This is a genomic window from Nocardioides sp., assembly GCF_044226765.1.
Lineage (GTDB): Bacteria > Actinomycetota > Actinomycetes > Propionibacteriales > Nocardioidaceae > Nocardioides.
The window spans coordinates 282244-339384 of sequence record NZ_JBGAGJ010000002.1; the positions used below are offsets into that span (position 1 = coordinate 282244).

A 57141-nucleotide genomic window follows, 5' to 3' on the forward strand; every position below is an offset into this window, starting at 1 on the left:
ACCGCCCTGACCCTCGAGGCGATGGGGGCCGACGCCGTCGTGGTGCGCCACGGCGCCAGCGGCGCCCCGCACCGGCTGGCCAACTCCGGCTGGGTGCGCTCCAGCGTCGTCAACGCCGGGGACGGCACCCACGAGCACCCGACCCAGGCGCTCCTCGACGCGTTCACCATGACCCGCCACCTCAGCCCGGACGGCAAGCCCTCCCTGGAGGGCCGCAAGGTCGCGATCGTCGGCGACGTCCTGCACAGCCGGGTGGCCAGGTCCAACGCCCTGCTGCTGGGCACTCTCGGTGCCGAGGTCACGCTCGTCGCCCCACCGACCCTGCTGCCGGTCGGTGTCGAGACGTGGCCGGTCGAGACGTCGTACGACCTCGACAGCGTCCTGCCGAAGGTCGACGCGGTGATGATGCTGCGGGTCCAGCGCGAGCGGATGAACGGCGGGTTCTTCCCCACGGCGCGGGAGTACTCCCGCCGCTACGGCCTGGACGGGCGGCGGATGGCGACCCTGCAGGACCACACGATCGTCATGCACCCCGGGCCGATGGTCCGGGGGATGGAGATCACCGCGGACGTCGCCGACAGCGACCGCTCCGTGATCGTCGAGCAGGTCACCAACGGCGTCGCCGTGCGGATGGCCGTCCTGTACCTGCTGCTGGGCGGCTCCGCCCCGGCCGTCGGAGGAGAAGAGTGAGCGCATATCTCGTCAAGAACGTCTCGGTGCTCGGCGGTACGCCGACCGACCTGCTCATCCGCGACGGCGTCATCGCCGAGGGGAGCAGCGACGGAGCCGAGGTCGTGGACGCGACCGGGCTGGTCGCGCTGCCGGGCCTGGTCGACCTGCACACCCACCTGCGCGAGCCCGGCCGTGAGGACGCCGAGACCGTCGAGACCGGCACCCGCGCCGCCGCGATGGGTGGCTTCACCGCAGTGCACGCGATGGCGAACACCGAGCCGGTCGCCGACACCGCCGGCGTCGTCGAGCAGGTCTGGCGGCTCGGGCGCGAGGCCGGCCACTGCGACGTGTTCCCGGTCGGTGCGGTCACGGTCGGCCTGCAGGGCGAGCGCCTGGCCGAGCTCGGGGCGATGGCCGACTCCGCGGCCCGGGTGCGGGTCTTCTCCGACGACGGCAAGTGCGTGAGCGACGCGGTGCTGATGCGTCGCGCGCTGGAGTACGTCAAGGCGTTCGACGGCGTCGTCGCCCAGCACGCGCAGGAGCCGCGGCTGACCGAGGGCGCCCAGATGAACGAGGGCGAGCTCTCCGGTCGGCTCGGCCTGGCGGGCTGGCCGGCGGTGGCGGAGGAGGCGATCATCGCCCGCGACGTGCTGCTCGCCGAGCACGTCGGGTCCCGGCTGCACGTGTGCCACGTGTCCACGGCGGGGTCGGTCGAGCTGATCCGCTGGGCGAAGAGCAAGGCCAGGAAGGACGGGACCTGGGACGTGACGGCCGAGGCCTGCCCGCACCACCTGCTGCTGACCGACGACCTGGCAGCGACCTACGACCCGATCTACAAGGTGAACCCGCCGCTACGCACCGCAGCCGACGCCGCGGCGCTGCGCGCGGGCCTCGCCGACGGCACCATCGACGTCGTCGCCACCGACCACGCCCCGCACCCCCACGAGGACAAGGACTGCGAGTGGGCAGCCGCCGCGTTCGGGATGCTCGGCCTGGAGACGGCGCTGTCGATCGTGCAGGAGACGATGGTCGACACCGGCCTGCTGGACTGGGCGGGGGTCGCCGACCGGATGTCCCACGCGCCGGCGCGCATCGGCCGGGTCTCGGACCAGCACGGGCGCCCGATCGAGGTCGGCGAACCGGCCAACATCGTGCTCTACGACCCGTCCGTGCGGCGCACCGTCGACCCGGCGGCGTCGGCCAGCCTGAGCCGCAACACGCCGTACCGAGGGATGGAGCTGCCCGGCCGGGTGGTCGCCACGTTCCTGCGCGGGCGACCCACCGTCCTGGACGGCGCGCTGCAGGAGGTCGGCCGGTGAGTGACGCGATCCTGGTCCTCGAGGACGGGCGCACCTTCCACGGCGAGTCCTACGGCGCCGAGGGCGAGACCTTCGGCGAGGCGGTCTTCAACACCGGGATGACCGGCTACCAGGAGACGCTGACCGACCCGTCGTACCACCGGCAGGTCGTCGTGATGACCGCGCCGCACGTCGGCAACACCGGCATGAACGACGAGGACCCGGAGTCGCGTCGGATCTGGGTCGCCGGCTACGTCGTCCGGGACCCCGCCCGGCGCGCGTCCAGCTGGCGCTCGCGGCGCTCGCTCGACGACGAGCTGCGGACCCAGGGCGTGGTCGGCATCTCCGGGATCGACACCCGGGCCCTGACCCGGCACCTGCGCGAGCGCGGGGCGATGCGGGTCGGCATCTCCTCGGTCGAGACCGACCCGGCGGCGCTGCTGGAGCGGGTGCAGGCGTCCGGCGAGATGGCCGGCGCCGAGCTCGCCTCGGAGGTGTCGACGGACGAGGCCTACGTCGTCCCCGCGATCGGCGAGCGGAGGTTCACCGTGGCCGCGCTCGACCTCGGCATCAAGGGGATGACTCCGCACCGGATGGCCGAGCGCGGCATCGAGGTGCACGTCCTGCCCGCGACCGCGACGCTCGAGGACGTCCTCGCCGTTCAGCCCGACGGGCTCTTCTACTCCAACGGCCCGGGCGACCCGGCCGCGACGACCCACCAGGTCGAGGTGCTCCAGGGGGCGCTCGCCGAGGGGCTCGCGTACTTCGGCATCTGCTTCGGCAACCAGCTCTTCGGACGGGCGCTCGGCTTCGGCACCTACAAGCTCACGTACGGCCACCGCGGCATCAACCAGCCGGTGATGGACCGCACGACGGGCAAGACCGAGGTCACCGCCCACAACCACGGGTTCGCCGTCGACGCGCCGCTCGACCGCAGCACCACGACGCCGTACGGCGAGGCCAGCGTCAGCCACGTCTGTCTCAACGACGAGGTCGTGGAGGGCCTCGAGCTGCGTGACGCCGAGGGCCGCCTGAAGGGGTTCTCGGTGCAGTACCACCCCGAGGCCGCCGCCGGCCCGCACGACGCCGCCTACCTCTTCGACCGGTTCGTCGAGCTGATGGCGGGTGGTGCCGATTCCGCGCAATTGCTGGCAGATGTACCGGGATCGGAGGCGGAACCGGACATCTCCCAGCAATTGAACGACGACAGCACCCCAGAAGGGACCGCCTGATGCCCAAGCGCGACGACATCCAGAGCGTGCTGGTGATCGGCTCGGGTCCGATCATCATCGGCCAGGCGTGCGAGTTCGACTACTCCGGCACCCAGGCCTGCCGGGTGCTCAAGGCCGAGGGCCTGCGCGTCGTCCTGGTCAACTCCAACCCGGCGACGATCATGACCGACCCGGAGTTCGCCGACGCGACGTACGTCGAGCCGATCACACCGGAGTTCGTGGAGAAGGTCATCGCCAAGGAGCGCCCGGACGCGCTGCTGCCGACGCTCGGCGGGCAGACCGCGCTCAACGCGGCGATCGCCCTGCACGAGCGCGGGATCCTGGAGAAGTACGGCGTCGAGATGATCGGCGCCAGCTTCGAGGCGATCCACCGCGGTGAGAACCGCGAGCTGTTCAACGGCATCGTCGAGAAGGTCGGGGGAGAGGTCGCCCGCAGCTTCATCTGCCACACCCTCGACGACTGCGAGAAGGCCGTGGCCGAGCTCGGCTACCCGGTCGTCGTGCGGCCGTCGTTCACCATGGGCGGCACCGGCTCCGGCATCGCCTACGACGAGTCGGACCTGGCGCGCATCGCCGGCGCCGGGCTGGCCGCCAGCCCGACCACCGAGGTCCTCCTCGAGGAGTCGATCATCGGGTGGAAGGAGTACGAGCTGGAGGTGATGCGCGACAAGGCCGACAACGTCGTCATCGTCTGCTCGATCGAGAACTTCGACCCGATGGGCGTGCACACCGGCGACTCGATCACCGTCGCCCCGGCCATGACCCTGACCGACCGCGAGTACCAGCACCTGCGGGACCTGGCGATCGACATCATCCGCGAGGTCGGCGTCGACACGGGCGGCTGCAACATCCAGTACGCCGTCAACCCGGCCGACGGCCGCGTCATCGTGATCGAGATGAACCCGCGGGTGTCGCGCAGCTCCGCGCTCGCCTCCAAGGCCACCGGCTTCCCGATCGCGAAGATCGCCGCGAAGGTCGCGATCGGCTACACGCTCGACGAGATCCCCAACGACATCACGACGCGACCGGACGGCCAGAGCACGCCGGCCGCGTTCGAGCCGACGCTCGACTACGTCGTGGTCAAGGTGCCGCGGTTCGCCTTCGAGAAGTTCCCGGCCGCCGACCCCACGCTGACCACGCACATGAAGTCGGTCGGCGAGGCGATGGCGATCGGCCGCAACTTCACCGAGGCGCTCCAGAAGGCGCTGCGGTCGCTGGAGAAGAAGGACGCGGTCTTCGACTGGGAGAAGGAGTGGGTCGACCTCGACAAGGAGGCCCTGCTCGAGGAGGTCCGTCGCCCCCACGACGGCCGCCTGAAGAAGGTGATGGACGCGATCCGGGCCGGCGCGACCCCGGAGGAGGTCTTCGACGCCACCGGGATCGACCCGTGGTTCGTCGACCAGCTGATGCTGATCAACGAGGTCGCGGCCGAGGTGACCGCCGCTCCCGAGCTGACCCCCGCCCTGCTGCGCAAGGCCAAGCGGCACGGGTTCTCCGACGCCCAGATCGGCAAGATCCGCGGCATGACCGCAGACGTCGTCCGCGGGGTTCGGCACGCGCTGGGGATCCGGCCGGTCTACAAGACCGTCGACACGTGCGCGGCGGAGTTCGCGGCGGCCACGCCGTACCACTACTCGACCTACGACGAGGAGACGGAGGTCGAGCCACGGGAGCGGCCCGCGGTCCTCATCCTGGGCTCCGGTCCCAACCGGATCGGCCAGGGCATCGAGTTCGACTACTCCTGCGTCCACGCCAGCCTCGCGCTCTCCGCGTCGAAGGGTGGGGCCGGCTACGAGACCGTGATGGTCAACTGCAACCCCGAGACGGTGTCGACCGACTACGACACCTCCGACCGCCTGTACTTCGAGCCGTTGACGCTCGAGGACGTGCTGGAGGTGGTGCACGCCGAGCAGCAGGCGGGCCCGGTCGCCGGCGTCATCTGCCAGCTCGGTGGCCAGACGCCGCTCGGGCTCGCCCAGGCGCTGAAGGACAACGGCGTGACGATCGTCGGGACGTCGCCGGAGGCGATCCACCTCGCCGAGGAGCGCGGCGCCTTCGGCCGGGTGCTGCACGAGGCGGGGCTGCCCGCGCCCAAGCACGGCACCGCGACGTCGTTCGCGGACGCCAAGGAGATCGCCGACGAGATCGGCTACCCGGTGCTGGTGCGGCCGTCCTACGTCCTGGGCGGCCGCGGCATGGAGATCGTCTACGACGAGGAGTCGCTGCGCGGCTACATCGAGCGCGCCACCGAGATCAGCCCGGAGCACCCGGTGCTGGTCGACCGGTTCATCGACGACGCGGTCGAGATCGACGTCGACGCGCTGTACGACGGCGAGGAGCTCTTCCTCGGCGGCGTGATGGAGCACATCGAGGAGGCCGGCATCCACTCCGGTGACTCCTCGTGCGCGCTGCCGCCGATCACCCTCGGTGACGCCGAGATCCAGCGGATCCGCGAGGCCACGGAGGCGATCGCCCGCGGGGTCGGTGTGCGCGGGCTGCTCAACATCCAGTTCGCGCTCGGCTCCGACGTGCTCTACGTGCTCGAGGCCAACCCGCGGGCCAGCCGCACCGTCCCGTTCGTCTCCAAGGCGACCGCGACACCGCTGGCCAAGGCCGCGGCGCGGCTGATGATGGGGGAGTCGATCGCGGCGCTGCGCTCCGCCGGCGCGCTCCCGGCGGAGGGCGACGGGGGCACGCTGCCCCCGGACCAGCCGATCGCGGTCAAGGAGGCCGTGATGCCGTTCAACCGGTTCCGCACCCCCGACGGCCGCCAGGTCGACACGGTGCTCGGGCCGGAGATGAAGTCCACCGGCGAGGTGATGGGGCTCGACGCCGACTTCGGCCGTGCCTTCGCCAAGGCGCAGGCCGGCGCGTTCGGGCCGCTGCCCAGGCCCCGCTCGGACAAGGGCGCCGGCAAGGTGTTCGTGTCCATGGCCAACCGGGACAAGCGCACGATGATCTTCCCGATCAAGGTGCTCGCCGACCGGGGCTTCGAGATCCTCGCGACCCAGGGCACCGCTGAGGTGCTGCGCCGCAACGGCGTCCGCGCCACCGTGGTGCGCAAGCACTGGGAGGGCGAGGGCCCGCACGGCGAGAAGACGACCGTGCAGCTGATCCTGGACGGCGAGATCGACCTGGTCATCAACACTCCGCACGGCTCCGGGTCGGGCAGCTCGGTCCGCATCGACGGCTACGAGATCCGCACCGCCGCGGTGATGGCCAACATCCCCTGCATCACCACGGTCCAGGGTCTCGGGGCCGCCGTCCAGGGGATCGAGGCCCTCGAGGCCGGCGACATCGGGGTGTGCTCGCTGCAGGACTGGGCGCGGAGGTCGTGATCTACCAGGCGCTCTTCGACCACGTCCTGACCCGCTCCGACGCCGAGCGCGCCCACCACGCGGGCTTCCGGGCGATCCGGGCGGCGCGACCGGTCACGCGCTGGCGCCGTACGCCGGGGGAGCCGGTCCAGGCGCTCGGGCTGACCTTCCCCAACGTGCTGGGCCTCGCGGCCGGCTTCGACAAGAACGCGGTCGGCGTCGACGCGCTCGCCGCGCTCGGGTTCGGCCACGTCGAGGTGGGCACGGTCACCGGCGAGCCACAGCCGGGCAACGACCGGCCTCGGCTCTTCCGGCTGACCGCCGACCGGGCCGTCGTCAACCGGATGGGGTTCAACAACGACGGCGCCGAGGTGGTCGCCCGGCGGCTCGCCGCCCGCAGCCGTCGCCGATCGGCCGGCACTCGGGGACGACCGGTCCTGGGCGTCAACATCGGCAAGTCCAAGGTGGTGCCCGAGGACGAGGCGGTCCGCGACTACGAGAAGTCCGCACGGCTGCTCGCGCCGCACGCCGACTACCTCGTCGTGAACGTGAGCTCGCCGAACACCCCCGGCCTGCGCAACCTCCAGGCCGTCGAGAAGCTCGAGCCCATCCTGACCGCGGTGCAGCGCATCGCCGCACTCGACGACCGGCGCGTCCCGCTGCTGGTCAAGATCGCTCCCGACCTCGCCGACGACGACGTCCTCGGCGTCGCGGACCTCGCGCTCGCGATCGGCCTGGACGGCATCATCGCGACCAACACCACGATCTCCCGCGACGGTCTCCGCACGGCTCCCGCAGAGGTCGAGCGGGTCGGCGCGGGCGGCCTGTCCGGACCCCCGTTGACGGCCCGCGCGCTGGAGGTGATGCGGCTGCTCCGGGACCGTGTCGGGCCCGGGCCCACCCTGGTCGGGGTCGGCGGCATCACCACGCCCGCCGACGCGCGTGCCCGGCTCGACGCGGGCGCCACCCTGCTGCAGGGTTACACCGGGTTCATCTACGGCGGCCCGCTGTGGCCCCGACGGATCGTGCAGGGAGTCTCATGACCACGTTCGGCAGCCGGCTGCACGCCGCGATCGCGGACCGCGGCTCGTTCTGCGTGGGGATCGACCCGCACGCGGGGCTGCTGCGGGAGTGGGGGCTCGGCGACGACGTCGCCGGGCTCGAGCGGTTCGCCCTGACCACGGTCGAGGCGGTGGCGCCCCACGCGGCGGTCGTGAAGCCGCAGTCGGCGTTCTACGAGCGGTTCGGCAGCCGCGGCATCGCCGTCCTCGAGCGCGTCGTCGCGGAGTCCCGTGCGGCGGGGGCCCTGGTCCTCCTCGACGTCAAGCGGGGTGACATCGGATCGACCAGCCAGGCGTACGCCGACGCCTACCTCGACCCGGCCTCGCCGCTGGCCTGTGACGCCGTGACGGTGAGCCCGTTCCTCGGCTTCGGCTCGCTGGACCCCTTCGTCGACACCGCCCGCCGACACGACGCCGGCCTCTTCGTGCTCGCCCTCACCTCCAACAAGGAGGGTCCCGAGGTGCAGCACGCCCGCACCGACGAGGGCGGCACCGTGGCCGGGCGGATGCTCGACCACCTCCGCCGGCTCAACGCCGATGCGACACCGCTGGGGTCCTTCGGCGCGGTCGTCGGCGCGACCATCGGGTCCACCGACGAGGACCTGGCGTTCAACGGGCCCGTGCTCGCGCCCGGCTTCGGTGCGCAGGGCGGGACGCTCGCCGACGTACGCCGGCTCTTCGGCTCCGCGGCGGCGGTGCTGCCCAGCTCCTCGCGCGAGGTCCTGCGCCTCGGGCCGGACGTGGCGGCGATGCGCGAGGCCGTGCTGCGCACCAACGCGGAGCTGCGGGCGTGACGAGGGCCGCCGTGCTGGTCCCGGCCCTCCTGCTGGTGGTGTCCGCGGTGACCGGGTGCGGCGGGTCGGAGCAGGACGACTACTGCGCGGCGGTGAAGGAGCACCAGCAGGAGCTCAGCGACATCGTGGGCAGCGGCGACCCCGACGCCCTGCTCCGGGCCCTCGGCACGTTCCGGGACCTGCAGGGCCGGGCCCCCGGTGACATCACCGACGAGTGGCAGCAGGTGGTGACCAGCCTCGAGGCGCTCCAGCAGGCCCTCGAGGACGCCGGCGTGGACCCGGCGACCTACGACCGGGCACACCCGCCCGCCGGCCTGACGCCGGCCGAGAAGGCGCGCATCGACGCCGCCGCCGCCCAGCTCGGCAGCGGCACCACGCTGCGCGCCCTGCAGGACCTCGACCAGCAGGCCCGCGACGTCTGCAAGACCCCACTGACGCTGTGAGAGCCGGCGCGCCGAGCTGCGGGCGGCGTGCGCGTCCAGGGTGTCCCAGTTTCACCATGGTCTGTTGGTGAACCGGCACATCCCATGGTGGGCAGGCCGTGGGAAGTGCAGGTTCGCCTGCATACCGTGATGAACCTGCGGCTGCAGTGGCTGGCGGACCGGGTGGTCGCTTCCAGCGCAGTTTCACCATGGTCTGTTGGTGAACCGGCACATCCCATGGTGGGCAGGCCGTGGGAAGTGCAGGTTCGCCTGCATACCGTGATGAACCTGGGGCAGCAGTGACCCCCGGCCACCCAGCCGCACCGACCTCGATTGCTGCCCTCCGGCGGTTCTGACTAGATTGACCTCGCACCGGCCGGACCCGGCCGGGTGACCCCGCAGCCCGTCGACAAGGACCCGCCCGTGGCTCTGCCCCCGCTCACCCCCGAACAGCGCCAGGCGGCACTCGAGAAGGCCGCCGCCTCCCGGCGGGAGCGGGCCGAGGTGAAGAACCGCCTCAAGAACTCCGGGGCGTCGATCGTCGACGTCCTGCACGAGGGTCAGCACAACGAGGTCATCGGGAAGATGCGGGTCGTCGACCTGCTGCAGTCCATGCCCGGGCTCGGCAAGGTCCGCGCCCGGCAGCTGATGGAGAGGCTCGGGATCGCCGAGAGCCGCCGCGTCCGGGGGCTGGGCGCCAAGCAGGTCGCGGCGCTCGAGAAGGAGTTCGCCGGGCGTGAGTGAGCCGGCCGTCCCCGGGCGCCGGTCCCGTCTGGTCGTGCTCGCCGGCCCCACCGCGGTCGGCAAGGGCACCGTGGCCGCCGAGGTGCGCCGCACCCACCCCGAGGTCTGGATCTCGGTGTCCGCGACGACGCGTCCGCCGCGCCCCGGCGAGCAGGACGGCGTCCACTACTGGTTCGTCTCCGACGACGAGTTCGACACGATGGTCGACCAGGGCGAGCTGCTGGAGTGGGCGGTCGTCCACCGGGCGGCCCGCTACGGCACGCCGCGCCGCCCGGTCGAGCTCGCCCTGGCCACCGGCCGGCCGGCGCTGCTCGAGATCGACCTCCAGGGTGCGCGCCAGGTGCGCGCGACGATGCCCGAGGCGCTCTTCGTCTTCCTCAAGCCGCCGTCCTGGGAGGAGCTGGTCCGACGACTGGTCGGGCGGGGCACCGAGAGCGAGGAGGAGCGCGAGCGCCGGCTCGGGACCGCCCGCGACGAGCTGGCCGCCGAGGACGAGTTCGACGTCACCATCGTCAACCACGAAGTTCACGATGCAGCGGAGCAGTTGGTAGCCTTGATGACGCCATCCCCGACTGATCTGTGAGGCAACCCGCGTGTCCGGACCGACCATCGCCGCCGAGGGCGTCACCAACCCCTCGATCGACGACCTGCTGACGAAGACCGACAGCAAGTACAAGCTGGTCCTCTACAGCGCCAAGCGAGCCCGGCAGATCAACGCCTACTACTCCCAGCTCGGCGAGGGCCTGCTGGAGTACGTCGGCCCGCTCGTCGACACGCACGTCCAGGAGAAGCCGCTCTCGATCGCGCTCCGCGAGATCAACGAGGACCTGCTCACCTGTGAGGACATCGACCCCGCCGAGCTCGCCGCCGAGGAGGCCGCCGCGCAGGCGGCCGCCGCGGACGCGGGCGACGCCTGAGCCAAGGCCGCACCCTGACCAGGGTCGTCCTCGGCGTCTCGGGCGGCATCGCGGCGTACAAGGCCTGTGAGCTGCTGCGGCTGTTCACCGAGTCCGGGCACGACGTGACCGTGGTGCCGACGGCCGCGGCCCTCGAGTTCGTCGGTGCCCCGACCTGGGCGGCACTGTCCGGCAAGCCGGTGGCCACCGACGTCTGGAGCGACGTCCACGAGGTGCCGCACGTCCGGATCGGCCAGGAGGCCGACCTGGTCGTGGTCGCTCCTGCGACGGCCGACCTGCTCGCCAAGGCGACCCACGGGCTCGCGGACGACCTGCTCACCTCGACCCTGCTCACCGCCCGCTGCCCGGTGGTCTTCGCCCCGGCGATGCACACCGAGATGTGGGAGCACCCCGCCACCCGGGCCAACGTGTCGACCCTGCGCGACCGTGGCTCGCTGGTCATCGAGCCGGCCGAGGGCCGGCTCACGGGCAAGGACACCGGCAAGGGCCGGCTCCCCGAGCCTCGCGAGGTCTTCGAGCTCTGCCGCGAGGTGCTCGCGCGGGGCACGACCGGTGCGCCGGACCTCACCGGCCGGCACGTGGTGGTCTCCGCCGGCGGGACCCGGGAGTACCTCGACCCGGTGCGCTTCCTCGGCAACCGCTCCTCCGGCCTGCAGGGCTACGCCCTGGCCCGTGCCGCCGCGGCCCGGGGGGCCGAGGTCACGCTCGTGGCGGCCAACACCAGCCTGTCCGACCCGGCCGGCGTCAAGGTCGTGCGCGTGGAGACCACCGCACAGCTGCGGCAGGAGGTGGTGTCGGCCGCCGGCTCCGCCGACGCCGTCGTCATGGCCGCCGCGCCGGCGGACTTCCGGCCGGTCGCGCCCAGCGGGAGCAAGATCAAGAAGCCGACCGACGGCTCGGCCCCCGCGATCGAGCTCACCCAGAACCCCGACATCCTGCACGAGCTGAGTGCGGACCGGCTCCGGCCGGGGCAGGTCGTCGTCGGCTTCGCAGCCGAGACCGGGGACGCCACCGGCTCGGTCCTCGACCTGGCCCGCGCCAAGCTCGCCCGCAAGGGCTGTGACCTCCTGGTGGTCAACGACGTCAGCGGGGGAGCGGTCTTCGGCAGCGCGGAGAACGAGGCCGTGGTGCTGGCCGCCGACGGTGCGTCTGTCGACGTGCCCCGCGGCTCCAAGGCGGCCCTGGCCCACGTCATCTGGGACGAAGTCACGAAGCGGCTGCCCTCCCGTTAGGGTGTGCGCCATGACCGGACGCCTGTTCACCTCGGAGTCTGTGACCGAGGGCCACCCCGACAAGATCGCCGACCAGATCAGCGACTCCGTGCTCGACGCGATGCTCGAGCTCGACCCCTACAGCCGGGTCGCCGTGGAGACGCTGCTGACCACCGGGCTGGTGGTCGTGGCCGGGGAGGTCACGACGACGGGCTACGTCGACGTCAAGGACGTCGTCCGCAAGCGGATCGTCGACATCGGCTACGACTCCTCGGTCAAGGGCTTCGACGGACACTCCTGCGGCGTCATGGTGGCCATCGGCGGCCAGTCGGGCGACATCGCCCAGGGCGTCGACACCGGCCACGAGAGCCGCACCGGCTCCGTGGACGCGATGGACAAGCAGGGCGCGGGCGACCAGGGCCTGATGTTCGGCTACGCCTGCGACGACACCGACGTGCTGATGCCGCTGCCGATCGTGATCGCCCAGCGCCTCGCCGAGCAGCTCACCGCGGTGCGCAAGGACGGCACGCTGCCCTACCTGCGTCCCGACGGCAAGACCCAGGTCACCATCGAGTACGACGACGAGAACCGCCCGGTCCGCGTGGACACCGTGGTGCTCTCCTCCCAGCACGACGAGGACACCGAGCTCGACACCCTCGAGGCCGACGTCAAGAAGCACGTCATCGACCCGGTGCTCGCCACCTTCTCGATCCCCTCCGACGGCTACCGCCTGCTGGTCAACCCGACCGGCCGCTTCGTGGTGGGTGGGCCGATGGGCGACGCGGGCCTCACCGGCCGCAAGATCATCGTCGACACCTACGGCGGCATGGCCCGCCACGGCGGCGGCGCCTTCTCGGGCAAGGACCCGTCCAAGGTCGACCGCTCGGCCGCCTACGCGATGCGCTGGGTCGCCAAGAACGTGGTGGCGGCCGGCCTGGCCCGGCGCTGCGAGGCCCAGGTCGCCTATGCGATCGGCAAGGCCCAGCCCGTGGGCGTGTTCGTCGAGACCTTCGGCACCGGCGTCGTCAGCGACGAGAAGATCCAGGAGGCGGTGCTCGCGGTCTTCGACCTGCGGCCGGCCGCCATCATCGGCGAGCTCGACCTGCTGCGCCCCATCTACGCCAAGACCGCGGCGTACGGTCACTTCGGCCGCGAGCTGCCGGAGTTCACCTGGGAGCGCACCGACCGCGCGGATGCACTACGCGCCGCCGCGGGTCTCTGACCCGGAGGTGCCAGCCGGCTGGTCCTGACGGGCCATGTCCCTGACCGAGGAGCATTCCTAGGATCGGAGGGCATGAAGCCTGGACGTGCCCTGGTCGGACTCGGATCGGTCGCAGTGCTGGTCGCTGCGGGCCTGGTGGTGGTGACCTCCCCGTTCGCGGAGGCCGGCCCCGGCCGAGCGCCGGACGGCGCCCGAGCGTCGTTGCGCGCCGATGCCCAGGGGTCACTGACGCTGCGCCCCGGCTTCGTCGGGGTCCCGGCGGCGAGCTCGGTCGACAACCCGGCCGTCACGCCGGCGACGTCGCCGGCCGCGGCCGCTCGGGCCCACCTGCGGCGCTACGGCGGCGCGATCGGCGTCGCGCCGGACGGCCTGGTCCTGCGTTCGGTGACCCGCACCGTGGCCGGTCAGGACTCCGTGCGCTTCGCCCAGCAGGTCGACGGCGTCCCGGTCGTCGGCGGCGAGGTCGTCGTCGGTCTGCGAGACGACCGCGAGCTCGGCTCCGCGCTGGCGACGGTCTCGCACCAGGAGCAGGCCGCGGCCCCGGTCGTGTCCGAGCGGGCTGCGTCCGCCACGGCCCGCGCTCTCACCGCCCGGGCCTCGGGCGTCCCGGCCCGCGACCTCGCCGTCCGGACCGCCGGCCGCTGGCTGCTCGACCCGCGGGTCCTGGGGGCGCCGGCCCGCCTCGGCACGCACACCGTGTGGCGCTTCGACGTCGGCGACGGTGCGGGCGTCCGCCGCCTGGTGATGGTCGACGTCGTGACCGGCGCCGTGGTGATGAACCTGGACGCCATCGAGGGCATCGACCGGGTCATCTGCGACAACAACAACGTCGCGGTCGCGAGCGCGTCCCCCTGCACCTCGGGCTTCGCCCGGACCGAGGGAAGTGGCGCCAGCGGCGTCACGGACGTCAACAGGGCCTTCGAGTACGCCGGCGCGGTCTCGACCTTCTACGACCAGATCGGCGGCATCGACCTCACCGACACCCTGGGCATCACGATCAGCGGGGTCAAGAAGCTCGCCTCGACGGTCCGCTTCTGCTACACCGGCAAGACCTGCCCGTACGCCAACGCCTTCTGGAACGGGCAGCAGATGTACTACGGCGACACCTACGCCAGCGCCGACGACGTGGTCGGGCACGAGATGACCCACGGCATCGTCGACCACAGCTCCGAGCTCTTCTACTGGGGCCAGTCGGGTGCGATCAACGAGTCGATGGCCGACATCATGGGCGAGATCGTGGACCACCGGTACGCCACGGCGGGCGACTCGGCGAACGACTGGCGGCTCGGCGAGGACCTGCCGATCGGGGCGATCCGCGACCTGCAGGACCCCACCCTGCACGGCCAGCCGGACAAGATGACGAGCGCGAGCTACACCGCGAACCTCTCGTACAGCGACAACGCCGGCGTCCACACCAACAGCGGGGTGGGCAACAAGACGGCGTACCTCATCTCCCAGGGCGGCACCTTCAACGGGCAGACGGTCACCGGCATCGACGGCGCCGACGCCGGCCTGACGAAGACCGCGACGCTCTACCTCGACGCGATCGAGTCGCTCACGTCCGGGAGCGACTACGCCGACCTCGCGGCGGTGCTCGACCAGAGCTGCCAGGACCTCGTGGGGACCCACGGCTTCACGCAGGCGAACTGCACCAACGTGCACGCGGCGGGTCTCGCGACCGAGCTGACCACCTCCCCGCCGAACGCGCCCCAGCCGGCCGACGCCCCCGCGACCTGCCCGACGGGCAAGGCCAAGCGGGTGCTCTTCGACAGCGAGACCGGCAGCCCGTCGACCAAGTTCGCCGCCGGGTCGACCTGGACCCGGGACCCGGTCCCGGGCTGGGGCAGCAACGCGACCTCGGCGCCGGCGTCCTGGTTCTCCTACGAGCCCTCGAGCGTCGCTTCGAGCTCCCTGACGGCGGCCACACCCATCAAGCTGCCGTCCGGTCAGTCCAGCTACCTGTGGTTCCAGCACTGGCGGGTGCTCGACTTCGACGGCTCCGGGTTCTACGACGGCGGCCGGGTCGAGGTCAACGGGTCGAGCGTGAGCGGCTTGCCGTGGGTGAACGGGCCGTCCGAGACGATCTCGAGCAGCTTCGGCAACCCGATCGGCGGGCAGCTGGCGTTCGGCGGCGACAGCCACGGCTTCGTCGCGAGCCGCGTCGACCTCTCGTCCTTCGCCGGGCAGTCGGTCACCCCGCGGTTCACCATGTACACCGACTCGTCGGTCTCCTACTTCGGCTGGTTCGTCGACGACGTGCGGGTCTACACCTGCGACGTCATCAAGAACGTCACCAAGCCGTCGATCAGCGGCACGGCGAGGGTCGGCAAGAGACTGACGGCGAAGCCGGGCACCTGGACGCCGCCGGGTGTGAAGCTCACCTACCGGTGGTTGCGCAACGGCGCGGCGATCCGCGGCGCCACGGCGAGGACCTACCAGCCCGTCCGGGCCGACACGGGCAAGAGGATCGCGGTCAAGGTGACCGCCTCGAAGACCGGGACGCGGTCGGTGTCGGCGACGTCGAGGGCGGTGGGTCCGGTGCGGGCCTGACGGCCACCCCGAGCGGGGGAGGGCGCTGGTAGAACTGCGCCCATGAGCCCGCCCCGTCCCGAGCCGCAGCCCGAGCTGCTGCCGGGGCTGGTCCGGGCCGAGGTGCGCCGGTCCCGGGCCCGCACGGCGGCTGCCCGCGCCCAGCGTGCGGCCGCCGCCGAGCCGGCCGCGGTCGACCCGGTCGCCCGGGTGCTCGTCGACGTGCCGCTGGCCCACCTCGACAGCCCGTTCGACTATGCCGTGCCGGCCACCATGGCCGACACGGCCCGGCCGGGGGCCCGCGTCAAGGTCCGGTTCGCCGGGCAGGACGTCGACGGGTTCGTCGTCGCCCGGGCAGCCGCCAGCGACCACTCCGGCCGGCTCACGCCGTTGCGCCGCGTGGTGAGTGCCGAACCCGTCCTCGCCCCCCAGGTCGCCGCCCTCGCCGGCGAGCTGGCCGCGCGCTACGCCGGCACCCGGTCCGACGTGCTCCGCCTGGCCGTCCCGGCCCGGCACGCGGCGACCGAGAAGCAGCCGTCCCCGCCGGCGCCCGACCTGCCGGCGTACGACGAGGCCGCCGCCGTGGCCGCCTGGACCGACCACGAGCCGGCGGCCGCCTACCTGCGCCACCTCGCCGACGGCGGCAGCCCCCGGGCGGTGTGGGCCGCGGCCCCGGCGACGGACTGGCCGCTGCTGGTGGCCCACGCCGCGGCCGCGACCCGCGCCTCGGGCCGTGGCGTGCTCGTGTGCGTGCCGGACGGCAAGGACGTGGCCCGGGTCGGCGCGGCCCTGACCGCGGTGCTCGGCCCCGACCAGCACGTCGCCCTCACCGCGGACGCCGGTCCGGCGCGCCGCTACCGGGACTTCCTGGCCGTCAGCCGCGGCGCGCGCCGGGTGGTGGTCGGCACCCGGGCCGCGGCCTTCGCGCCGGTCGCGGACCTCGGGCTCGTCGTCTGCTGGGACGACGGCGACGACCTGCACGCCGAGCCGCGTGCGCCCTACCCCCACACCCGGGAGACGCTGCTGCTGCGCGCGGAGCGCGAGGGCGCGGGCGCGCTGGTCGGCGGCTTCGTGCGCACCGTGGAGGGCGACTACCTCCTGCGCACCGGGTGGGCCCAGGAGCTCGGCGCGACCCGGGAGGCGCGCCGTCGGGTCACGGTGGCGGTCGTGGGCGAGCCCGACGCCCGCTCCCGCGGGGGCCGGGTTCCGCACGAGGTGCACGCCGCGGTCAAGCAGGCCCTGCCGTCGGGCCCGGTGCTCGTGCAGACCCCGCGCCTGGGCTACGTCACCGCGCTGGCGTGTGCCCGCTGCCGCACGCCGGCGCGCTGCCTCGCCTGCCGGGGGCCACTCGCCCTCGGCAGCCCCACCGACCCACCCTCGTGCCGGTGGTGCGGGACGGCCGCGCCGTCCTGGGCGTGCCCCGAGTGCGGGCACCGCGGCCTGCGGGCCCCGGTCCTGGGCGACGCCCGCACCGCCGAGGAGCTCGGTCGCGCCTTCCCCGGCACGACGGTGCGCACCAGCTCGGGCGACCGCGTGCTGGCGACCCTCTCGAGTGCCTCGGAGATCGTGGTCGCGACCCCGGGCGCCGAGCCGGTGGCAGCAGAGGGGTACGCCGCCGTGGTGCTGCTCGACACCTGGCTGCTGCTCTCCCGGGTGGACCTGCGTGCGCAGGAGGAGGCGTTGCGCCGGTGGGCGAACGCCGCCGCGCTCGTCCGGCCGGGCGGCCGGGTGGTCGCCGTCGGTGACCCGGGGGAGCCGGCCCTGCAGGCCCTGGTGCGGTGGGACCCGGCCGGGTTCGCCGCCCGCGAGGCGGCCGAGCGCGGTGAGGCCCACCTGCCTCCGGCCAGCCGGCTCGCGACGATCACCGGGGAGCCGGGTGCGGTCGACGACGCGCTCACCCTGCTGGTCCCGCCGGACGGCGCCGAGGTGCTCGGTCCGGTCGACCTCGCCGACGGTGAGTGCCGCGCGGTCGTCCGGGTCCCGCGCGCCCGGGGCGCTGCGCTGTCCGCGGCGCTCGGGGAGCTCCAGCGCGTGCGGTCGGCTCGCAAGCTGGACGCCGTGCGGGTGCAGGTCGACCCGCAGACGCTGTGAGGCGCCCTCCTAGGATGTCCGCGTGGCCGTTTCCCCGATCCGCCTCTTCGGTGACCCGATCCTGCGCAAGCCGGCGCTCGAGGTCGTCGACTTCGACAAGGAGCTGCGGCGCCTGGTCGAGGACCTGACCGACACCATGCTGGACGCCCCGGGCGCCGGCCTGGCCGCACCCCAGATCGGGGTCGGGCTGCGAGTGTTCACCTGGAACGTCGAGGGCGAGGTGGGCCACCTGGTGAACCCGCGCCTCGAGCTCTCCCCGGAGGTCCAGGACGGCCCGGAGGGCTGCCTGTCGATCCCGGACCTCACCTTCGACTGCCGCCGGGCGCTCTCGGTCGTGGCACACGGCTTCGACCAGCACGGCGAGCCGGTCGTCATCTCCGGCTCCGAGCTGCTCGCCCGGGCCATCCAGCACGAGACCGACCACCTCGACGGGGTCTTGTTCATCGACCGCCTCGACACCGAGGCCCGCAAGGCGGCGATGCGGGCGATCCGCGAGTCCGAGTGGTTCGGGCTGGAGCAGCCGACGGTCAAGGTGTCCCCGCACGCGACCCGCGGCCTGGGGTTCTGACGCCCGTGCGCGTGGTCTTCGCGGGCACCCCCGAGGTCGCCCTCCCGTCGCTGGACGCCATCGTCGCGTCGCGCCACGAGCTCGTCGGTGTGGTGACCCGCCCCGACGCGCCCACCGGCCGGGGCCGCCGGCTCACCCCCAGCCCGGTCGCCGAGCGAGCCGCGGAGCTCGGCGTCCCGGTCCTCACCCCCGAGCATCCCCGCGACCCCGACTTCCAGGCCGCGCTCCGCGACCTCGCGCCGGCGTGCTGCCCGGTCGTCGCCTACGGCGCCCTGCTCCCGCAGTCGGCCCTCGACATCCCCCCGCTGGGGTGGGTCAACCTGCACTTCTCCGCCCTGCCGGCCTGGCGCGGGGCCGCCCCCGTCCAGCACGCGATCTGGGCCGGCGACGAGGTCACCGGCGCCACGACGTTCCGGATCGTCAAGGAGCTCGACGCCGGACCGACCTTCGGCGTGATGACCGAGCGGATCCGCCCCGACGACACCGCCGGCGACCTGCTGGCCCGGCTCGCCGAGGGCGGGGCCGGGCTCCTGCTGGCGACGCTGGACGGGCTCGAGGACGGCTCCGTGGAGGCTCGGCCGCAGCAGGTCGACGGGGTCTCCTACGCCCCCAAGATCGAGACCGCGCACGCGCGGGTCGACTGGAGTGACCCGGCGGTCGCGATCGACCGGCAGGTGCGCGCCTGCACCCCCGCACCCGGCGCCTGGACGACGTACGACGGCCAGCGGCTCGGGCTCGGGCCGGTGACGCTCACCGACGCCGACCTCGGGCCCGGCGAGCTCGCGGTGACCAAGCGCGAGGTGCTCGTCGGCACCGGCACGTCGGCGGTCCGGCTCGGCGACGTGCGGCCCGTCGGCAAGCGCCAGATGCCTGCCGCCGACTGGGCGCGAGGCGTCCGGGTGGCGTCCGGCACGCGGATGGAAGCGGGTTCGGTGTGAAAGCCGTGGGGGCTGTCGATACGGTCACCCCATGAGCGGGCCGTCCATCTCTCGGGAGTCGTGGAAGCCTGCCTCGGATGGCTGACCGCCCGAGCCGGCGCTCGGGGAGCCGACCCGGCGCCGCGGGGACCGGCCACGGTGCCGCTGGTGCGGCGCCCCTGCGCCGCGGCGTGGACCCGCTGCGCCTGGCCGCCTACGAGGTGCTCAAGGCGGTCCGCGTGGACGGCGCCTACACCAACCTGGTGCTGCCGTCGGTGCTGCGGCAGTTCGACCTGCACGGCCGCGACGCCGCGTTCGTCACCGAGCTCGCGTCGTCGACGATCCGCCTCCAGGGCGCCTACGACGCGATCCTCGCCACCTGCGTCGACCGGCCGCTGAGCAAGGTCGAGGCCAAGGTGCTCGACGCCCTGCGGCTGGGCTGCCACCAGCTGCTGTCGATGCGGGTGCCGCCACACGCCGCGATCAGCACGACCGTCGACCTGGTCCGGGCGAAGGCCACCTCGGGGGCCGGGGGCTTCGCCAACGCGGTGCTGCGCCGCGTCGCCCGGCAGGACCTCGCGGCCTGGCTCGCCGAGGTCGCGCCCGACCCGCGGCGCGCCGAGACCCGGCACCACTCGATCGTCTACAGCCACCCGCGCTGGGTGGTCGAGGAGCTGGCAGCGGCCGTGCGGCCCGGCGAGCTGGAGGCGCTGCTGGCCGCCGACAACGTGCCGCCCCGGGTCACGCTGGTCGCGCGTCCGGGACGGGCCGCGCGTGACGAGCTTCCGGGCGAGCCGACGCCGTTCTCGCCGTACGGCGTGGTGCTGGCCGGCGGGGATCCGGGGGACGTCCCGGCGGTCGTCGAGGGCCGTGCCGGGGTGCAGGACGAGGGTTCCCAGCTGGTCGCGATCGCGGCGGCGGCCGCCCCGCTCGAGGGCCGCGACGAGCACTGGCTCGACCTGTGTGCCGGCCCCGGCGGCAAGGCCGCGCTGCTCGCGGCACTCGCCGCCGAGCGCGGTGCGCGGATCGTCGCCAGCGAGCGCCAGGAGCACCGCGCGGTCCTGGTCCAGCGGGCGGTGCGCGGCGCCGACGGGGTCGCCGCGGTCGTCACCGCGGACGGTACGGCGCCGCCGTACCGCCACGGCGTCTTCGACCGGGTGCTCGTCGACGCCCCGTGCACCGGGCTCGGGGCGCTGCGGCGGCGTCCCGAGGCCCGCTGGCGCCGGCGCGCCGACGACCTGCTGACGCTGGTGCTGCTGCAGCGCCGGCTGGTGTCCTCCGCCCTGGACCTGGTGCGTCCGGGCGGTGTCGTGCTCTACGCGACCTGCTCGCCGGTCCTCTCCGAGACCGCCGGCGTGGTCCGGTCGGTCCTGGAGGCGCGCAGCGACGCCCGGCTGGAGGACGCCACCGGCCTGCTGGGCGTGCCGGACTGTGCCGGACCGGTGCCCGGCACGCTGCAGCTGTGGCCGCACCGGCACGGCACGGACGCGATGTTCATCGCGCTGCTGCGCAAGGTCGGGCCGGCCGGCTCCCAGCTCGGCTGACCCAGGTCGGGGCTAGTCGAGCACGTGCCGCAGGTAGCGGCCCGGGGCGTCGAGGTAGGCCTTCCAGTGCCGGACGAGCTCGAGCTCGTCCCACCTGGTCTCGCGCAGGCCCCACTCACCGACCTCGAGGATCGTCGCCCCGGGCATCGCGGCGAGCACGGGCGAGTGGGTGGCGCAGAGCACCTGGCCGCCGTCCTCGACCACGGCACCGAGCGTCGAGATCAGACCGAGGGTGGAGGAGAAGGACAGGGCCGCCTCCGGCTCGTCGAGGCAGTAGAAGCCCGAGGAGTCGAAGCGCGTCCGGAGCACCTCGAGGAACGACTCGCCGTGGCTCATCTCGTGGAACTGCGGGTCGCGGCGGCCGGCGTCCTGGGGCCCGGGGTTGTCCTCGAGGTAGCTGTAGAAGCCGTGCATCGTCTCGGCCCGCAGGAAGAACCCCCACCGCCCGGCGCCCAGGCCCCGCTGCAGCCGCAGGGTGCGACCCAGCGGCGACTCCGACGCCCGGGTCGCGTGCCGGCTGCCGGTGGAGCCGCCCTCCGCCCCGAGGCCGTAGGCCATGGCGATCGCCTCGACGAGGGTCGACTTGCCCGAGCCGTTCTCACCGACCAGGAAGGTGACGAACGGCGAGAGGTCGAGTCCCTCGCGGGCGAGCTGGGCGACGGCCGGGATCGTCATCGGCCAGGCGCCGGGGTCCAGGGGGCGCTCGGGGTCCACCTCCACGCGCACGACGGGCGGCTGGTCGAAGTCCACGTCCGCACCGTACGGCGCACCACCCCCTAGATTGGCGACCATGGCCTCGAAGGCGCCCTCGGTGGAGATCGAGGTCGACGACCGCGTGGTGCGGGTGTCCAACCCCGACCGCGTCTACTTCCCGGCGTCCGGCGCGACCAAGCTGGACCTGGTCGAGTACTACCTCGCCGTCGGGCCGGGCATCGTCAACGCTCTCTACGAGCGGCCGTGCATGCTGCACCGGTTCCCGAAGGGGCTCGCGGGCGACAAGGTCCACCAGAAGCGGCTGCCCGCCGGCGCGCCACCGTGGGTGGAGACCGTCCGGCTGTACTTCCCGCGCTGGGGCCGCACCGCCGACGAGCTCTGCGTCACCGAGCTCGGCTCGGTCATCTGGGCGGTGCAGATGTCGACGGTGGAGTTCCACCCGTGGAACAGCCGGCGCCCCGACACCGAGCAGCCCGACGAGTGGCGCATCGACCTCGACCCCGGGCCGCTCTGCGACTTCGACACCGTCCGCCGCGTCGCGCACGTCGCGCACGAGGTGCTCGACGAGCTCGGCGCGGTGGGCTACCCCAAGACGAGCGGCAGCAAGGGCATGCACGTCTACGTGCGGATCGCGCCCGACCACGGCTTCCAGGACGTCCGTCGGGCCGCGCTGGCCTTCGCCCGCGAGGTCGAGCGCCGCGCGCCCGAGGACGTCACGACCACGTGGTGGAAGAAGGACCGCGACCCCCACCAGCTCTTCGTCGACTACAACCAGAACACCCGCGACCACACCATCGCGGCGGCGTACTCGGTCCGTGGCCTGCCCGACGCCCGCGTGTCGACCCCGATCCGCTGGGACGAGGTCGACGACGTCGACCCGCGCGACCTCACGATCTTCACGGTGCCGGACCGGTTCGCCGAGATCGGCGACCTGCACGCCGACATCGACGACCACGTCTTCGACATCGCACCGCTGCTGGAGTGGGCCGAGCGCGACGAGGCCGCCGGGGTCGCGACCCCGGCCGATCCCGAGGAGGACTGATGCGCACCCCGTCCAGGATGCTGGTGGCCGACGAGCCGCTCGCGTGCGTCGTGTGCCGCGGCGACCTGTTCACCCGGCGCTCGATCACGCTGACGACCGCCGGGTTCGCGAACACCGGGTTCAACAAGGAGGTCGACGCGGTCACCTGCGGCCGGTGCGGCTACATCCACCAGTTCGTGGTCGGCTGCGTCCTTGAGGTGCCGCCCGAGGAGTGAGGGGGCAGCTCGCCGAGGGCGTGCTGCTGGACCGCCTAGACTGACCGGCCGTGGGCATCCAGATCACCCCGAGCATCCTCAACGCCGACTTCGCCCGGCTGGGGGAGGAGGTCGCGCGGATCGGGAGCGCCGACTGGGTGCACGTCGACGTCATGGACAACCACTTCGTCCCGAACCTCACCTTCGGCCCCGCGATGGTCGAGGCGCTCGCACGCAGCACCGACGTCCCGCTCGACGCCCACCTCATGATCGAGGACGCCGACCGCAACGCGCTCGCGTACGTCGAGGCCGGCTGCGGTTCGGTGACCTTCCATGTCGAGGCGGCGAAGGCACCGGTCCGCCTGGCCCGCGAGATCCGCAGCCACGGTGCGCGGGCGGCGATGGCGCTGAAGCCGGCCACGCCCGTCGACCCCTACGAGGACCTCCTGCCCGAGCTCGACATGCTCTTGGTGATGACGGTCGAGCCCGGCTTCGGCGGGCAGACGTTCCTGGACCTGTGCCTGCCGAAGATCCGCCGCGCGCGGGAGCTGATGGACAAGCACGGCGTCGAGACCTGGCTGCAGGTCGACGGCGGCGTCTCGCTGGAGACGATCGAGCGCTGCGCCGAGGCGGGCGCGGACGTCTTCGTCGCCGGCTCGGCCGTCTACTCCGCCGACGACCCCGACGCGATGGTTGCCGCCCTGCGCGCCCGCGCCGAGGCCGCCGCCGACTGACGCTCGCAGGCGCCGGCCCGGACGCGGCCTCCCACCTGGTTGCCCGTGACGTCATGCGGTGTGGCTCTCGGGGCGACCGGCTCGTATGACGTCCCGGGGGGGGCGGGCCGGGGATGTCATGCGGTGTGGTGGTGGGGGCGACCGGCTCGTATGACGTCCGGCGGGCGGGCCGGGGACGTCATGCGGTGTGGCTGTCGGGGCGACCGGCTCGTATGACGTCCGGGGGGCGGGCCGGGGATGTCATGCGGTGTGGCTGCCGGGGCGGCCGGCTCGTATGACGTCCGGGGGGCGGGCCGGCGGCCGCGGACCGGGCAGCCGACCCTCGGTGTGACCCGTCCCACGCCGACCGGCGCTGCGGGCTGTGGCACACTCGACCCGACGAGTGAACACACTCGCGTGCTCTGGGGTCGGTGAAATCCCGAACCGGCGGTGATAGTCCGCGACCCGGTCACAGCCAGTGACCGGTTGACCAGGTGGAACTCCTGGACCGACGGTCAAAGTCCGGATGGGAAGCGCACGCTGGGTGGTCACGCGGGCACGCGCCCGCGGTCGACCGTCCGTCCGCCCCGGAGTCCGCGACCGGACCCGGAGGACGTGAGATGGGCACCAGCCCCGCCGAGCAGGACGCGATGCGTCGCGCGCTCGCGCTGGCGGCCACGCCCGGCGTCCCGACCGGCCCCAACCCGCGCGTCGGCTGCGTGCTCCTCGACGACGCCGGCGGCACCGTCGCGGAGGGCTTCCACCGCGGGGCGGGCACCCCGCACGCCGAGGCCGACGCCCTGGCCCGCGCCGGCCACCGGGCCCGGGGGACGACCGCGGTGGTCACGCTCGAGCCCTGCAACCACCACGGGCGCACCGGGCCGTGCGCCCGGGCGCTGGTCGACGCCGGCGTACGTCGGGTGGTCTTCGCCCAGGCCGACCCGAACCCGGTGGCCGCCGGCGGTGCCGCGACGCTGCGGGCGGCGGGCGTCGAGGTCGAGGCCGGGCTGCTGGCCGACGAGGCACGGACGCTGAACGAGGTCTGGACCTTCGCGGTCGAGCACCGGCGCCCGTTCGTCACCTGGAAGCTCGCGACCACCCTCGACGGCCGCAGCGCCGCCGCCGACGGCACCAGCCGCTGGGTGAGCTCGGTGGCCGCCCGCCGCGACACCCACCGGTTGCGGGCACAGTGCGACGTGATGCTGGTCGGCACCACCACCGTCGAGGTCGACGACCCGCTGCTCACCGTCCGCGACGCCGACGACCGGCCGCTCCCGCACCAGCCGCTGCGCGTCGTGATGGGGGAGCGCGACCTCGACCCCGGACACCGCATCTTCGCTCCGGTGCCAGGGGTCGACGCCGAGTCCCTCCACCTGCGCACCCGCGACCCGCACGCGGCGCTGGCCGACCTGTTCGCGCGCGACCGCCAGCACGTGTTCCTCGAGGGCGGCCCGACCCTGGCCGCGGCCTTCCTGCGCGCGGGCCTGGTCGACGAGGTCGTCGCGTACGTCGCGCCGATGTTCCTGGGCGCCGGCCGGTCGTCGGTCGGCGACCTCGGAATCACCACGATCGGCGACGCGTTCCGCCCCCGGGTCACCGACATCACGGTGCTCGACGCCGCCGAGGGCGACGAGCCCAACGTGCGCCTCACCCTCGCCCCTACGCGCCCGTCCGCGGGCCCGGTCACCCCCAGGGAGGACTGACATGTTCACCGGCATCGTCGAGGAGCTCGGCACCGTCGCCGCCGTCGAGGACCAGGGCGACGCGATCCGCCTCACCGTCCGCGCGGCCACCGTGCTCGAGGACGTCGCCCTGGGCGACTCCATCGCGGTCAACGGCTGCTGCCTCACGGTCGCGACGCTCGGCGACGGCACCTGGACCGCCGACGTCATGCAGGAGACGCTCGACAAGACCAGCCTGCACGGCGTCCGTCCGGGCGACCCCGTCAACCTCGAGCGCGCCGTGACCGCCGCCACGCGGCTCGGCGGGCACATCGTGCAAGGTCACGTCGACGGCGTCGGCACGGTCGTGAGCCGCACGCCCAGCGAGCACTGGGAGGTCGTGGAGGTCGCCCTGCCGCACCCCGCCGAGCGGGGGAGCCTGGCGCGCTACCTGGTGGACAAGGGCTCGATCACGGTCGACGGTGTGAGCCTGACCGTCGTGACGGCCGGCGACGACCGCTTCACGGTCAGCCTGATCCCCGAGACGCTCGCGCGGACCACCCTCGGCACCCGGCAGCCCGGCGACCGGGTGAACCTCGAGGTCGACGTCATCGCCAAGCACGTCGAGCGGCTGCTCGCCTTCCGGGAGGCCTCGGCATGAGCCTGACCGCCCTGTACGACGCCCACCTGACCGTCGCCGGCCACCCGATCACCTGGCGCGAGATCGTCGGCAACGCCTTCGGCTTCGCGTCGGCGGTCGGCGGCCTGCGGCGGCGCGTGTGGGCCTGGTCGGTCGGGATCGTCGGCAACGTGCTCCTGTTCACCGTGTTCGTGGCCGCGACCTTCGACGCGCAGGCCCAGCAGCCGCTCTTCGGCCAGGCCGGCCGGCAGGTCTTCTTCATCATCACCAGCGTCTACGGCTGGCACCGGTGGCGGGCGCAGCAGCGCCTGCACGGCGGCGGGGACGCCCCCGCCATCGACCCCCGCTGGGCGACCGCTCGGGAGCGGCTGCGCTACCTGGTGGCGGGCCTGGTCGGCGTGGTCGTCTGCCAGTGGGCGTTCGCGCTGGTCGGCGCCGGCTGGCCGGCGCCGCGCTGGTACTACTGGTGCGACGCCTGGATCTTCGTCGGCTCGATCCTGGCGACCTACGCGATGGCCCGTGGCTGGAACGACTTCTGGCTGATGTGGCTCGCCGTCGACGCGGTCGGGGTGCCGCTGCTGTGGCACTCCGGCTACTACCCCTCGGCGGTCCTCTACGTCTTCTACGGCGCCCTGTGCGTCGCCGGGTTCGTCACCTGGTGGCGGGCGACCCGGGCGACCTCGCCCACGGGGGATCCCCTCGAGTCCCAGGAGGTGGCTGCATGAGCCAGCACGACAAGATCCGCCTCGACAGCGTCGAGCGGGCGATCGCCGACATCGCCGCCGGCAAGGCGGTCGTCGTCGTCGACGACGAGGAGCGCGAGAACGAGGGCGACATCATCTTCGCCGCCAGCAAGGCGACCCCGGAGCTGATGGCCTTCACGATCCGCTACAGCAGCGGCGTCATCTGCGTCCCCATGCCCGCCGACATGCTCGACCGGCTCGAGATCCCGCTGATGACGCCGCACAACAAGGACAAGCTGCGCACGGCGTACACGATCTCGGTCGACGCCCGCGACGGCGTCACGACCGGGATCTCCGCCGCCGACCGGGCGCACACCGTGCGGGTGCTGGCCGACTCGGCGACGGAGCCGTGGGAGATCACCCGGCCCGGACACGTCTTCCCCCTCCGCTACCGCGAGGGCGGCGTGCTCGTGCGACGCGGGCACACCGAGGCGGCCGTCGACCTCGCGACGCTCGCGGGCCTGACCCCTGCCGGCGTCCTGGTGGAGGTCGTGAACGACGACGGGACCATGAAGCGCGCACCGGAGCTGCGTGCCTTCGCCGACGAGCACGGCCTCGCGATGATCTCGATCGACGACCTGGTCCGCTACCGGCGCCGTCACGAGAACCTGGTCGAGCGCGTCGCCGAGACGCGCCTGCCCACGCGGCACGGGGACTTCACGGCCTACGGCTACCGGATCACCGTCGACGACTCCGAGCACATCGCCCTCGTGCACGGCGACATCTCCGGGCCGGCGCCGGTCCTCACCCGGGTGCACTCGGAGTGTCTGACCGGTGACGTCTTCGGCAGCCACCGGTGCGACTGCGGCCCGCAGCTCGAGGAGGCCCTGGCCCGGGTCGTCGAGGAGGGTCGCGGCGTGGTCGTCTACCTGCGTGGGCACGAGGGCCGCGGTATCGGCCTGGTCGCCAAGCTGCAGGCCTACCAGCTCCAGGACGGCGGCCGCGACACCGTCGACGCCAACCTCGACCTCGGTCTCCCGGCCGATGCCCGCCACTACGGCACCGCGACGCAGGTGCTCCGCGACCTCGGAGTCACCAGCGTGCGGCTGATGACCAACAACCCCGACAAGGTCGAGAACCTCGAGGACTTCGGCGTCCACGTCGCCGCGCGGGTCCCGCTGACACCGCACCCCAACGACCACAACATCGCCTACCTGCTCACCAAGCGGGACCGGATGGGTCACGACCTGCCCCACCTGACCGACGACCTGACCGACGACCTCACCCAGGACGGAGCCTGAGATGGCCGGACACGGCGCCCCCGACGCGGAGACCTTCGACGCGAGCGGCCTGCGGGTCGCGGTCGTCGCGGCGAGCTGGCACACCGAGGTCATGGACGGCCTGATCGCGGGCTCCCTGCGGGCGCTGCGGGACTTCGACGCCCGCGCGCGCGTGGTCCGGGTGCCCGGCACGTTCGAGCTGCCCGTCGTCGCCGGCGCGCTCGCCGCGCAGGGGTACGACGCGGTCGTGGCCCTCGGCGTGGTCGTGCGAGGTGGCACGCCCCACTTCGAGTACGTCTGCAGCGCCGCGACCGACGGCCTCACCCGCGTCGCGCTCGACCACTCCGTCGCCGTCGGGTTCGGCGTGCTCACCTGCGACACGGACGAGCAGGCACTGGACCGCGCCGGTCTCGAGGGGTCCCGCGAGGACAAGGGCTACGAGGCCACGGCGGCCGCCCTGCTCACCGCCCGGACCCTCGCGGAGCTGGCGGCCGGCACGCCGTAGGGTGGTCGGCTGTGAAGACGTTCGACGAGCTCTGGGCCGAGCTGAGCGACAAGGCGCGGTCCCGCCCCGAGGGGTCCGGCACGGTGCGTCAGCTCGACGCCGGTGTCCATGCCTGCGGGAAGAAGCTGGTCGAGGAGGCCGCGGAGTCCTGGATGGCCGCCGAGCACGAGGGACGCGACCGTGCCGCCGAGGAGATCAGCCAGCTGCTCTACCACGCCCAGGTGCTGATGCTCGCCACCGGCATCGAGCTCGACGACGTCTACGCCCACCTCTAGAGGAAGCCCCGATGGCCCTGCTCCGCATCGCGGTCCCCAACAAGGGGTCGCTCTCCGTCGCCGCGTCCGAGATCCTGCGCGAGTCCGGCTACCGCCAGCGCGAGGACGCCAAGCAGCTCACCCTGACCGACGCCGAGAACGACGTCGAGTTCTTCTACCTGCGCCCGCGCGACATCGCGCTCTACGTGGGGGAGGGCACCCTCGACGTCGGCATCACCGGCCGCGACCTGCTCCGTGACTCCGGCGCCAAGGCGGAGGAGGTGATCGGCCTCGGCTTCGGCCGCAGCCGGTTCCGCTTCGCCGGTCCGGCCGGCGTGTTCACCGACCTGAGCCAGCTCGCGGGGCAGCGGATCGCGACGTCGTACGTCGGCGTGGTGCGGTCGTTCCTCGAGGAGCACGGCATCGAGGCGACCGTGACCCGGCTGGACGGCGCCGTCGAGACTAGCATCCAGCTCGGGGTCGCCGACGTCATCGCGGACGTCGTGGAGACGGGCAGCACGCTGCGGCAGGCCGGCCTGGAGACGTTCGGGGAGACGATTCTGGAGTCCGAGGCTGTGCTCGTCACCCGCAGTGGCGCGGTGCCCGACGGCTTCGAGGTGTTCAAGCGACGCATCGAGGGCGTCCTGGTCGCCCGCAGCTACGTGATGATGGACTACGACATCCCCAGCGACCGGGTGACCGAGGCGGTCCGCCTGACGCCGGGCATCGAGAGCCCGACCGTCGCGCCGCTGCACCGCGAGGGCTGGTCGGCCGTGCGCGCCATGGTCCCGCGCGACGGCGCCCAGCGGCTGATGGACGAGCTCTTCGAGATCGGCGCCCGTGGCATCCTCCTCACCGACATCCATGCCTGCCGCCTCTGAGCCCCTGACCCTGCCGCGCAGCTGGCGCCCGTACGGCGTCCGGCTGGCCGGCGCCGTCCTCGGCGGGGGGCTGCTGATGATCTGCGCGGTCACGTGGTTCACCTTCGACCAGGAGACCCGCGACAAGTTCACGATCTTCCAGAAGCTGACGCTCATCGCGATCGGCATCGGGATCTTCCTGCTCTTCCACGCCCTGGTGCGCTCCCGCGTGCTCGCCACCGAGGACCGGCTCGTCGTCGTCAACGGCTACCGCCGCCACGACTACGAGTGGGCGCAGGTGGTCGCGGTGCGGTTCCCCGCCGGCGCCCCGTGGGTCACCCTCGACCTCGCCGACGGCACCACCGCGGCCGCCATGGGCATCCAGGGCTCCGACGGCACCCGGGCCCGCCGCGCCGCCAGGGAGCTGCGCGGGGTCCTCGAGGAGCGCACCCACCCCTGACCCCGCTGGGCCGGCCTGGCGGGGTGAGGCGGTCAGGGATTTCCTGACGTTGTCAGGGGTTGCAACCACTGACAACGTCATGAACCCCCTGACAACCCCGGATGAATCCCCGGCTGACCGGGGATTCATCCACCCGGTCCGACAGTCTCAGAGCGCCCGGATCCCCCAGGACACGGAGACGTCCTCGCCCGGGGCGAGCACGATGAGGTCCTCGCCGCTGCGGAACGCGTCGGCGCGGGCGGTGAGCGGCTCGACGGCCAGGGACCGGCGCTCGCGCCCGGGGACGTCGTCGGCGGTGAAGGCCTGGGCCCAGCGGTGCCGCTCGTCCATCCACAGGGCCACGCCCCGCCCGCTGCGGGGGTCGGTGAGCACCACGGTCGCCGTGCCGTCCTCGCCGCGGGCCAGGTCGGTGAAGGCGTCGTCGAGAGCCAGGTCGCGCAGCGGTCGGGCGATGCGGAAGTCGTACGGCGTCGCGTCGACGGGCTCGACCCCGACCGGCAGCAGCCGGTCGTCGACCAGCGACCGGGTCGCGGCGGGGAGGGTGAGCTCCCACCCGTCCACCGGTCCGGGGCCGACGGTCAGGTAGGGGTGCGCGCCGCTCGCGTACGGCGCCGGCTCGCCGGCCAGGTTCGTGGCCGACTGCGTGACCGTCAGCCCGTCGGCGGACAGGTCGTAGACCACGCGCAGGTCCAGCGTCCACGGATAGCCGCTCTGCGCCATCAGCCGGTAGGTCAGGGAGACCGAGCGGGTGGTGTGCTCCTCGAGCGACCAGGCCGTCCAGCGCACCAGGCCGTGGGACGCGTTGTGCCGTGCCGGCTCGCTGAGGGGCAGCCGGAGGTCGCGGCCGCCGAACGCGTACTCCCCGTCGCGGATGCGGTTGGGCCAGGGCACGAGGAGCTGGCCGCACCCCGAGGTCGCCATCTGGTCGGCCGCGAAGCCGTCGACCAGCGCCTGCCCGTCGTGCTCGAGCACCCGCAGCCCGCCACCGCACTCGGTGACGACCGCGCGGTAGCCTCCGGCGACGATCTCGAACTGGTCACCACTGGGCGCGAGCATGGGCCGAAGCCTAGGAGACGACGAGGTCGGCCCGCTCCCGCGCCCCGGTGTGGGCGAAGTGGGCATCCTCGGCCGCCGCCCAGGTCCGCAGCCTCTCCTCCATGGCGGCCCCGTCGCGGGCGACGGCGCGGGCCAGGCGGAGGTCGGTCGGCGCCTCGACCCACACCAGGACCGTCGTGAGCTCGCCGAGCGCGGGGCACCAGGCGCCGACACCCTCCACGACGAGCACCGGCCGCGGCGCCACGACCACCTCGCCGGCGTACCGTCCGGCCTGCCAGTCGTAGCGGCGGTAGCGGCCCGGGCGCCCGACGGTCAGCGGCTCCAGCAGCCCGCGGAGCGCGACGTCGATGCGCGGCAGGCCGTCCCAGCCGTCGTACATCGCGTCGAGGTGCACGACGCGCACGTCGGGCGACAGCCGCGCGAGCGCGGTGGCCAGCGTGGTCTTGCCGGAGCCCGAGGGACCGTCGATGCTGACCAGGCGGCCGGGTCCGAGCGTCGGGGGGCGCGAGAGCGCGAGCCGCAGCACCTGCTCCGCAGCCGCGCCCGCGTCAGAAGACCTGGCCACACCCGCGGTAGGTCGGCACGGCGTCGACCAGCTCGTCCCCGGCGAGCAGGTGGACGATCGTCGCGTGCTCGAAGACCTCGCCGGACTTCGCGTGGCGGAACCAGACGAGGTCGCCGATCCGCAGCGCGGCCGCGGACGGCCCGGTCAGCGGTGTCTGGACCTCGCCGGCACCCTCGAGGCCCGTGAGCCGCAGCCCGGCCGGCGCCCAGGGGGTCGGCAGCCGGTCGGCCCCGGCGGCACCGGATGCGGACAGGCCGCCCCCGTGCACCGTCGCCACGTCTCGCGCCGGCTTGCGGGTGACCGGGAGGCCGAAGTACGACGCCGGCCGCGGCTCGAAGGAGCGGTAGTGGTCGAACAGCGTCGGCACGAGCAGGCCCGACCCCGCGGCGACCTCGGTGACGACCGGGTCCGCGGCGGTCTCCTCGACCGACCCCGAGCCGCCGCCGTTCCAGAACTCCAGGTCCGTGAGCGTCGCGAGGGCGTCGGCGACCTCCCGGCGCCGCACCGCCAGCTGGCCGATCGAGAGGGCCTTGATGCGCCGGATCATCGCCGAGCGCGTCCGCGCCTGCGGCACGGCGTCCTGCACCCCGGCGACCTGTCCCTCGTAGGTCATCGCCCCGACCAGCCGGAAGCCGCTGCGGCCCACGACCTCGCGCGCCAGCGCGACCACCGACGACACGTCGGTCAGGGGCGAGCGCTTCGGCCCCACGTGCTGCCCGGCGACCTGCAGGCCGGCGTCGACGTCCAGGGCGACGCGGACCGGCACGGTGGGGGAGAAGCGCACCGAGTCGACGACGTCGAGGTGGGCGACGTCGTCGACCATCAGCGTGATCGCGGCCGCGGCCGAGGGAGAGGCGACCAGCTCGGCGAGGGCCCCCCGGTCGACGGTGGGGTAGGCGACGACCACGTCGTCGCTGATGCCCTGCTCGTGCAGCCAGAGCGCCTCGCGCAGGCTGTAGGCCAGCACGCCCTGGAAGCCCTCGTGCGCCAGCGCCCGCTCGATCAGGGCGGGGACCCGCAGCGACTTCGACGCCACGCGCACCGGCTTGCCGTGGGCGCGTCGGACGAGGTCGTCGGCGTTGGCGTCGAACGCGTCGGTGTCGACGACGAAGACGGGGGTCGGCAGCGGCACCCCCTGCTTGGCGACCGCGTCGTCGAGGCGCGACCAGAGCAGGTTGCGGTCGACGGCGGTCGGCCCGTGCAGGGTGCCCATCAGGTGATGCCTCGCTTGCGGAGGATGGCCTCGATCTCGGCCATCTCGGGGTCGGTGTCGGTGACCGCGCTCCTGCGGGAGCCGCGGTCGCGGGTGTCTGCGGACGGCAGCGCGGGGGTGGCGTCGTCTCCCGTCCCGAGCCGGCGTGAGCGCATCATGCCCGACCCGACGATCAGCGCGACGCCGATTCCGCCGATCACGACGCCGAGCCAGACGGTCGGGCTCAGCACCAGGTGCGTCGCCCAGCTGGTGACCGCGTCGACGATGCGGGTGAACATCTGCAAGGTGTCGGTCAGGTAGGCAGCGAGCGGCAGGAGCGTGAACCCGAGTGCCCGCAGGCCCGCTGTCGCCCCGTGCCGCCGGAAGGCGGACCAGGTCCAGATCCCTCCGAGCACCGTCAGGCTCAGCGTCAGTGCTGCCCAGGCTGCGTCGTCCACGTCGTCCAGCGTCGCACACGACCCACGAGACCTCGGCCCGGAGCGGCCCGAGTCGTCGCCGGCGGCGCGGTCCCGGCACACTGGTCCGGTGACCGAGCCCGGCGCGGAGCCCCGCGCGATCCCCGACCCTGGCTTCGCCGAGGACGACGGCTCGGCCCCGCCGGAGGTGTCCCGGGCACTTGCTGGGTGGGTGGCCGGGTCCACGACGTACGCCGGGGCGCTCGGCACGCTGCAGCGCTCCCGGGTGCTGGTGCCCGTCGTCGCCGTCCTGGGCGAGCTGGAGGAGGGCGGCCCCGGGCCGGCCCGGGAGAAGACGAGCGAGATGGTGACGCCGCTGCTGCACGGCGCGGACGGCCGCCAGGCGCTGCTGGCCTTCACCAGCACCCAGGCCCTGTCGGTGTGGAACCCCGAGGCCCGACCGGTCCCGGTGGCCACCCCCGAGGCGGCCCGGTCCGCGCTCGAGGCCGGGGCCGCCGCCCTGGTGGTCGACATCGCCGGGCCGGTGCGGTTCGTCGTGGAGGGCGAGGACCTGCTCGGCCTCGCCGAAGGGTGGAGCCTGGCTCGGGTGGGCGGGCAGAGCGCCTGGATTCGGCCGATGGCGGAGTGATCGAGTAGCATCGTCGTTCGACCGATCGGGATCGTCGCGTGCGGCGGCTCCGATCCACAAGCGGAGGCTTGCACGATCGCCTCCCACCCGCACCGACCGCCGTTGCAGCAGGCAGGCAGCACAGGTCGTCGGGTCCGGTCCGGCAGGGGCCTCGGCCTCTCCTGGTGGCGTGCCCCGTGTGGGGAGCGTCGGACTGGCTTCCGCTTGCTGACAGCGGGAGCCTTTCGTCCTCTTCACCCCCTCGGGGGCGGTGGGAGGGCGGGGTGACCGACCGTATGGCCACAGGAGGACACATCAGCACCGAGCTGCGTATCAACGACCGGATCCGGGTTCCCGAGGTCCGTCTCGTTGGACCCAACGGGGAGACCGTGGGCATCGTCCCCACGGACCAGGCGCTCAAGCTCGCCCAGGAGGCGGACCTCGACCTCGTCGAGATCGCCCCGCAGGGCAAGCCGCCCGTCTGCAAGCTCATGGACTACGGCAAGTTCAAGTACGAGAACGCGCAGAAGGCCCGTGAGGCACGCCGCAACCAGACGAACGTGATCATCAAGGAGATGAAGCTTCGTCCCAAGATCGACTCGCACGACTACGAGACCAAGAAGGGTCACGTCGTGCGGTTCCTCAAGGCCGGCGACAAGGTCAAGATCACGATCATGTTCCGCGGTCGTGAGCAGCACCGACCCGAGCTGGGCTTCCGGCTGCTCCAGCGGCTCGCGGAGGACGTCACCGACCTCGGCTTCGTCGAGTCCGCGCCCAAGCAGGACGGTCGCAACATGGTCATGGTGCTCGGGCCGCACAAGAAGAAGGCCGACGCCAAGGTCGAGATGCAGGCCGCGAAGGAGTCCCGCGCCGCCGAGCGCGCCGCCGACCAGGCGGCCGAGCGGGCCGAGCGCGACGCCGCGCACGCCGCCGGTCCGGTGGCGGCGAAGAAGGAGCGCCGACGCTCGGAGAACCTCGACCCCGAGATCGACGCCTGAGACCACACCGGCCACACACCGGCCACACACGGTACGGACGAGAAGAGAGAGACAGATGCCGAAGAACAAGTCGCACTCCGGTGCGAGCAAGCGCTTCCGCGTGACGGGGTCGGGCAAGATCCTGCGGGAGAAGACCGGCAAGCGGCACAACCTGGAGAAGAAGCCCAGCAAGGTCACCCGTCGCATGAGCGGCACGACCGAGGTCGCCAAGGCCGACGTCCCGCGCGCGAAGAAGATGCTGGGGCTCTGACCCTCGCCCGCACCCACCCGGACGTCGCGCCCGTCGCGGCACCGGACCCCGAACTGAGCACCAAGGAGTAACTCAAGTGGCACGCGTCAAGCGGGCAGTGAACGCCCAGAAGAAGCGCCGGGTCGTCCTGGAGCGCGCCAGCGGCTACCGCGGCCAGCGCTCGCGGCTCTACCGCAAGGCCAAGGAGCAGGTCACCCACTCGCTGGTCTACAGCTACAACGACCGGCGCAAGAACAAGGGCAACTTCCGTCGCCTGTGGATCCAGCGCATCAACGCCGCCGCGCGTGCGCAGGGCCTGACCTACAACCGGTTCATCCAGGGCCTGAACCTGGCCGGTGTCGAGGTCGACCGCAAGATCCTCGCCGACCTCGCCGTCAACGACGTCGCCGCGTTCAACGCGCTCGTCGAGACCGCGAAGGCCGCCCTGCCCGAGGACGTCAACGCGCCCAAGGTCTCCGCCTGAGCGCCACCCCGCTGAGCGCGGGCAACGCCCGCATCAAGCAGCTGCGTCGGTTGAGCCGCCGCTCGGAACGCTCCGAGCGGCGGCTCTTCCTCGCCGAGGGTCGCCATGCGGTAGAGGCCGCGCTGGAGGCCGGCGCGGTCGTCGAGGTCTTCGCCCGCCCCGACACCGACGACCTGCGTCCCGAGCTCCCCGACGGCGTGTCGCTGACCTGGGTCGACGAGCGGGCTCTCAAGGCACTCACCGAATCGGTGACCCCCGCCGGTGTGGTGGCGCTGTGCCGGTTCGTCGACGTACCGCTCGAGGAGGCGCTCGTCGGCGGGTACGTCGCGATCTGTGCTGACGTCAACGACCCGGGCAACGCCGGCACGGTGATCCGCTGTGCCGACGCCGCAGGCGCCGGCGGCGTGGTGCTGGCCGGCCGGTCCGTGGACCTCTACAACGGCAAGACCGTGCGTGCCACCGCGGGCAGCGCGTTCCACGTGCCGGTCACGACCGGTGTCGGGGCGACGGACGCCGTTCGAGCCGCCCAGGCGGCCGGGTACGCCGTCCTCGCCACCGAGGCCCGCGGCGAGGTCGACCTCCTCGACGCCGCCGAGCTCCTCGCCCGGCCGACGGCGTGGCTGTTCGGCAACGAGGCACACGGTCTGCCGCCTGACCTGGCGGCGGCGGCCGACCACCGGGTCCGCATCCCGATCCTGGGCCGCGCCGAGAGCCTCAACCTGTCGACGGCCGCGGCGGTGTGCCTCTACGCCTCGGCGGCGGCGCAGCGCGCCTCTGGCTAGGGTCGTCCCATGGTCGACGTCCTGGACGCGCTCGCGGACGGCGTCGTGCTGGCCGGTGCCGACGGCGTGGTGACCACGGTCAACACGGTGGCCGGCCGCTACCTCGGGGTCGACCCCGAGGCCGCCGTCGGCCGCTCGCTGGCCGAGGTGCTGGCGCTGCGCGACCACGACGGCCGGGACTGGTGCTCGGTCAACCAGCCGTACGACGGCCTCGGCACCCGCACCGCCGTGCCCGAGCAGTCGTGGCTCCTGCCCGACGGCACCGAGGCCCTCGTCGTCGCCCGGCTCCACCGCGACGCGCGCGACCGGCCCGTCGAGCTGGTCGCGGTCAGCCTGCGCTCGGGTCGCGGCCGGGCCCGGCTGGACCGCGAGCGCTCGGACCTCGTCGCGACGCTCGCCCACGAGCTCCGGTCGCCGCTGACCGGCGTCAAGGGGTTCGTGCAGGCCCTGCTCAACCGGTGGGACCGGCTCAACGACGACCAGAAGAAGCTGATGCTCACGACCGTGAGCGCCGACGCGGACCGGCTCAGCCGGCTGATCACCGAGCTGCTCGACGTGGCTCGCATCGACACCGGGCGGCTCCAGCTGCACCCCCGCCCGGTCGACCTCGCGGAGCTGGTCCGCCGCGTGGTCGACTCGGTGAGCGCCAGCACCAGCCGGCCGGTGCTCCTCGAGGCGGAGGCGGACCTGCCGGAGCTCACCGTCGACCCCGACAAGTTCGTGCAGGTCGTCACCAACCTGGTCGAGAACGGTGTCCGTCACGGCGAGGGCGCGGTCCGGGTCGTGCTGGCCGCCGAGGGGGCCCCGGCCACCGCCGTCCGGCTCGTCGTCACCGACGAGGGGGACGGCATCGACCCCGAGCTGCGCCGCCGGGTCTTCACGAAGTTCTGGACCTCCGGCCGCAGCGGGGGATCCGGCCTGGGCCTCTACCTGGTGCACGGCCTGGTCGAGGCGCACGGGGGGACGGTGACGATCGGCGACGCGGAGGGCGGCGGGGCGCGGCTGACGGTCACGCTCCCGGTCCCGTCCGAGGCCGGGCCGCGGGAGGGCTCAGTCCCCGTCCGGTAGCCGCCGCTCCAGGGCCTCGACGCGCTGCGAGATCTCCTCCAGCCGCGCGAGGATCTCGCGCTCGAGGTCGGTCGTCAGGCGCTGCACGGGCCGCTCCTCGTTGCGGATGAAGAGTGCGGCCAACGTGGCGCTGAGCAGGGAGAGCAGCAGGAACCCGGCGACGATCAGGACCGCGGAGACGATGGTCGCCGTGGTCGAGGCCGGCGGGCCGTACACGTAGCCGACCGTCGTCATCAGGCACAGCGCCCACCACAGGCCGCCCCAGAAGCTGCCGACGGTGTCGGACTCGAACGCCGCCGCCGCGCCGGCGCCGCCGAGCAGGCAGACCAGGCCGATGACCAGGGCGGGGAGCAGGACGGTGCGCTCGATCTGGGGCAGGCTCACGCTGTCGATTCTGGCGCGGCGGGTCCGCGCGTGGAACCGGTTCGCCGCCGGAGGCTGCCGGTTCCTAGACTCGTCCCCGTGTCAGGCCCCAACACCGACTACGACCCCGTGGAGGTCACCGCCTTGAAGCCCGAGGAGGTCGAGGCCGCGCGCGACGCTGCCCTCGCCGCGATCGCGGCCGCCGCCGACCTCGCGGCGCTCAAGCAGGTGCGCATCGACCACGCCGGCGACCGCTCGCCACTCGCCCTCGCCAACCGCGAGATCGGGGCGCTCCCGCCCGCGGCGCGCAAGGAGGCGGGCCAGCGGATCGGTCAGGCCCGCGGCGCGGTCAACCAGGCCCTCGCGGCCCGGCAGCAGGTGCTCGAGGCCGAGCACGAGGAGCGGATGCTGGTCGAGGACACCGTCGACGTCACGCTGGCCACCGACCGGGTACCGGTCGGCGCCCGTCACCCCCTGACCACCGGCGCCGAGCTGATCGCGGACATCTTCGTGGCGATGGGCTGGGAGGTCGCCGAGGGGCCGGTCATCGAGGCCGAGTGGCTCAACTTCGACGCCCTCAACCTCGGGCCCGACCACCCGGCCCGCACCATGCAGGACACGTTCTGGACCGACCCCGCCGAGGACCACCTGGTGCTGCGCACCCACACCTCGCCGGTCCAGGCCCGCACCATGCTCTCGCGGACCCCACCGATCTATGTCGTCTGCCCGGGCCGGGTCTTCCGCACCGACGAGTACGACGCCACGCACAGCCCGGTCTTCCACCAGGTCGAGGGCCTGGCCGTCGACGAGGGCATCACGATGGCCCACCTCAAGGGGACCCTCGACCACTTCGCGGCCCAGATGTTCGGCGAGGGCATCAGCACGCGCTTCCGCCCGTCGTACTTCCCCTTCACCGAGCCCAGCGCCGAGGTCGACCTGGTCTGCTTCGTCTGCCGCGGCGCCGGCACCCTCGACGGCGCGCCGTGCCGCACCTGCCGCGGCGAGGGCTGGATCGAGTGGGGCGGCTGCGGCGTGGTCAACCCGCGCGTGCTGACCGCCTGCGGGGTCGACGCCGAGCGCTACACCGGCTTCGCGTTCGGCATGGGCATCGACCGGACGCTGATGTTCCGCCACGGCATCGAGGACCTGCGCGAGCTCTTCGAGGGCGACGTCCGCTTCACCACCGCCTTCGGAACGGAGCTGTAGACCGATGAAGGCAGCCGCCTCCTGGATCCGCGAGTACGTCGACCTGCCGGCCGACGTCACGACCGACGACCTCACCCACCGGCTCACGGGCCTCGGGCTCAAGCTCGAGGCGATCGAGAGCGCCGGCGCCGGCATCTCCGGACCGCTCGTCGTCGGCCGCGTGCTGACGATGGCGCCCGAGCCGCAGAAGAACGGCAAGACCATCAACTGGTGCACCGTCGACGTGGGTGACGCGAACGGCACCGGCGAGCCCCAGGGCATCGTCTGCGGGGCCCACAACTTCGCCCCGGGCGACCTGGTCGTCGTCGTGCTCCCCGGCGGCGTGCTGCCCGGTGGGTTCGAGATCTCGGCGCGCAAGACCTACGGCCACGTCTCGGCCGGCATGATCTGCTCGGCCCGCGAGCTGGGCCTCGGCGAGGACCACGACGGCATCATCGTGCTGCCCGCGGACGCCGGCGAGCCCGGCGACGACGCGTTCGACGTGCTCGGCCTGCGCGAGGAGGTCATCGAGTTCGAGATCAACCCCGACCGCGCCTACGCCCTGTCGCTGCGCGGCATCGCCCGCGAGGCGGCGCTCGCGTACGACGCGCCGTACCGCGACCCGGCCGACCGGGTCGTGCCGGAGCCGAACGACGCCGGCTACCCGGTCGAGATCGACGACCCCGCCGGCTGCGCGCTGTTCGTCGCGCGCCGGGTGACCGGCTTCGACCCGGCCGCGCCGACCCCGGACTGGATGGCCCGGCGCCTCCAGCAGGCCGGCATGCGCCCGATCTCGCTGGCCGTCGACGTCACCAACTACGTCATGCTCGAGACCGGACGGCCGATCCACGGCTACGACGCCGCGAAGCTGCAGGGGACCATCCGGGTGCGCCGGGCTCGTGAGGGCGAGCGCCTGACGACGCTCGACGGCGTCGACCGAGCGCTCTCGCCCGAGGACCTCGTGGTCACCGACGACTCCGGCCTGATCGGCCTCGGCGGGGTCATGGGTGGCGAGACGACCGAGATGTCGGGGTCGACCACCGACATCCTGGTCGAGGCGGCGCACTGGGACGCGGTCTCGATGTTCCGCACCGGCAAGCGGCACAAGATCGCCTCCGAGGCCGGCAAGCGCAACGAGCGCGGCGTCGACCCGGTCATCACCCCGGCGGCGGCCGACCGCGTCGTCGAGCTGCTGACGACGTACGGCGGCGGCTCGGTCGACCCCGGCGTCACGGTCGTCGGCACCCCTCCGACGGCGTCGCCCATCACCATCACGCCCGACCTGCCCGCCCGGGTGACCGGCATCGCGATCGACGAGGCGACCACGGTCGCCAACCTCGAGGCGGTCGGCTGCGCCGTCGAGCGGGGCGACGGCACCCTCACCGCGACGCCGCCTCCGTGGCGTCCAGACCTCACCGACCCCTTCGACCTGGTCGAGGAGGTCGCGCGGATCGTCGGCTACGACCAGGTGCCCTCGGTGCTGCCGCGCGAGGCGGCCGGTCGCGGGCTGAGCCGTGAGCAGCGGCTGCGCCGCCGGGTCGGCCGCACCCTCGCCGGCGCCGGCTGCGTCGAGGTGATCAGCTTCCCGTTCGTGGGCGACGCCGCCCTCGACGCGCTCGGCCTGCCCGCCGACGACCCGCTGCGCCGCACGGTGCGGCTGGCGAACCCGCTGTCGAGCGAGGAGCCGTCGTACACCACCACCCTGCTGCCCGGGCTGCTCAAGGCCGCGGCCCGCAACCTCGGGCGGGGCGCGTCCGGTGTCGCGCTCTTCGAGACCGGCACGGTCGCGTTCCCCGTGGACCGCGGTCCCGCGCCGATCTACGGGGTCGACTGGCGGCCCAGCAGCGACGAGCTGGCCAAGCTCCTCGACGCCATCCCCGAGCAGCCACTGCACCTCGCGGTCGTGCTCGCCGGCGAGCGGGAGCGCGCGGGCTGGTGGGGCGCCGGTCGCGAGGCCGGCTGGGCCGACGCGGTCGCGATCGTCCGACGGTTGGCGGCGGAGCTGGGCGTGGACGTCCAGGTCGCCCAGGGCAACCGGCCGCCCTGGCACCCCGGCCGCTGCGCCGAGCTGACCGTCGCCGGCTCGCACCTGGGCCACGCGGGCGAGCTGCACCCCAAGGTCGCGCAGGCCTTCGGGCTGCCGGCCCGGTCCGCGGCGGTCGAGCTCGACCTCGACCTCCTCATGCGGCACGCGCGGGACGTGACCCCGGGCCCGGTGTTCTCGACCTACCCGGTGGCCAAGGAGGACGTCGCGCTCGTCGTCGACGCGCGGGTGACGGCCGCGGAGGTGGAGGCGGCGCTGCGCGAGGGCGCCGGGCCGCTGCTGGAGTCGATCCGGCTCTTCGACGTCTACACCGGCGACCAGGTGGAGCCGGGACGCAAGTCGCTCGCCTTCGCCCTGCGGTTCCGTGCGCCCGACCGGACGCTGACCGAGGAGGAGACCGGCGCGGCGCGCGACGCGGCCGTCACGCTGGCCGCCGAGCGGACCGGTGCCGTCCAGCGCAGCTGACGGGCCGCAGGCTCCCCGGCTCGCGGTCCTCGACGACGTCAGGTGGGACGGGGAGCCCGTCCCCGGGGAGCGCACCCACGCGCTGCTGCGGGCCCTGGCCGACGCCGGCGCCCGCGGTCTGAGCGAGGCCGGGCTGGTCGAGGAGGTGTGGGGCGACGACGTCCCGGCCAACCCGACCAAGGCGCTGCAGGTCGTGGTGTCCCGGGCCCGCTCGGCCACCGCGCCCGAGGTCATCGAGCGCACCGGGCACGGCTACCGGCTGGCCCTCGCGGAACGCGACGTGGACGCCTGGGCGCTGCGGCCCGAGGGGCTGCGGCTCGCCGCGGCGGGGGAGTACGACGCGGCGTTGCCGCTGCTGGAGCGCGCGGCACCCGACGACGAGGTGGTCGCCGCCCTGCTCCGCGCGGTCGCCGGGGTGCGTGGGGTGCCGGCCGCGCTCGAGCGCTACGAGACGTACCGCGCGGGGCTCGCCGACCGCCTCGGCATCGACCCCGGCCCGGAGCTCCGGGCGCTGCACGCCGAGCTCCTCGCGCGCGACCGGCCGGTCCGCGAGGGCCTGCTCTACGAGTCCTCGCCGCTGATCGGCCGGGACCACGACGTCGCAGCGCTGGCGGCGATGGTGCGCGCCTCCCGCGTCACCTCGATCGTCGGGGCCGGGGGGCTGGGGAAGACCCGCCTCGCCCACCTGATGGGCCGGCTCGCGGAGCAGCCGGTCGTGCACTTCGTGGCCCTCGCCGGCGTGACGTCGCCCGAGGGGGTCGCCGTCGAGGTCGGCGACGTGCTGGGCGTCCGCGACTCGGTCGCCGGCGGCCTCGTCTCGGTCGCAGCGCGCAGCACCGACCTCGTCGGGCGCATCGTCGACCAGGTCGGCACCGCGCCGGCGCTGTTGATCCTCGACAACTGCGAGCACCTCGTCGACGCCGTCGCCGACCTCGTGCAGGTGCTGGTGACCCGCACGCCGGCCCTGCGGGTCCTGACCACCAGCCGCGCACCGCTCGGCATCGCTGCGGAGCGCGTCTACCTGCTGCCGCAGCTGACCCTGGACGACGCCGTCGAGCTGTTCCTCGAGCGCGCCACGGCCGCCCGTCCGGGCGCCCGCCTCGTGGATACCGAGGTTCGGTCGCTGGTCGGCCGGCTGGACGGCCTGCCGCTCGCGGTCGAGCTGGCGGCGGCCAAGGTGCGCGTCATGTCGGTGGCGGAGATCGAGCGCCGGCTCGCCGACCGGTTCGCGCTCCTGCGCGGTGGTGCGCGTGAGGCACCGGAGCGGCACCAGACCCTGCTCGCGGTCATCGACTGGAGCTGGAACCTCCTCGACGGCGAGCAGCAGTCGGCACTGCGCCGGCTCTCGGTGTTCCGGGACGGCTTCTCGCTCGCCGGCGCCGACGCGGTGGTGGGCGGCGACGCGCTCGTCCCGCTCTCGGCGCTGGTCGACCAGTCCCTCGTCACGGTGGTCGAGGGAGCCGGCGGGCTGCGCTACCGGATGCTGGAGACGGTGCGCGAGTTCGGCCAGCTGCAGCTCGCGCAGACCGGGGACGAGACGCAGTCCCACGCCCGGATGCGGGAGTGGCTCGTGGACCTCGCCCTCGCGTCCGGACGTCGGCTCTTCGGTGCCGGGCAGGTCGAGACCATGACGTCGATCCGCGCGGAGGAGGGCAACCTCGTCGACGTGCTGCGCCGTGCCCTGGAGGACGCGGACGTGCCCACCGTCGTCGCGACGATGGCCTGCCTGGCGGACTTCTGGACGATCGAGGGCAGCCACCTCAAGGTCGTCAACCTGTCCCACGAGGTCGAGGACCTGCTCGTCGAGGCGGAGGTGGCCCCGGAGCTCGAGGAGGCCCTCCGCACGACGCTCGTGGCGATCGCGTTCAACACGATGATCTTCTCCGACACGCTCGAGGGTCGGTCCTTCGACCGGCTCGAGCGGCTCGGCGCCGGGAAGCGGACGACCCGCGGCGAGATCACCGCCGAGGTGCTGCTGAGCTGGCGCCGCAGCATCGCGGCGGGCTCGGTCGACGGGCTCGAGGAGCTGTGCGCCGACCCCGACCCGGCCATCGCCCAGATCGCCCTGCAGTGGTCGAGCCAGTTCCACGAGAACCAGGGCGAGGTGCAGCTGGCCCGCGCCCGGGCCCTCGAGGCGCTGCGCCTGGCCGACGACGACACCGGGCCGTGGACCGCGGCGCTGGTCCGCGCCCAGCTCGCCGGCCTCACCATGCAGGTGGGGGACATGGCCGAGGCGATCGAGCACACGGTCGCGGCCATCCCGGTGCTCGACGCGCTCGGCGCCCACGAGGACGTCGCCCAGCTCAAGGCGGTGCTCGCCGTCGGCGCGATGGAGGCCGGTCGGCTCGACGAGGCGGCGCGGCTCTTCGACGACATCGAGACCGACGAGGCGGGGACCGGGATCTTCGGTGGGGCGATCATCCTGCTCTGCGGCCGCGCCGAGCTCGCGCTCGCGCTGGGCCGCACCGACGAGGGCCTGCTGCGCTACCGCGACGCCGTCACGACCTTGAAGGCCCGGACCTTCCCCGCCCTCGGCGCCGTGGTCGGGTACGAGCCCTGGGTCCTCTACGCCGCCTCGGCGGCCGTCGCCGCCCACGTGCGCCACGGGCGCCAGGCGGACGTGGCGGACCTGCGCGACGAGCTGCAGCGCAAGGTGCCGGTGCTGCTGGATGGTGCGGTCGGGTTCCTGGACTTCCCGGTCTGCGGCACGATGCTCTTCGCGCTCGCCGTCTGGGAGCTCGCCTCCGACCCGGACCCGGCGCGCGCCCGGTCCGGTGCGCAGCTGCTCGCCCACGCCGACCGGTTCGGCTACAACCGCCAGATGCCGAGCCTCGCCTGGGCGCCGGCCCTCGCCCTCGCCGAGGCAGCCCTCCCGGGCGAGGTGGCGCGGTGCGCCGCCGCCCTCGCGGACCGCCGGCCCACCGACCTGCGCGACGACGCCAAGCACCTCCTCGCGGGCCTCTCCTGACCGACTGCGCCGCTGGGGGAGGCCGGGTCCCTGTCGGCGGCGGTTTCATCATGGTCTGTCGGTGAACCTGCACTTCCCATGGTGGGCATGCCGTGGGAAGTGCAGGTTCGCCTGCATACCGTGATGAACCGGCGACAGGTGGGGTCGGCGCATGCGCGAGCAGACCTGCCCTCGGCTCACCGGGTTTCGACGCGCCCGTCGCGGGCGCTCGCACGCTCGCACCCGCGTCGCTCGCTCAACCTGGCCGGCCGACGCCGTGCGCGAGCGAGCTCGCGCACGGCTGGCCGTCTCACATCTTGCGGTTGTAGGAGCGGACCGAGAGGGGGAGGAAGACCGCGACCACGACCGCGCAGCCGAGCAGTGCCCAGCCGACGTTCGCCGTGACCTGGCCGTCGTTCATCAGGTCGCGCAGCGCGTCGATCACCAGCGTCACGGGGTTGACGGCCACGAAGTGCTGGAGCCAGCCGGGCAGCGTGCTGACCGGGACGAACGCGTCGGAGAGGAACGTCAGCGGGAACATGATCATCATCGAGATGCCCTGCACCGCCTGGGCGCTGCGGGCCTTGGTGCCGAGGAACGTGAAGATCCAGGCCAGCGACCAGCCGGCGACGATCGTCAGCAGCCACCCGCCGACCACCCCGGGCACGCCGCCGCCGGGGCGGTAGCCCATGACCAGGCCGGTGAGGATGGTCAGCGTCGCGGCGGTGCCGTAGCGGACCAGGTCTGCGATCGCGGGCCCGACGAGAGGGGCGATGCGGGCGATCGGCAGCGACTTGAACCGGTCGAAGACGCCCTTGTCCATGTCCTCGCGCAGCTGGATGCCGGTCGCCATGCACGCCGTCAGCGCGGTCTGGGCGAGGATGCCCGTGATCAGGATCGGCAGGTAGTCCTGGACGCTGCCCGAGATCGCGCCGCCGAAGATGTAGGCGAACATCGCCGTGAACAGCAGCGGCTGGACCGTGACGTCGAACCACTGCTCGGGGTTGCGGCGCATCTTCTTCAGCGCCCGCCAGGCCATCGCCAGGCTCTGGTCGACGGTGTCGCGCAGCGACGGTCGAATGGCCACGGGGCGGTCGAGCACCTCGGTGGTCTCGTGCTCGGCGAGCAGGGTCGTGGTCATCGGACTGCCTCCATCTCCGGGGTCGGGTGCTCGTGGGTCTCGTCCTCGGCGCCGTGGCCGGTGATGGCCATGAACACCTCGTCGAGGGTCGGCTTCTGGACGGTCGCGCTCGCGATCGACAGGCCCGACTGGCGCAGGGCGATCAGCACGTCGGCCGCCCGGTTGGCATCGGTCAGGGCGGCGTTCATGCCGCCGGCCTCGGGGGTCAGGACCGGCTCCTCGCCGAGCACCCGGCGTACGACAGCGACGGCGTCGCCCGTCTCCGACGGCTCGGCCATCCGCAGCTGCAGCGTGGAGCTGCCGACGGAGGTCTTGAGCTCGTCGGGCGTGCCCTCGGCGACCTTCCGACCCCGGTCGATGACGGCGATCCGCCCGGCCAGCTGGTCGGCCTCGTCGAGGTACTGGGTGGTGAGCAGGACCGTGCAGCCGTCGCGTACCAGCTCGCGGATGGTCTCCCACATCTGGCCCCGCGTGCGCGGGTCGAGGCCGGTGGTCGGCTCGTCCAGGAAGATCAGCGGGGGCCGACTGATCAGGCTGGCGGCCAGGTCCAGGCGCCGGCGCATGCCCCCGGAGAACGCGCTGATCTGCTTGTCCCGCGCCTCCGCCAGCCCGAACCGGTCGAGCAGCTCGGTCGCGGTAGCGCGGGCCCGGGCGCTCGAGAGCCCCTGGAGCCGCCCGAAGAGCCAGAGGTTCTCCGCGCCGGTCAGGTTCTCGTCGACCGAGGCGTACTGTCCGGTGACGCCCACCAGCTGCCGCACCATGTGCGGGTGCCGCCGGACGTCGACCCCGAAGATGCTGGCGTCGCCGCCGTCGACGGGGAGCAGGGTGGCGAGCATCTTCAGGGTCGTGGTCTTGCCCGCGCCGTTGGGGCCGAGCACGCCGAAGACCTCGCCACGCCGGACCTCGAGGTGGATCCCGTCGACGGCCCGGAAGTCGCCGAAGGTCTTGACCAGCCCGGTGGCCGAGACGGCCAGGTCGGTGTCAGTCACTCGTGTCATGGCGACACCGTGCACCCGGCCGGTTTCAGTGCGCCTTCACGCCGGTTTCAGTTGATCGGGTGGCTCACGCACGCGAGGAACCGGTCGTGGACCTGCCGGTCCCCGGCGACCGAGATCTCGTCGTCGCCGCCGCGACGCCACAGCCACGCGTCCAGCGCGCCGGACGGGCCGTCGACGACGGTGTCCGGCTCGCGACGGGGATCGGCGACGACGGCGATGTCGTCGACGTCGTGGGTCGTCCCCTCGGGGTCGGTGCCGACGAAGCGGCCGAGCTGCACCCACACCGAGTCACCGGTGTCGGTGAGGTCGACGCGGACGACCTCCTCCGACGGCGTGAACGAGCCCCACGGGGGCTTGCCCCCGAACATCACGTCGAGCGCCTCCTGGACGCCGTCGGCGGCGAGCCTGGGGTCGAGTGGGGTGGGCGTGCCGGCCGTCAGCTCGGCGTCGAGCCGGTGGATCAGCGCCTCGTGCGCCTGGCGGCGGAGGATGAAGCCCGCGGTGTGGTCGGCCGACCACGTCCACGTCTCGGCGGTGGGGTCGACGCCGTCGAGCTGCGCCGCGAGCAGCGCCGCGCCCTCGTCGAAGTAGGCGAGGAGGCCGGCATGGGTCTCGGGCCGTGGCGCGTGGCTGTAGTCGTCCGGTCCGGCCGGCCGCTGGCGCAGCATCGTCGCCCAGAAGTGCTGCACCTCACCGAGGTGCCACAGGAGGTCGTCGGCGTCCCAGTCCGGGCAGCTCGGCACCCGGGCCTGCGGGTCGCACGCGGCGAGGACGTCGCGGAAGCGCGCCGACTCGTGCTCGATGTGGTGGCGGTAGTCGTCGTCGGACAGTCGCGTCATGCCGCGAACCTAGGTCCTCGCGCCGACCCGGTGCACCCGGGTTACATCCCCCGCTTCATGAACATGCAGTCTCATGTATAGTCATGCACATGTCGACCAGGATCGCCGTCGCCGGGGCCAGCGGGTACGCCGGGGGCGAGCTGCTGCGCCTGCTCCTCGGCCACCCGGACGTCGAGATCGGCGCACTCACCGGTGCGTCGAACGCCGGCCAGGCCCTCGGCGCCCTGCAGCCGCACCTCGTGCCCCTGGCCGACAGGGTGCTCGAGCAGACCACCGTCGAAACCCTCCGCGGCCACGACGTGGTGTTCCTCGCCCTCCCGCACGGGGAGTCCGGCGCCGTGGCCGCGCAGCTCGGCGCCGACACGGTCGTGATCGACTGCGGCGCGGACTTCCGCCTCGCCGACAGCGCGGCCTGGGAGAAGTTCTACGGGAGCAGCCACGCAGGCACCTGGCCCTACGGGCTGCCCGAGCTGCCCGGTCAGCGCGACGTCCTGCGCAGGGCCACCCGGATCGCCGTCCCGGGCTGCTACCCGACCGTCTCGACCCTCACCCTCGCGCCGGCCGTGGCCGCAGGCATCGTCGAGCCCGACGTCACCATCGTCGCCGCCTCGGGCACCAGCGGCGCGGGCAAGGCCGCCAAGCCGCACCTGCTCGGCAGCGAGGTGATGGGCAACGCCAGCGCTTACGGCGTCGGGGGAGTGCACCGGCACACGCCGGAGATCACCCAGAACCTCTCGGGCCTGGTCGAGGGCACCGTCCGCGTGAGCTTCACCCCGCTCCTCGTGCCGATGTCCCGCGGCATCCTGGCCACCTGCTCGGCCCCGCTAACGGCCGACGTCACCGCGGACGAGGCGCACGCCGTCTACGCGAAGGCCTACGCCGACGAGCGCTTCGTGCACCTGCTGCCGCCGGGACAGTGGCCACAGACCCAGTCGGTGACCGGCTCCAACGCCGTCCACCTCCAGGTCACCGTCGACCCCGACGCACACCGCCTGGTCGCCGTCGGCGCCGTCGACAACCTCGCCAAGGGCACGGCCGGCGCCGCCGTCCAGTGCATGAACCTGGCCCTCGGCCTCGACGAGGGCCTCGGCCTCACCACCGTAGGAGTGGCTCCCTGATGAGTGTCACCGCCCCCCACGGCTTCCGGGCCGCCGGCGTCGCCGCCGGCCTGAAGTCCACCGGTGCCAAGGACGTAGCGCTCGTCGTCAACGACGGGCCCACCTTCGACTCCGCGAGCGTGTTCACGTCCAACCGCTGCAAGGCCAACCCGGTGCTGTGGAGCCAGGAAGTCGTCAAGGACGGCGTCGTCCGGGCGGTGTTCCTCAACTCCGGTGGCGCCAACTGCTACACCGGCCCCGAGGGCTTCCAGACCACGCACGCGGTCGCCGAGGAGGTCGCGGGACGGCTCGGCATCGGTCCGGTCGACGTGGTCGTCTGCTCGACCGGGCTCATCGGGCTGACCAACGACCGCGACCAGGTGCTGGCCGGCGCCGCCGCGGCGTACGACGCCCTCGCGGCCGACGGGGGAGACGACGCCGCCCACGCGATCATGACCACCGACTCGGTCAGCAAGCAGGTCGTCGTCGAGGGAGCCGGCTGGAGCATCGGCGGGATGGCCAAGGGCGCCGGCATGCTCGCCCCGCAGCTCGCGACGATGCTCGTCGTCCTCACCACCGACGCCGTCGTCCCGGCGGCGGACCTGGACACCGCACTCCGCGTCGCCACGCGGGTCAGCTTCGACCGGCTCGACTCCGACGGCTGCATGTCGACCAACGACACCGTCACCGTGCTGGCCAGCGGTGCCAACGGCATCACTCCCAGCCTCGACGACTTCACGGCTGCGCTCACCCGTGCCTGCACGGACCTCGCGATGCAGCTGCTCGCCGACGCGGAGGGGGCCGACCACGAGATAGCGATCACCGTGCTCAACGCGGCGACCGAGGACGAGGCCGTCGAGGTCGGGCGCAGTGTCGCGCGCTCCAACCTCTTCAAGGCCGCCGTCTTCGGCAAGGACCCCAACTGGGGCCGGGTGCTCGCCAGCATCGGCACCACGGACGCGCGGTTCGACCCGGCAGACCTCGACGTCGCGATGAACGGCGTCTGGGTGTGCCGGCGGTCCACGCCCCACGCCGACCCCGCCGGCGTCGACCTCGAGCCCCGCGAGGTCAGCGTGACCGTCGACCTCAAGGCCGGGCCGGCGCGGGCGACCGTCTGGACCAACGACCTCACCCACGCCTACGTCCACGAGAACAGCGCGTACTCCTCATGAGCATCGACCACGTCCCCCACGACCCGAGCAAGCCGGATCCGGCGAAGGCCCGCACCCTCGCGGCGGCCCTGCCCTGGCTCAAGCGCTACCACGGCAAGATCGTCGTGGTGAAGTACGGCGGCAACGCGATGACCGACGACACGCTCAAACGCGCGTTCGCCGAGGACGTCGCGTTCCTGCGGTTCGCCGGGTTCAAGCCCGTCGTCGTGCACGGCGGGGGCCCGCAGATCTCCACGATGCTCGACCGGCTCGGCATCGAGTCGGAGTTCCGGGGCGGGCTGCGCGTCACCACGCCCGAGGCCATGGACGTGGTCCGGATGGTGCTCGTCGGCCAGGTCCAGCGCGAGCTGGTCGGACTGATCAACGAGCACGGTCCGCTCGCGGTCGGCTGCTCCGGCGAGGACGCGGGGCTGTTCACCGCGACCACGACCGGCACGGTGGTCGATGGCGAGGAGGTCGACCTCGGCCTGGTGGGCGAGGTCACCGAGGTGCGTCCGGAGTCCGTCCTCGACCTCATCGAGGCGGGGCGCATCCCGGTCGTCTCGAGCGTCGCGCCCGACGTGGCCGGCCAGGTGCACAACGTCAACGCCGACTCCGCGGCGGCGGCGCTCGCGGTCGCCCTGGGTGCCGAGAAGCTGCTCGTCCTCACCGACGTCGAGGGCCTCTACCTCGACTGGCCGGACTCCGACGACGTCATCGGCGAGATCAGCCCCGAGGCGCTCGCCGAGATCCTGCCGACGCTGGCCTCGGGCATGATCCCCAAGATGGGAGCGTGCCTGCAGGCCGTCCAGAACGGCGTCCCGCGGGCCACCGTCGTGGACGGGCGCGAGCCGCACGCCGTCCTGCTCGAGCTGTTCACCGACGAGGGCGTCGGCACGCAGGTCCTGCCCGGCGTGGAGACGAAGACCCGGAAGGCCAGGGACTCCCAGTGACGGTCCAGGAGCGCTACGCCGCCAGCCTGATGAACACCTTCGGCCCACCGAGGCTCGTCCTGGTGCGCGGCGAGGGCGCCCACGTCTGGGACGCCGACGGCACCGAGTACGTCGACCTCCTCGGCGGCATCGCGGTCAACGCCCTCGGCCACGCCCACCCCGCCCTGGTCGAGGCGGTCACGACCCAGCTGCGGACGCTGGGGCACGTCTCCAACTTCTTCACCTCCGAGCCGCAGGTCGAGCTCGCGGAGAAGCTGCTCGAGCTCCTCGGCCTCGGCGCCGGCGGCGGCAAGGTGTTCTTCACGAACTCGGGGACCGAGGCCAACGAGGCCGCGTTCAAGCTGACCCGACGCACCGGTCGCACCCACGTCGTCGCGGCCGAGGGCTCCTTCCACGGGCGCACGATGGGCGCGCTCGCGCTGACGTCGAAGGAGGCCTACCGGTCCCCGTTCGAGCCGCTGCCGGGCGACGTCACCTTCGTCCCGTACGGCGACGCCGACGCGCTCGCCGCCGCGGTGACCGACGAGACCGCGGCCGTGCTGCTCGAGCCCCTCCAGGGCGAGGCGGGCGTCGTCGTACCGCCCGAGGGGTACCTCGCCGCGGCCCGGGCGGTCGCCGCCCGGCACGGCGCCCTGCTCTGGTTCGACGAGGTGCAGACCGGCATGGGCAGGACCGGCCGCTGGTTCGCCCACGGCGACGTGGTGCCCGACGTGGTGACGGTCGCGAAGGGCCTCGGCGGTGGGCTCCCGATCGGCGCCTGCATCGGCATCGGTGCCGCCGGCGACCTGCTCCAGCCGGGCAACCACGGCACGACCTTCGGCGGCAACCCCGTCGCCTGCGCCGCCGCGCTCGCGGTGATCCGGACGATCGCGGACGAGGGCCTGCTGGAGCACGCCACGGTGCTCGGCGCGGAGCTGCGCGACGGCCTCGCCGCCGACCCGCGAGTGGCCGAGGTGCGCGGGGCGGGCCTGCTGATCGGGCTCGACCTGGTCGCCGACGCGTCCGCCGATGTGGTCGCGGCCGCCCAGCGTGCCGGGTTCATCCTCAACAACCCGACGCCACGCCGGATCCGGCTCGCACCTCCGCTGGTGCTGACGGAGGAGGATGCCCACGCGTTCCTGGCCGCCTGGCCGGGGATCCTGGACGAGGCCGTCGGCCCGATCGCGGCCCGGGGGAAGGTGGAGACCGCATGAGGCACTTCCTGGCTGACGACGACCTGACCCCCGACGAGCAGGCGCAGGTGCTCGACCTCGCGCTCGAGCTGAAGCAGGCGCCGTACGACGCCAAGCCGCTGGCCGGCCCGCGGACCGTGGCGATGATCTTCGACAAGCAGACGCTGCGCACGCAGGCGTCGTTCGCCGCCGGCATCGCCGAGCTCGGCGGCTTCCCGATGACGGTCGACGGCGCCCTGGCCGGCATCGGGGTGCGCGAGTCGGTGCACGACGTCGCCCGCGTGCTGGGACGACAGGCGTCGATGATCGTGTGGCGCACCTACGCACAGAGCCGGCTGGAGGAGATGGCCGAGCACGCCGGGGTGCCCGTGGTCAACGCCCTCACCGACGACTTCCACCCCTGCCAGCTGCTGGCCGACCTGCTCACCGTCCGCGAGCACAAGGGCCGGCTCGCCGGGCTCGTCGTGGCGTTCGTGGGCGACGGCGCGTGCAACATGGGCAACTCGTGGCTGCTGGCCGGCGCGACCGCCGGCATGCACGTGCGGATCAGCGCCCCCGACGGCTACGCGCCTGCCGAGGAGATGTTCGACCGGGCCCGCGCGATCGCCGCCACCACCGGCGGCTCCAGCGTGCTGGAGCCCGACCCGGTCGCCGCCGTCAGCGGTGCCGACGTCGTGGTGACCGACACCTGGATCTCGATGGGCAAGGAGGACGAGGCGGCGGCGCGGGCGGCGGTCTTCGCGCCGTACTCGGTCACCGCCGAGCTGCTCGCGCAGGCCGAGCCCGACGCCATCGTCATGCACTGCCTGCCGGCCTACCGGGGCAAGGAGATCGACGCCGAGGTCATCGACGGGCCGCAGAGCGTCGTGTGGGACGAGGCGGAGAACCGCCGTCACGCCCAGAAGGCGGTCCTCAGCTTCCTGCTGGAGCAGGCGACATGAGCACCGCCCTGAGGCCGACGACCAAGAACGCGCGGCACCAGCGCATCGTCGAGCTGGTGACCCACCAGGAGGTGCGCTCGCAGAGCGAGCTCGCCGACCTGCTCGCCGAGAGCGGCCTGCGGGTCACCCAGGCGACCTTGTCCCGCGACCTGGTCGAGCTGGACGCGATCAAGGTGCGCGCGCCGTCCGGTGCCCTGGTCTACGCGGTGCCCGCCGAGGGCGGCGACCGGCGCCCGGCGGCACCGGTGGAGACGGCGGCCGCCGGCCAGCGTCTCGCCCGGCTGTGCGGCGAGCTCCTCGTGAGCGCGGAGGCCAGCGCCAACCTCGTCGTGCTCCGCACGCCGCCCGGCGCCGCCCAGTTCCTCGCGTCGGCCTTCGACCGTGCCGAGTTCCCCGAGGTCCTCGGCACCATCGCCGGCGACGACACCGTCCTGGTGATCGGCCGCGAGCCCGACGGTGGCGACGCCCTCGCCCACCGCTTCCTGGCCCTGGCCGACTCCCACGCGCAGTCCTGAACCGTCCCAGCAACCCGAAGGAATCGAAGTTGAGCAAGGTCCTCACGTCCCTCCCGGTCGGCGAGCGCGTCGGCATCGCCTTCTCCGGTGGGCTGGACACCTCGGTCGCGGTGGCCTGGATGCGCAGCAAGGGCGCGATCCCGTGCACCTACACCGCCGACATCGGGCAGTACGACGAGCCGGACATCTCCGGGGTCCCCGGCCGGGCCTTCCAGTACGGCGCGGAGATCGCGCGAGCGGTCGACTGCCGGCGCCAGCTCGTCGAGGAGGGTCTCGCCGCGATGGCCTGCGGGGCGTTCCACATCCGCTCCGGCGGGCGCGCCTACTTCAACACCACCCCGCTCGGCCGCGCGGTCACCGGGACGATGCTGGTGCGCGCGATGCACGAGGACGGCGTCGACATCTGGGGCGACGGGTCGACGTTCAAGGGCAACGACATCGAGCGCTTCTACCGCTACGGGCTGCTCGCCAACCCCGACCTGCGCATCTACAAGCCGTGGCTCGACCACGACTTCGTCACCGAGCTGGGCGGCCGCACGGAGATGAGCCAGTGGCTCACCGAGCGCGACCTGCCCTACCGGGACTCGCAGGAGAAGGCGTACTCCACCGACGCCAACATCTGGGGCGCCACCCACGAGGCGAAGACGCTGGAGCACCTCGACGTGTCCCTGGAGACCGTCGAGCCGATCATGGGCGTGAAGTTCTGGGACAGCGCGGTCGAGATCGCGCCCGAGGACGTGACGATCGCCTTCCGTGAGGGTCGTCCCGTGGCGATCAACGGCACGTCGTACGACGACGCGGTGGCGCTCGTGCACGAGGCCAACACGATCGGTGGCCGGCACGGGCTGGGCATGTCCGACCAGATCGAGAACCGGATCATCGAGGCGAAGTCCCGCGGTGTCTACGAGGCGCCCGGCATGGCGCTGCTGTGGATCGCCTACGAGCGCCTGCTGAACGCGATCCACAACGAGGACACGATCGCCAGCTACCACCTCGAGGGCCGGCGGCTCGGCGTCCTGCTCTACCAGGGTCGGTGGCTGGACCCCCAGGCGCTGATGCTGCGCGAGTCCATCCAGCGGTGGATCGCCTCCCTGGTCACGGGGGAGGTCACGCTGCGCCTGCGGCGCGGCGAGGACTACACGATCCTGCGCACCGAGGGCCCGGCCTTCTCCTACCACCCCGACAAGCTCTCGATGGAGCGCACCGAGAACGCCGCGTTCGGCCCCCTGGACCGGATCGGCCAGCTCACCCTGCGCAACCTCGACATCGCCGACTCCCGGGCCAAGCTCGAGCAGTACGCCGCGCAGCCGCTCGACCAGGGTCAGGTGCTGGTCGAGAACGGCACCCTCTACGGCGCGATCGAGGCTGGGGGAGCCGAGCGGATCGCGGCCAACCCCGCAGCGAAGGACGAGGCCGACGAGGCCGCGCTCGACCACGCCGCGATGGAGTCGGGGACCGACTGATGACCGACGTGTCTGCGGACGAGGGCCGCGCCAAGGACCCGGGCACCAACACCGGCAAGCTGTGGGGCGGTCGGTTCGCCGGCGGCCCGTCGCCCGAGCTCGAGGCGCTGTCCCGCTCGACGCACTTCGACTGGCGGCTGACGCCCTACGACCTCGCGGGCTCGCGGGCCCACGCCAACGCGCTCCACCGGGCCGGCCTGCTCACCGACGCCGACCACCGCGAGCTGCTGCGCGGCCTGGACGTGCTGGGGGAGCGGTACGCCGCTGGCGAGCTGCGGCCGGACCCGTCCGACGAGGACGTCCACGGCGCCCTGGAGCGGCTGCTGGTCGACGAGGTCGGCGCCGACGTCGGCGGCCGGATCCGGGCGGGCCGGTCGCGCAACGACCAGATCGCGACCCTGTTCAAGGTGTTCCTGCGCGACCACGCCCGGATCGTCTCCGGCCAGGTCCTCGACCTGGTCGACGCGCTCGCCGGGCAGGCGCGCGGGCACCTCGAGCCCGGTGCGGAGACCGTGATGCCGGGCCGCACGCACCTGCAGCACGCGCAGCCGGTGCTGCTGGCCCACCACCTGCTCGCCCACGCGTGGGCGCTGCTGCGCGACGTCGACCGGCTGCGCGACTGGGACGCGCGGGTGGCGGGCGACTCGCCGTACGGGTCCGGCGCGCTCGCCGGGTCCAGCCTCGGGCTCGACCCCGAGGGCGTGGCGGCCGAGCTGGGCTTCACCGGGTCGAGCGCCAACTCGATCGACGGCACGGCCTCGCGCGACTTCGTGGCCGAGCTCGCCTTCGTGGCCGCCCAGCTCGGTGTGGACGTCAGCCGGATCGCCGAGGAGGTGATCCTCTGGTCGACGCGTGAGTTCGCGTTCGTCACGCTCGACGACTCGTGGTCGACCGGCTCGAGCATCATGCCCCAGAAGAAGAACCCGGACATCGCCGAGCTCGCGCGGGGGAAGGCGGGTCGCCTGGTCGGCAACCTGGCCGGCCTGATGGCGACCCTGAAGGCGCTCCCGCTCGCCTACAACCGCGACCTGCAGGAGGACAAGGAGCCGGTCTTCGACTCCGTGGACACCCTCGAGGTCCTGCTCCCGGCGTTCACCGGGATGGTCGCCACGCTGACCTTCGACGCCGGCCGGCTCGCGGAGCTGGCCCCCCAGGGCTTCTCGCTCGCGACCGACGTCGCGGAGTGGCTGGTGCGCGAGGGCGTCCCGTTCCGGGTCGCCCACGAGGTCGCCGGCGCGTGCGTCCGGCGCTGCGAGGAGCTCGGCGTGGAGCTCGACGAGCTCACCGACGACCAGCTCTGCGAGATCTCGCCCGCACTGACCCCGGCCGTCCGCGACGTGCTCACCGTGTCGGGGTCGATCGGCTCGCGGGACGGGCGCGGGGGGACCGCACCGGTGCGCGTGCGCGAGCAGCTGGTGGAGCTCACGGCCGTCGTGCAGGCCCACCGTGAGCGGCTGGCCTGACCTCGCCGGGCCGGTCCTCGAGACGGCGCCCCGGCTGCTGGGCGCGGTGCTGCGCCACGGCGACGTGGCCGTCCGCGTCACCGAGGTGGAGGCGTACGCGGGAGAGGCCGACCCGGGCTCCCACGCCTACCGCGGACGCACCCGGCGCAACGCCACGATGTTCGGCCCGCCCGGGCACCTCTACTGCTACTTCACCTACGGGATGCACGTGTGCTGCAACGTGGTGTGCGGGCCGGAGGGTGCCGCGAGCGCCGTGCTCCTGCGCGCGGGGGAGGTGGTCGACGGGATCGGGCTGGCCCGCGAGCGCCGCCCGCGGGCCTCGGACCGCGACCTCGCGCGCGGGCCGGCGCGGCTGTGCAACGCGCTGGGGATCACGCTCGAGCACGACGGCACCGACCTCACCGTGGGACCGGTGACGCTCACGGCCGGCTCAGCACCCGAGCACGTCTCGTCCGGCCCCCGGGTGGGCCTGCGGGCGGCCGCCGACCGGCCGTGGCGGTTCTGGGCCACGGGGGAGCCGACGGTGTCCGCCTACCGCCCGGCGTCGCCGCTGCGACCCCGCCGGGGACCCGATTTGGGCTCCTGACCCGGGCGCTGCTACCGTTCTTCTCGTCGCGGTGAGCGACTCCCGTCGGGCCGCGAGGCCATCCGATCGGAGTCGGCACGCCCGGCCTCCGCGAGGATCGGCCCCCGAGTTGACGGGGTGGATCGCAGCGGGTAAGTTTTTGCAGGTTGCCCCGCCGCCGGGCCCGCAAGGGTCAGGGACGGGAGCGTCTGATTCTTGAGAACTCAACAGTGTGTCATAGTCGACGAATTAGTTTGTAATGCCCCGTTGACTGATCCTCATCTTTGGTGGGGTGATGTTTTCGGATTTCTTTGACAATGATTCTGACAATTGTCAGTGTCTCCTGTCAGGCATCTCTTTTTCTGATCATGGCTGTCTGTCCCTTGTGTGGGTGGGTGGTTGTGGTTGGGTGTTGTTTTCAACGGAGAGTTTGATCCTGGCTCAGGACGAACGCTGGCGGCGTGCTTAACACATGCAAGTCGAGCGGAAAGGCCCTTTCGGGGGTACTCGAGCGGCGAACGGGTGAGTAACACGTGAGTAATCTGCCCTTGGCTTCGGGATAACTACCGGAAACGGTGGCTAATACCGGATATGACACCTTCTGGCATCGGGGGGTGTGGAAAGTTTTTTCGGCCAGGGATGTGCTCGCGGCCTATCAGCTTGTTGGTGGGGTAATGGCCTACCAAGGCTTCGACGGGTAGCCGGCCTGAGAGGGTGACCGGCCACACTGGGACTGAGACACGGCCCAGACTCCTACGGGAGGCAGCAGTGGGGAATATTGGACAATGGGCGGAAGCCTGATCCAGCAACGCCGCGTGAGGGATGACGGCCTTCGGGTTGTAAACCTCTTTCAGTACCGACGAAGCGCCGATGATG

The 57141-nt window shown here is 73.1% G+C and carries 55 protein-coding genes, 1 rRNA gene and 1 riboswitch (2 of these 57 cut by a window edge); of the genes, 47 read left to right on the forward strand and 9 right to left on the reverse strand.

All coding sequences use genetic code 11. The annotated features are described in order from the left end of the window. The 17 genes from ACILRH_RS06175 to ACILRH_RS06255 all read left to right on the forward strand — a co-directional run. Nucleotides 1-690, forward strand: the 3' portion of a protein-coding gene (locus ACILRH_RS06175; RefSeq protein ID WP_395691621.1) for an aspartate carbamoyltransferase catalytic subunit. Its footprint begins 267 nt before the window's first position; the window shows 690 of its 957 coding nt (coding positions 268-957); the start codon falls outside the window, past its left edge; the stop codon is at nt 688-690. Beyond that, nucleotides 687-1991, forward strand: coding sequence for a dihydroorotase (locus ACILRH_RS06180; RefSeq protein WP_395691622.1), 1305 nt, complete (start codon nt 687-689; stop codon nt 1989-1991). Before ACILRH_RS06175 ends, ACILRH_RS06180 begins: the two co-directional genes overlap by 4 nt. Beyond that, nucleotides 1988-3202 carry a glutamine-hydrolyzing carbamoyl-phosphate synthase small subunit gene (carA, locus tag ACILRH_RS06185; protein WP_395691624.1) on the forward strand — a complete coding sequence of 405 codons (1215 nt, stop codon included), beginning with the start codon at nt 1988-1990 and terminating at the stop codon, nt 3200-3202. The genes ACILRH_RS06180 and carA overlap by 4 nt, the downstream gene beginning before the upstream one ends. Then, nucleotides 3202-6540 (forward strand): carbamoyl-phosphate synthase large subunit, encoded by a 3339-nt coding sequence (carB, locus tag ACILRH_RS06190; protein ID WP_395691626.1) that lies wholly within the window; start codon nt 3202-3204, stop codon nt 6538-6540. The genes carA and carB overlap by 1 nt, the downstream gene beginning before the upstream one ends. After that, nucleotides 6507-7562 carry a quinone-dependent dihydroorotate dehydrogenase gene (locus tag ACILRH_RS06195; protein ID WP_395691628.1) on the forward strand — a complete coding sequence of 352 codons (1056 nt, stop codon included), beginning with the start codon at nt 6507-6509 and terminating at the stop codon, nt 7560-7562. The genes carB and ACILRH_RS06195 overlap by 34 nt, the downstream gene beginning before the upstream one ends. Continuing rightward, on the forward strand, nt 7559-8374 hold the full coding sequence (pyrF, locus tag ACILRH_RS06200; protein ID WP_395691630.1) for an orotidine-5'-phosphate decarboxylase: 816 nt from the start codon (nt 7559-7561) through the stop codon (nt 8372-8374). Before ACILRH_RS06195 ends, pyrF begins: the two co-directional genes overlap by 4 nt. Continuing rightward, nucleotides 8371-8817 carry a hypothetical protein gene (locus tag ACILRH_RS06205; protein WP_395691631.1) on the forward strand — a complete coding sequence of 149 codons (447 nt, stop codon included), beginning with the start codon at nt 8371-8373 and terminating at the stop codon, nt 8815-8817. The genes pyrF and ACILRH_RS06205 overlap by 4 nt, the downstream gene beginning before the upstream one ends. A gap of 402 nt (nt 8818-9219) precedes the next feature. Next, on the forward strand, nt 9220-9540 hold the full coding sequence (gene mihF / locus ACILRH_RS06210) for an integration host factor, actinobacterial type (RefSeq protein WP_395691633.1): 321 nt from the start codon (nt 9220-9222) through the stop codon (nt 9538-9540). Beyond that, a complete protein-coding gene (gene gmk / locus ACILRH_RS06215) occupies nt 9533-10123 on the forward strand; it encodes a guanylate kinase (protein ID WP_395691635.1) in 591 nt (196 codons plus the stop codon). Before mihF ends, gmk begins: the two co-directional genes overlap by 8 nt. Nucleotides 10124-10133: 10 nt before the next feature. Continuing rightward, nucleotides 10134-10457, forward strand: coding sequence for a DNA-directed RNA polymerase subunit omega (gene rpoZ, locus ACILRH_RS06220; protein ID WP_395691637.1), 324 nt, complete (start codon nt 10134-10136; stop codon nt 10455-10457). A 14-nt stretch (nt 10458-10471) separates the two neighbouring features. After that, nucleotides 10472-11689: a bifunctional phosphopantothenoylcysteine decarboxylase/phosphopantothenate--cysteine ligase CoaBC gene (gene coaBC / locus ACILRH_RS06225; RefSeq protein WP_395692079.1), complete on the forward strand. Its 1218-nt coding sequence runs from the start codon at nt 10472-10474 to the stop codon at nt 11687-11689. A gap of 10 nt (nt 11690-11699) precedes the next feature. Further along, nucleotides 11700-12890, forward strand: a complete 1191-nt coding sequence (metK, locus tag ACILRH_RS06230; RefSeq protein ID WP_395691638.1) for a methionine adenosyltransferase — start codon at nt 11700-11702, stop codon at nt 12888-12890. Between the two features lie 72 nt (nt 12891-12962). Then, the gene (locus ACILRH_RS06235; RefSeq protein WP_395691639.1) at nt 12963-15440 is read left to right on the forward strand and encodes a M4 family metallopeptidase; all 2478 of its coding nucleotides are present in this window, start codon (nt 12963-12965) and stop codon (nt 15438-15440) included. Nucleotides 15441-15482: 42 nt separating this feature from the next. Further along, nucleotides 15483-17510 carry a primosomal protein N' gene (locus ACILRH_RS06240; protein ID WP_395691641.1) on the forward strand — a complete coding sequence of 676 codons (2028 nt, stop codon included), beginning with the start codon at nt 15483-15485 and terminating at the stop codon, nt 17508-17510. A gap of 22 nt (nt 17511-17532) precedes the next feature. Next, nucleotides 17533-18078, forward strand: coding sequence for a peptide deformylase (def, locus tag ACILRH_RS06245; RefSeq protein ID WP_395691643.1), 546 nt, complete (start codon nt 17533-17535; stop codon nt 18076-18078). A 5-nt stretch (nt 18079-18083) separates the two neighbouring features. Then, nucleotides 18084-19016: a methionyl-tRNA formyltransferase gene (gene fmt, locus ACILRH_RS06250; protein ID WP_395691645.1), complete on the forward strand. Its 933-nt coding sequence runs from the start codon at nt 18084-18086 to the stop codon at nt 19014-19016. Nucleotides 19017-19093: 77 nt separating this feature from the next. Then, entirely contained in the window at nt 19094-20539 is a 1446-nt protein-coding gene (locus ACILRH_RS06255; RefSeq protein ID WP_395691647.1) for an RsmB/NOP family class I SAM-dependent RNA methyltransferase, read from the forward strand. 12 nt (nt 20540-20551) lie between these two features. On the opposite strand, the gene ACILRH_RS06260 is transcribed toward ACILRH_RS06255, so the two are convergent. Continuing rightward, nucleotides 20552-21289 (reverse strand): AAA family ATPase, encoded by a 738-nt coding sequence (locus tag ACILRH_RS06260; RefSeq protein ID WP_395691649.1) that lies wholly within the window; start codon nt 21287-21289, stop codon nt 20552-20554. Nucleotides 21290-21329: 40 nt separating this feature from the next. Between ACILRH_RS06260 and ligD the strand changes: the two genes are divergently transcribed. The 11 genes from ligD to ACILRH_RS06315 all read left to right on the forward strand — a co-directional run bounded on the left by ligD (nt 21330) and on the right by ACILRH_RS06315 (nt 29545). Beyond that, complete coding sequence (ligD, locus tag ACILRH_RS06265) at nt 21330-22295, forward strand: non-homologous end-joining DNA ligase (protein WP_395691650.1); 966 nt, start codon at nt 21330-21332, stop codon at nt 22293-22295. After that, nucleotides 22295-22510: a hypothetical protein gene (locus ACILRH_RS06270; protein WP_395691652.1), complete on the forward strand. Its 216-nt coding sequence runs from the start codon at nt 22295-22297 to the stop codon at nt 22508-22510. The genes ligD and ACILRH_RS06270 overlap by 1 nt, the downstream gene beginning before the upstream one ends. A gap of 50 nt (nt 22511-22560) precedes the next feature. Further along, a complete protein-coding gene (gene rpe / locus ACILRH_RS06275; protein ID WP_395691653.1) occupies nt 22561-23223 on the forward strand; it encodes a ribulose-phosphate 3-epimerase in 663 nt (220 codons plus the stop codon). Between the two features lie 392 nt (nt 23224-23615). Then, nucleotides 23616-23745, forward strand: a riboswitch (FMN riboswitch). Nucleotides 23746-23822: 77 nt separating this feature from the next. Further along, complete coding sequence (ribD, locus tag ACILRH_RS06280) at nt 23823-24905, forward strand: bifunctional diaminohydroxyphosphoribosylaminopyrimidine deaminase/5-amino-6-(5-phosphoribosylamino)uracil reductase RibD (RefSeq protein WP_395691655.1); 1083 nt, start codon at nt 23823-23825, stop codon at nt 24903-24905. Between the two features lies 1 nt (nt 24906). Then, complete coding sequence (locus tag ACILRH_RS06285; RefSeq protein ID WP_395691657.1) at nt 24907-25524, forward strand: riboflavin synthase; 618 nt, start codon at nt 24907-24909, stop codon at nt 25522-25524. Then, nucleotides 25521-26228: a nicotinamide riboside transporter PnuC gene (gene pnuC, locus ACILRH_RS06290; protein ID WP_395691659.1), complete on the forward strand. Its 708-nt coding sequence runs from the start codon at nt 25521-25523 to the stop codon at nt 26226-26228. The genes ACILRH_RS06285 and pnuC overlap by 4 nt, the downstream gene beginning before the upstream one ends. Beyond that, nucleotides 26225-27487 (forward strand): bifunctional 3,4-dihydroxy-2-butanone-4-phosphate synthase/GTP cyclohydrolase II, encoded by a 1263-nt coding sequence (locus tag ACILRH_RS06295; protein ID WP_395691660.1) that lies wholly within the window; start codon nt 26225-26227, stop codon nt 27485-27487. Before pnuC ends, ACILRH_RS06295 begins: the two co-directional genes overlap by 4 nt. A gap of 1 nt (nt 27488) precedes the next feature. Beyond that, nucleotides 27489-27971, forward strand: a complete 483-nt coding sequence (ribH, locus tag ACILRH_RS06300; RefSeq protein WP_395691661.1) for a 6,7-dimethyl-8-ribityllumazine synthase — start codon at nt 27489-27491, stop codon at nt 27969-27971. An 11-nt stretch (nt 27972-27982) separates the two neighbouring features. Beyond that, nucleotides 27983-28246, forward strand: a complete 264-nt coding sequence (locus tag ACILRH_RS06305; RefSeq protein WP_395691662.1) for a phosphoribosyl-ATP diphosphatase — start codon at nt 27983-27985, stop codon at nt 28244-28246. Between the two features lie 11 nt (nt 28247-28257). Beyond that, a complete protein-coding gene (hisG, locus tag ACILRH_RS06310; RefSeq protein WP_395691664.1) occupies nt 28258-29106 on the forward strand; it encodes an ATP phosphoribosyltransferase in 849 nt (282 codons plus the stop codon). After that, nucleotides 29090-29545 (forward strand): PH domain-containing protein, encoded by a 456-nt coding sequence (locus ACILRH_RS06315; RefSeq protein ID WP_395691666.1) that lies wholly within the window; start codon nt 29090-29092, stop codon nt 29543-29545. Before hisG ends, ACILRH_RS06315 begins: the two co-directional genes overlap by 17 nt. A 147-nt stretch (nt 29546-29692) precedes the next feature. Here the strand turns inward: ACILRH_RS06315 and ACILRH_RS06320 are convergent, their stop codons facing one another. The 4 genes from ACILRH_RS06320 to ACILRH_RS06335 are packed head-to-tail and all read right to left on the reverse strand — an operon-like array spanning nt 29693 to nt 32816. Then, nucleotides 29693-30601 carry an aldose 1-epimerase family protein gene (locus ACILRH_RS06320; RefSeq protein WP_395691668.1) on the reverse strand — a complete coding sequence of 303 codons (909 nt, stop codon included), beginning with the start codon at nt 30599-30601 and terminating at the stop codon, nt 29693-29695. 10 nt (nt 30602-30611) lie between these two features. Then, nucleotides 30612-31166 carry a uridine kinase gene (locus tag ACILRH_RS06325; protein ID WP_395691670.1) on the reverse strand — a complete coding sequence of 185 codons (555 nt, stop codon included), beginning with the start codon at nt 31164-31166 and terminating at the stop codon, nt 30612-30614. Next, nucleotides 31150-32379: an amino acid deaminase/aldolase gene (locus ACILRH_RS06330; RefSeq protein WP_395691671.1), complete on the reverse strand. Its 1230-nt coding sequence runs from the start codon at nt 32377-32379 to the stop codon at nt 31150-31152. The genes ACILRH_RS06325 and ACILRH_RS06330 overlap by 17 nt, the downstream gene beginning before the upstream one ends. After that, nucleotides 32379-32816, reverse strand: a complete 438-nt coding sequence (locus ACILRH_RS06335) for a hypothetical protein (RefSeq protein ID WP_395691672.1) — start codon at nt 32814-32816, stop codon at nt 32379-32381. Before ACILRH_RS06335 ends, ACILRH_RS06330 begins: the two co-directional genes overlap by 1 nt. A gap of 88 nt (nt 32817-32904) precedes the next feature. Between ACILRH_RS06335 and ACILRH_RS06340 the strand changes: the two genes are divergently transcribed. The 6 genes from ACILRH_RS06340 to ACILRH_RS06365 all read left to right on the forward strand — a co-directional run bounded on the left by ACILRH_RS06340 (nt 32905) and on the right by ACILRH_RS06365 (nt 36963). Beyond that, nucleotides 32905-33423: an SseB family protein gene (locus ACILRH_RS06340; protein ID WP_395691674.1), complete on the forward strand. Its 519-nt coding sequence runs from the start codon at nt 32905-32907 to the stop codon at nt 33421-33423. 275 nt (nt 33424-33698) lie between these two features. Next, a complete protein-coding gene (infC, locus tag ACILRH_RS06345) occupies nt 33699-34400 on the forward strand; it encodes a translation initiation factor IF-3 (RefSeq protein WP_395692081.1) in 702 nt (233 codons plus the stop codon). A 55-nt stretch (nt 34401-34455) separates the two neighbouring features. Beyond that, nucleotides 34456-34650, forward strand: coding sequence for a 50S ribosomal protein L35 (rpmI, locus tag ACILRH_RS06350; protein WP_395691676.1), 195 nt, complete (start codon nt 34456-34458; stop codon nt 34648-34650). Between the two features lie 76 nt (nt 34651-34726). Further along, complete coding sequence (gene rplT / locus ACILRH_RS06355) at nt 34727-35113, forward strand: 50S ribosomal protein L20 (protein ID WP_395658686.1); 387 nt, start codon at nt 34727-34729, stop codon at nt 35111-35113. Between the two features lie 32 nt (nt 35114-35145). Beyond that, nucleotides 35146-35895: a TrmH family RNA methyltransferase gene (locus tag ACILRH_RS06360; RefSeq protein WP_395692083.1), complete on the forward strand. Its 750-nt coding sequence runs from the start codon at nt 35146-35148 to the stop codon at nt 35893-35895. 9 nt (nt 35896-35904) lie between these two features. Further along, complete coding sequence (locus tag ACILRH_RS06365) at nt 35905-36963, forward strand: ATP-binding protein (protein WP_395691677.1); 1059 nt, start codon at nt 35905-35907, stop codon at nt 36961-36963. Here the strand turns inward: ACILRH_RS06365 and ACILRH_RS06370 are convergent. Continuing rightward, the gene (locus ACILRH_RS06370; RefSeq protein WP_395691679.1) at nt 36946-37347 is read right to left on the reverse strand and encodes an ion channel; all 402 of its coding nucleotides are present in this window, start codon (nt 37345-37347) and stop codon (nt 36946-36948) included. The genes ACILRH_RS06365 and ACILRH_RS06370 overlap by 18 nt on opposite strands. A gap of 78 nt (nt 37348-37425) precedes the next feature. On the opposite strand from ACILRH_RS06370, the gene pheS reads away from it, so the two are divergent. The 3 genes from pheS to ACILRH_RS06385 are packed head-to-tail and all read left to right on the forward strand — an operon-like array spanning nt 37426 to nt 43988. Then, complete coding sequence (gene pheS, locus ACILRH_RS06375; RefSeq protein ID WP_395691681.1) at nt 37426-38532, forward strand: phenylalanine--tRNA ligase subunit alpha; 1107 nt, start codon at nt 37426-37428, stop codon at nt 38530-38532. Nucleotides 38533-38536: 4 nt separating this feature from the next. After that, nucleotides 38537-41020 (forward strand): phenylalanine--tRNA ligase subunit beta, encoded by a 2484-nt coding sequence (pheT, locus tag ACILRH_RS06380; RefSeq protein ID WP_395691682.1) that lies wholly within the window; start codon nt 38537-38539, stop codon nt 41018-41020. Further along, on the forward strand, nt 41001-43988 hold the full coding sequence (locus tag ACILRH_RS06385; RefSeq protein WP_395691684.1) for an ATP-binding protein: 2988 nt from the start codon (nt 41001-41003) through the stop codon (nt 43986-43988). Before pheT ends, ACILRH_RS06385 begins: the two co-directional genes overlap by 20 nt. A gap of 289 nt (nt 43989-44277) precedes the next feature. Here the strand turns inward: ACILRH_RS06385 and ACILRH_RS06390 are convergent, their stop codons facing one another. Genes ACILRH_RS06390 through ACILRH_RS06400 form a run of 3 tightly spaced genes read right to left on the reverse strand, consistent with a single transcriptional unit; the run spans nt 44278 to nt 46945 of the window. Next, nucleotides 44278-45108 carry an ABC transporter permease gene (locus ACILRH_RS06390; protein ID WP_395691685.1) on the reverse strand — a complete coding sequence of 277 codons (831 nt, stop codon included), beginning with the start codon at nt 45106-45108 and terminating at the stop codon, nt 44278-44280. Beyond that, a complete protein-coding gene (locus ACILRH_RS06395; RefSeq protein ID WP_395691686.1) occupies nt 45105-46106 on the reverse strand; it encodes an ATP-binding cassette domain-containing protein in 1002 nt (333 codons plus the stop codon). Before ACILRH_RS06395 ends, ACILRH_RS06390 begins: the two co-directional genes overlap by 4 nt. Before the next feature lie 47 nt (nt 46107-46153). After that, on the reverse strand, nt 46154-46945 hold the full coding sequence (locus ACILRH_RS06400) for a maleylpyruvate isomerase family mycothiol-dependent enzyme (RefSeq protein ID WP_395691687.1): 792 nt from the start codon (nt 46943-46945) through the stop codon (nt 46154-46156). An 89-nt stretch (nt 46946-47034) separates the two neighbouring features. On the opposite strand from ACILRH_RS06400, the gene argC reads away from it, so the two are divergent. From argC to ACILRH_RS06450, 10 genes are all read left to right on the forward strand, one after another. Next, nucleotides 47035-48063 (forward strand): N-acetyl-gamma-glutamyl-phosphate reductase, encoded by a 1029-nt coding sequence (gene argC, locus ACILRH_RS06405; RefSeq protein WP_395691689.1) that lies wholly within the window; start codon nt 47035-47037, stop codon nt 48061-48063. Then, nucleotides 48063-49214 (forward strand): bifunctional glutamate N-acetyltransferase/amino-acid acetyltransferase ArgJ, encoded by a 1152-nt coding sequence (gene argJ / locus ACILRH_RS06410; protein WP_395691690.1) that lies wholly within the window; start codon nt 48063-48065, stop codon nt 49212-49214. The genes argC and argJ overlap by 1 nt, the downstream gene beginning before the upstream one ends. After that, the gene (gene argB / locus ACILRH_RS06415) at nt 49211-50146 is read left to right on the forward strand and encodes an acetylglutamate kinase (RefSeq protein WP_395691692.1); all 936 of its coding nucleotides are present in this window, start codon (nt 49211-49213) and stop codon (nt 50144-50146) included. Before argJ ends, argB begins: the two co-directional genes overlap by 4 nt. Beyond that, nucleotides 50143-51339, forward strand: coding sequence for an acetylornithine transaminase (locus ACILRH_RS06420; protein WP_395691694.1), 1197 nt, complete (start codon nt 50143-50145; stop codon nt 51337-51339). The genes argB and ACILRH_RS06420 overlap by 4 nt, the downstream gene beginning before the upstream one ends. Beyond that, nucleotides 51336-52259 carry an ornithine carbamoyltransferase gene (gene argF, locus ACILRH_RS06425; RefSeq protein ID WP_395691696.1) on the forward strand — a complete coding sequence of 308 codons (924 nt, stop codon included), beginning with the start codon at nt 51336-51338 and terminating at the stop codon, nt 52257-52259. The genes ACILRH_RS06420 and argF overlap by 4 nt, the downstream gene beginning before the upstream one ends. Then, nucleotides 52256-52774 carry an arginine repressor gene (locus ACILRH_RS06430; protein ID WP_395691697.1) on the forward strand — a complete coding sequence of 173 codons (519 nt, stop codon included), beginning with the start codon at nt 52256-52258 and terminating at the stop codon, nt 52772-52774. The genes argF and ACILRH_RS06430 overlap by 4 nt, the downstream gene beginning before the upstream one ends. A gap of 29 nt (nt 52775-52803) precedes the next feature. Further along, nucleotides 52804-54237 carry an argininosuccinate synthase gene (gene argG, locus ACILRH_RS06435; protein ID WP_395691698.1) on the forward strand — a complete coding sequence of 478 codons (1434 nt, stop codon included), beginning with the start codon at nt 52804-52806 and terminating at the stop codon, nt 54235-54237. Further along, on the forward strand, nt 54237-55700 hold the full coding sequence (gene argH / locus ACILRH_RS06440; RefSeq protein ID WP_395691699.1) for an argininosuccinate lyase: 1464 nt from the start codon (nt 54237-54239) through the stop codon (nt 55698-55700). The genes argG and argH overlap by 1 nt, the downstream gene beginning before the upstream one ends. After that, complete coding sequence (locus ACILRH_RS06445; protein WP_395691700.1) at nt 55684-56286, forward strand: DNA-3-methyladenine glycosylase; 603 nt, start codon at nt 55684-55686, stop codon at nt 56284-56286. The genes argH and ACILRH_RS06445 overlap by 17 nt, the downstream gene beginning before the upstream one ends. Nucleotides 56287-56683: 397 nt before the next feature. Then, nucleotides 56684-57141, forward strand: a 16S ribosomal RNA gene (locus ACILRH_RS06450); it runs 1071 nt beyond the window's last position.

Coding starts and splice junctions, on each gene's coding strand:
- metK (WP_395691638.1), top strand. CDS start 11,700: ATGACCGGACGCCTGTTCACCTCGGAGTCTGTGACCGAGGGCCACCCC.
- ACILRH_RS06395 (WP_395691686.1), bottom strand. CDS start 46,106: ATGACACGAGTGACTGACACCGACCTGGCCGTCTCGGCCACCGGGCTG.
- argH (WP_395691699.1), top strand. CDS start 54,237: ATGACCGACGTGTCTGCGGACGAGGGCCGCGCCAAGGACCCGGGCACC.
- ACILRH_RS06240 (WP_395691641.1), top strand. CDS start 15,483: ATGAGCCCGCCCCGTCCCGAGCCGCAGCCCGAGCTGCTGCCGGGGCTG.
- ACILRH_RS06390 (WP_395691685.1), bottom strand. CDS start 45,108: ATGACCACGACCCTGCTCGCCGAGCACGAGACCACCGAGGTGCTCGAC.
- ACILRH_RS06400 (WP_395691687.1), bottom strand. CDS start 46,945: ATGACGCGACTGTCCGACGACGACTACCGCCACCACATCGAGCACGAG.
- ACILRH_RS06320 (WP_395691668.1), bottom strand. CDS start 30,601: ATGCTCGCGCCCAGTGGTGACCAGTTCGAGATCGTCGCCGGAGGCTAC.
- pheT (WP_395691682.1), top strand. CDS start 38,537: ATGAAGGCAGCCGCCTCCTGGATCCGCGAGTACGTCGACCTGCCGGCC.
- argB (WP_395691692.1), top strand. CDS start 49,211: ATGAGCATCGACCACGTCCCCCACGACCCGAGCAAGCCGGATCCGGCG.
- ACILRH_RS06430 (WP_395691697.1), top strand. CDS start 52,256: ATGAGCACCGCCCTGAGGCCGACGACCAAGAACGCGCGGCACCAGCGC.
- ribH (WP_395691661.1), top strand. CDS start 27,489: ATGGCCGGACACGGCGCCCCCGACGCGGAGACCTTCGACGCGAGCGGC.
- ligD (WP_395691650.1), top strand. CDS start 21,330: ATGGCCTCGAAGGCGCCCTCGGTGGAGATCGAGGTCGACGACCGCGTG.
- ACILRH_RS06255 (WP_395691647.1), top strand. CDS start 19,094: ATGGCTGACCGCCCGAGCCGGCGCTCGGGGAGCCGACCCGGCGCCGCG.
- ACILRH_RS06315 (WP_395691666.1), top strand. CDS start 29,090: ATGCCTGCCGCCTCTGAGCCCCTGACCCTGCCGCGCAGCTGGCGCCCG.
- argJ (WP_395691690.1), top strand. CDS start 48,063: ATGAGTGTCACCGCCCCCCACGGCTTCCGGGCCGCCGGCGTCGCCGCC.
- ACILRH_RS06295 (WP_395691660.1), top strand. CDS start 26,225: ATGAGCCAGCACGACAAGATCCGCCTCGACAGCGTCGAGCGGGCGATC.
- ribD (WP_395691655.1), top strand. CDS start 23,823: ATGGGCACCAGCCCCGCCGAGCAGGACGCGATGCGTCGCGCGCTCGCG.
- ACILRH_RS06365 (WP_395691677.1), top strand. CDS start 35,905: ATGGTCGACGTCCTGGACGCGCTCGCGGACGGCGTCGTGCTGGCCGGT.
- hisG (WP_395691664.1), top strand. CDS start 28,258: ATGGCCCTGCTCCGCATCGCGGTCCCCAACAAGGGGTCGCTCTCCGTC.
- ACILRH_RS06235 (WP_395691639.1), top strand. CDS start 12,963: ATGAAGCCTGGACGTGCCCTGGTCGGACTCGGATCGGTCGCAGTGCTG.
- ACILRH_RS06270 (WP_395691652.1), top strand. CDS start 22,295: ATGCGCACCCCGTCCAGGATGCTGGTGGCCGACGAGCCGCTCGCGTGC.
- argF (WP_395691696.1), top strand. CDS start 51,336: ATGAGGCACTTCCTGGCTGACGACGACCTGACCCCCGACGAGCAGGCG.
- pnuC (WP_395691659.1), top strand. CDS start 25,521: ATGAGCCTGACCGCCCTGTACGACGCCCACCTGACCGTCGCCGGCCAC.
- ACILRH_RS06285 (WP_395691657.1), top strand. CDS start 24,907: ATGTTCACCGGCATCGTCGAGGAGCTCGGCACCGTCGCCGCCGTCGAG.
- ACILRH_RS06330 (WP_395691671.1), bottom strand. CDS start 32,379: ATGGGCACCCTGCACGGGCCGACCGCCGTCGACCGCAACCTGCTCTGG.
- carB (WP_395691626.1), top strand. CDS start 3,202: ATGCCCAAGCGCGACGACATCCAGAGCGTGCTGGTGATCGGCTCGGGT.
- pyrF (WP_395691630.1), top strand. CDS start 7,559: ATGACCACGTTCGGCAGCCGGCTGCACGCCGCGATCGCGGACCGCGGC.
- infC (WP_395692081.1), top strand. CDS start 33,699: ATGGCCACAGGAGGACACATCAGCACCGAGCTGCGTATCAACGACCGG.
- rpmI (WP_395691676.1), top strand. CDS start 34,456: ATGCCGAAGAACAAGTCGCACTCCGGTGCGAGCAAGCGCTTCCGCGTG.
- argC (WP_395691689.1), top strand. CDS start 47,035: ATGTCGACCAGGATCGCCGTCGCCGGGGCCAGCGGGTACGCCGGGGGC.